The organism is Streptomyces sp. NPDC057682, from assembly GCF_042799575.1.
Lineage (GTDB): Bacteria > Actinomycetota > Actinomycetes > Streptomycetales > Streptomycetaceae > Streptomyces.
Genome location: NZ_JBHVIN010000022.1, coordinates 1 through 56,611 on the forward strand (window position 1 = coordinate 1; position 56,611 = coordinate 56,611).

General features: G+C 72.4%; 50 protein-coding genes. 17 read left to right on the plus strand and 33 right to left on the minus strand.

Features of this window, described 5'->3' with window-relative positions; translation table 11 throughout:
- Positions 1-425 precede the first annotated feature (425 nt).
- Positions 426-1,433 carry a stage II sporulation protein M gene (locus tag ACFVDM_RS32465; protein WP_383648832.1) on the minus strand — a complete coding sequence of 336 codons (1,008 nt, stop codon included), beginning with the start codon at positions 1,431-1,433 and terminating at the stop codon, positions 426-428.
- Positions 1,434-1,556: 123 nt separating this feature from the next.
- Between ACFVDM_RS32465 and ACFVDM_RS32470 the strand changes: the two genes are divergently transcribed.
- Complete coding sequence (locus ACFVDM_RS32470) at positions 1,557-2,762, plus strand: RDD family protein (RefSeq protein ID WP_383648835.1); 1,206 nt, start codon at positions 1,557-1,559, stop codon at positions 2,760-2,762.
- 166 nt (positions 2,763-2,928) lie between these two features.
- On the opposite strand, the gene ACFVDM_RS32475 is transcribed toward ACFVDM_RS32470, so the two are convergent.
- The 8 genes from ACFVDM_RS32475 to ACFVDM_RS32510 form a co-directional block, all read right to left on the minus strand.
- A complete protein-coding gene (locus tag ACFVDM_RS32475; protein ID WP_383648839.1) occupies positions 2,929-3,540 on the minus strand; it encodes a hypothetical protein in 612 nt (203 codons plus the stop codon).
- A gap of 228 nt (positions 3,541-3,768) precedes the next feature.
- Positions 3,769-5,226, minus strand: coding sequence for an adenosylhomocysteinase (gene ahcY / locus ACFVDM_RS32480; protein WP_383648842.1), 1,458 nt, complete (start codon positions 5,224-5,226; stop codon positions 3,769-3,771).
- Between the two features lie 247 nt (positions 5,227-5,473).
- Positions 5,474-6,451, minus strand: coding sequence for a cation diffusion facilitator family transporter (locus ACFVDM_RS32485; RefSeq protein ID WP_383648846.1), 978 nt, complete (start codon positions 6,449-6,451; stop codon positions 5,474-5,476).
- 88 nt (positions 6,452-6,539) lie between these two features.
- Positions 6,540-7,763, minus strand: coding sequence for a mannose-6-phosphate isomerase, class I (manA, locus tag ACFVDM_RS32490; RefSeq protein WP_383648850.1), 1,224 nt, complete (start codon positions 7,761-7,763; stop codon positions 6,540-6,542).
- Between the two features lie 97 nt (positions 7,764-7,860).
- On the minus strand, positions 7,861-8,997 hold the full coding sequence (locus ACFVDM_RS32495) for an SIS domain-containing protein (protein WP_383648853.1): 1,137 nt from the start codon (positions 8,995-8,997) through the stop codon (positions 7,861-7,863).
- A gap of 104 nt (positions 8,998-9,101) precedes the next feature.
- The gene (locus ACFVDM_RS32500) at positions 9,102-9,284 is read right to left on the minus strand and encodes a Trm112 family protein (RefSeq protein ID WP_383648857.1); all 183 of its coding nucleotides are present in this window, start codon (positions 9,282-9,284) and stop codon (positions 9,102-9,104) included.
- Between the two features lie 577 nt (positions 9,285-9,861).
- Positions 9,862-11,235: a phosphomannomutase/phosphoglucomutase gene (locus ACFVDM_RS32505; protein WP_383648860.1), complete on the minus strand. Its 1,374-nt coding sequence runs from the start codon at positions 11,233-11,235 to the stop codon at positions 9,862-9,864.
- 69 nt (positions 11,236-11,304) lie between these two features.
- Positions 11,305-11,679, minus strand: a complete 375-nt coding sequence (locus ACFVDM_RS32510; protein WP_383648862.1) for a DUF3499 domain-containing protein — start codon at positions 11,677-11,679, stop codon at positions 11,305-11,307.
- 325 nt (positions 11,680-12,004) lie between these two features.
- On the opposite strand from ACFVDM_RS32510, the gene ACFVDM_RS32515 reads away from it, so the two are divergent.
- Entirely contained in the window at positions 12,005-12,433 is a 429-nt protein-coding gene (locus tag ACFVDM_RS32515; RefSeq protein WP_383648864.1) for a metallopeptidase family protein, read from the plus strand.
- Between the two features lie 264 nt (positions 12,434-12,697).
- Here ACFVDM_RS32515 and ACFVDM_RS32520 read toward each other — a convergent pair whose 3' ends face one another.
- From ACFVDM_RS32520 to ACFVDM_RS32530, 3 genes are all read right to left on the minus strand, one after another.
- Positions 12,698-14,248 (minus strand): DUF5719 family protein, encoded by a 1,551-nt coding sequence (locus ACFVDM_RS32520; RefSeq protein WP_383648866.1) that lies wholly within the window; start codon positions 14,246-14,248, stop codon positions 12,698-12,700.
- Positions 14,245-18,249, minus strand: a complete 4,005-nt coding sequence (locus tag ACFVDM_RS32525; RefSeq protein WP_383648868.1) for a glycosyltransferase — start codon at positions 18,247-18,249, stop codon at positions 14,245-14,247. Before ACFVDM_RS32525 ends, ACFVDM_RS32520 begins: the two co-directional genes overlap by 4 nt.
- A 289-nt stretch (positions 18,250-18,538) precedes the next feature.
- Positions 18,539-18,802 carry a WhiB family transcriptional regulator gene (locus ACFVDM_RS32530; RefSeq protein WP_030927001.1) on the minus strand — a complete coding sequence of 88 codons (264 nt, stop codon included), beginning with the start codon at positions 18,800-18,802 and terminating at the stop codon, positions 18,539-18,541.
- Between the two features lie 696 nt (positions 18,803-19,498).
- Here ACFVDM_RS32530 and ACFVDM_RS32535 point away from each other — a divergent pair.
- From ACFVDM_RS32535 to ACFVDM_RS32550, 4 genes are all read left to right on the plus strand, one after another.
- Complete coding sequence (locus ACFVDM_RS32535) at positions 19,499-19,996, plus strand: cysteine dioxygenase (RefSeq protein ID WP_383648870.1); 498 nt, start codon at positions 19,499-19,501, stop codon at positions 19,994-19,996.
- A gap of 57 nt (positions 19,997-20,053) precedes the next feature.
- Entirely contained in the window at positions 20,054-21,010 is a 957-nt protein-coding gene (cofD, locus tag ACFVDM_RS32540; protein ID WP_383648872.1) for a 2-phospho-L-lactate transferase, read from the plus strand.
- Positions 21,007-22,323 (plus strand): coenzyme F420-0:L-glutamate ligase, encoded by a 1,317-nt coding sequence (locus ACFVDM_RS32545; RefSeq protein ID WP_383648874.1) that lies wholly within the window; start codon positions 21,007-21,009, stop codon positions 22,321-22,323. Before cofD ends, ACFVDM_RS32545 begins: the two co-directional genes overlap by 4 nt.
- A gap of 76 nt (positions 22,324-22,399) precedes the next feature.
- A complete protein-coding gene (locus ACFVDM_RS32550) occupies positions 22,400-22,888 on the plus strand; it encodes a DUF6882 domain-containing protein (RefSeq protein ID WP_383648876.1) in 489 nt (162 codons plus the stop codon).
- A gap of 29 nt (positions 22,889-22,917) precedes the next feature.
- Here the strand turns inward: ACFVDM_RS32550 and ACFVDM_RS32555 are convergent, their stop codons facing one another.
- From ACFVDM_RS32555 to ACFVDM_RS32565, 3 genes are all read right to left on the minus strand, one after another.
- Entirely contained in the window at positions 22,918-23,898 is a 981-nt protein-coding gene (locus ACFVDM_RS32555; protein ID WP_383648878.1) for a DNA-3-methyladenine glycosylase family protein, read from the minus strand.
- Between the two features lie 91 nt (positions 23,899-23,989).
- A complete protein-coding gene (locus tag ACFVDM_RS32560; RefSeq protein WP_383648880.1) occupies positions 23,990-25,081 on the minus strand; it encodes a sugar phosphate nucleotidyltransferase in 1,092 nt (363 codons plus the stop codon).
- Positions 25,082-25,216: 135 nt separating this feature from the next.
- Positions 25,217-26,500 (minus strand): N-acetylmuramoyl-L-alanine amidase, encoded by a 1,284-nt coding sequence (locus tag ACFVDM_RS32565; RefSeq protein ID WP_383648882.1) that lies wholly within the window; start codon positions 26,498-26,500, stop codon positions 25,217-25,219.
- A gap of 138 nt (positions 26,501-26,638) precedes the next feature.
- Between ACFVDM_RS32565 and ACFVDM_RS32570 the strand changes: the two genes are divergently transcribed.
- The 4 genes from ACFVDM_RS32570 to ACFVDM_RS32585 all read left to right on the plus strand — a co-directional run bounded on the left by ACFVDM_RS32570 (position 26,639) and on the right by ACFVDM_RS32585 (position 32,744).
- Positions 26,639-27,388, plus strand: coding sequence for a TIGR03089 family protein (locus ACFVDM_RS32570; RefSeq protein ID WP_383648884.1), 750 nt, complete (start codon positions 26,639-26,641; stop codon positions 27,386-27,388).
- Positions 27,389-27,619: 231 nt separating this feature from the next.
- Positions 27,620-29,014: an LCP family protein gene (locus ACFVDM_RS32575; RefSeq protein ID WP_383648887.1), complete on the plus strand. Its 1,395-nt coding sequence runs from the start codon at positions 27,620-27,622 to the stop codon at positions 29,012-29,014.
- A 225-nt stretch (positions 29,015-29,239) separates the two neighbouring features.
- On the plus strand, positions 29,240-30,985 hold the full coding sequence (locus ACFVDM_RS32580; RefSeq protein WP_383648889.1) for an LCP family protein: 1,746 nt from the start codon (positions 29,240-29,242) through the stop codon (positions 30,983-30,985).
- 61 nt (positions 30,986-31,046) lie between these two features.
- Positions 31,047-32,744 (plus strand): LCP family protein, encoded by a 1,698-nt coding sequence (locus tag ACFVDM_RS32585; RefSeq protein WP_383648891.1) that lies wholly within the window; start codon positions 31,047-31,049, stop codon positions 32,742-32,744.
- Positions 32,745-32,808: 64 nt separating this feature from the next.
- Here the strand turns inward: ACFVDM_RS32585 and ACFVDM_RS32590 are convergent, their stop codons facing one another.
- Entirely contained in the window at positions 32,809-33,840 is a 1,032-nt protein-coding gene (locus ACFVDM_RS32590; protein ID WP_383648894.1) for a glycosyltransferase family 2 protein, read from the minus strand.
- A gap of 278 nt (positions 33,841-34,118) precedes the next feature.
- Between ACFVDM_RS32590 and ACFVDM_RS32595 the strand changes: the two genes are divergently transcribed.
- A complete protein-coding gene (locus ACFVDM_RS32595; protein WP_383648897.1) occupies positions 34,119-35,483 on the plus strand; it encodes an LCP family protein in 1,365 nt (454 codons plus the stop codon).
- 37 nt (positions 35,484-35,520) lie between these two features.
- Here the strand turns inward: ACFVDM_RS32595 and ACFVDM_RS32600 are convergent, their stop codons facing one another.
- Positions 35,521-36,072: an acyl-CoA thioesterase gene (locus tag ACFVDM_RS32600; RefSeq protein WP_383648900.1), complete on the minus strand. Its 552-nt coding sequence runs from the start codon at positions 36,070-36,072 to the stop codon at positions 35,521-35,523.
- A gap of 119 nt (positions 36,073-36,191) precedes the next feature.
- Between ACFVDM_RS32600 and ACFVDM_RS32605 the strand changes: the two genes are divergently transcribed.
- Positions 36,192-37,487 (plus strand): LCP family protein, encoded by a 1,296-nt coding sequence (locus tag ACFVDM_RS32605; protein WP_383648903.1) that lies wholly within the window; start codon positions 36,192-36,194, stop codon positions 37,485-37,487.
- Positions 37,488-37,535: 48 nt separating this feature from the next.
- Here the strand turns inward: ACFVDM_RS32605 and ACFVDM_RS32610 are convergent, their stop codons facing one another.
- From ACFVDM_RS32610 to ACFVDM_RS32620, 3 genes are read right to left on the minus strand one after another with little or no spacing between them, the layout of a single operon-like run.
- Positions 37,536-37,691: a hypothetical protein gene (locus ACFVDM_RS32610; protein ID WP_383648905.1), complete on the minus strand. Its 156-nt coding sequence runs from the start codon at positions 37,689-37,691 to the stop codon at positions 37,536-37,538.
- 15 nt (positions 37,692-37,706) lie between these two features.
- The gene (locus ACFVDM_RS32615) at positions 37,707-38,186 is read right to left on the minus strand and encodes a hypothetical protein (RefSeq protein WP_383648908.1); all 480 of its coding nucleotides are present in this window, start codon (positions 38,184-38,186) and stop codon (positions 37,707-37,709) included.
- Between the two features lie 55 nt (positions 38,187-38,241).
- The gene (locus tag ACFVDM_RS32620) at positions 38,242-38,697 is read right to left on the minus strand and encodes a hypothetical protein (protein ID WP_383648911.1); all 456 of its coding nucleotides are present in this window, start codon (positions 38,695-38,697) and stop codon (positions 38,242-38,244) included.
- 88 nt (positions 38,698-38,785) lie between these two features.
- Between ACFVDM_RS32620 and ACFVDM_RS32625 the strand changes: the two genes are divergently transcribed.
- On the plus strand, positions 38,786-39,460 hold the full coding sequence (locus tag ACFVDM_RS32625; protein ID WP_383648915.1) for a DNA alkylation repair protein: 675 nt from the start codon (positions 38,786-38,788) through the stop codon (positions 39,458-39,460).
- 83 nt (positions 39,461-39,543) lie between these two features.
- Here the strand turns inward: ACFVDM_RS32625 and ACFVDM_RS32630 are convergent, their stop codons facing one another.
- Complete coding sequence (locus ACFVDM_RS32630) at positions 39,544-40,701, minus strand: acyl-CoA dehydrogenase family protein (protein WP_383648917.1); 1,158 nt, start codon at positions 40,699-40,701, stop codon at positions 39,544-39,546.
- A gap of 176 nt (positions 40,702-40,877) precedes the next feature.
- Between ACFVDM_RS32630 and ACFVDM_RS32635 the strand changes: the two genes are divergently transcribed.
- The gene (locus ACFVDM_RS32635; RefSeq protein ID WP_383648920.1) at positions 40,878-42,218 is read left to right on the plus strand and encodes a UDP-glucose dehydrogenase family protein; all 1,341 of its coding nucleotides are present in this window, start codon (positions 40,878-40,880) and stop codon (positions 42,216-42,218) included.
- A gap of 42 nt (positions 42,219-42,260) precedes the next feature.
- On the opposite strand, the gene ACFVDM_RS32640 is transcribed toward ACFVDM_RS32635, so the two are convergent.
- Entirely contained in the window at positions 42,261-42,770 is a 510-nt protein-coding gene (locus ACFVDM_RS32640) for a CGNR zinc finger domain-containing protein (RefSeq protein WP_383648923.1), read from the minus strand.
- Between the two features lie 104 nt (positions 42,771-42,874).
- Between ACFVDM_RS32640 and ACFVDM_RS32645 the strand changes: the two genes are divergently transcribed.
- Positions 42,875-43,234, plus strand: coding sequence for a VOC family protein (locus ACFVDM_RS32645; RefSeq protein WP_383648927.1), 360 nt, complete (start codon positions 42,875-42,877; stop codon positions 43,232-43,234).
- 28 nt (positions 43,235-43,262) lie between these two features.
- Here ACFVDM_RS32645 and ACFVDM_RS32650 read toward each other — a convergent pair whose 3' ends face one another.
- Genes ACFVDM_RS32650 through ACFVDM_RS32660 form a run of 3 tightly spaced genes read right to left on the minus strand, consistent with a single transcriptional unit; the run spans position 43,263 to position 46,151 of the window.
- Positions 43,263-44,456 carry a dipeptidase gene (locus ACFVDM_RS32650; protein WP_383648930.1) on the minus strand — a complete coding sequence of 398 codons (1,194 nt, stop codon included), beginning with the start codon at positions 44,454-44,456 and terminating at the stop codon, positions 43,263-43,265.
- Between the two features lie 7 nt (positions 44,457-44,463).
- The gene (gene purE, locus ACFVDM_RS32655) at positions 44,464-45,003 is read right to left on the minus strand and encodes a 5-(carboxyamino)imidazole ribonucleotide mutase (protein WP_383648933.1); all 540 of its coding nucleotides are present in this window, start codon (positions 45,001-45,003) and stop codon (positions 44,464-44,466) included.
- A complete protein-coding gene (locus ACFVDM_RS32660) occupies positions 45,000-46,151 on the minus strand; it encodes a 5-(carboxyamino)imidazole ribonucleotide synthase (RefSeq protein ID WP_383648936.1) in 1,152 nt (383 codons plus the stop codon). Before ACFVDM_RS32660 ends, purE begins: the two co-directional genes overlap by 4 nt.
- 194 nt (positions 46,152-46,345) lie before the next feature.
- Here ACFVDM_RS32660 and ACFVDM_RS32665 point away from each other — a divergent pair, with 194 nt between their 5' ends.
- Positions 46,346-46,900, plus strand: coding sequence for a GtrA family protein (locus tag ACFVDM_RS32665; protein ID WP_383649157.1), 555 nt, complete (start codon positions 46,346-46,348; stop codon positions 46,898-46,900).
- Between the two features lie 32 nt (positions 46,901-46,932).
- Here the strand turns inward: ACFVDM_RS32665 and ACFVDM_RS32670 are convergent, their stop codons facing one another.
- Positions 46,933-48,198: an ATP-binding protein gene (locus ACFVDM_RS32670; protein ID WP_383648940.1), complete on the minus strand. Its 1,266-nt coding sequence runs from the start codon at positions 48,196-48,198 to the stop codon at positions 46,933-46,935.
- Between the two features lie 40 nt (positions 48,199-48,238).
- Positions 48,239-48,916 (minus strand): response regulator transcription factor, encoded by a 678-nt coding sequence (locus ACFVDM_RS32675; protein WP_383648944.1) that lies wholly within the window; start codon positions 48,914-48,916, stop codon positions 48,239-48,241.
- Between the two features lie 422 nt (positions 48,917-49,338).
- Here ACFVDM_RS32675 and ACFVDM_RS32680 point away from each other — a divergent pair, with 422 nt between their 5' ends.
- Positions 49,339-50,835 (plus strand): peptide MFS transporter, encoded by a 1,497-nt coding sequence (locus ACFVDM_RS32680; protein ID WP_383648947.1) that lies wholly within the window; start codon positions 49,339-49,341, stop codon positions 50,833-50,835.
- An 85-nt stretch (positions 50,836-50,920) separates the two neighbouring features.
- Here ACFVDM_RS32680 and ACFVDM_RS32685 read toward each other — a convergent pair whose 3' ends face one another.
- The 6 genes from ACFVDM_RS32685 to ACFVDM_RS32710 form a co-directional block, all read right to left on the minus strand.
- A complete protein-coding gene (locus ACFVDM_RS32685) occupies positions 50,921-52,300 on the minus strand; it encodes a hypothetical protein (protein WP_383649161.1) in 1,380 nt (459 codons plus the stop codon).
- A gap of 35 nt (positions 52,301-52,335) precedes the next feature.
- Positions 52,336-53,469, minus strand: coding sequence for a hypothetical protein (locus tag ACFVDM_RS32690; RefSeq protein WP_383648950.1), 1,134 nt, complete (start codon positions 53,467-53,469; stop codon positions 52,336-52,338).
- Positions 53,466-54,458: a hypothetical protein gene (locus ACFVDM_RS32695; protein ID WP_383648953.1), complete on the minus strand. Its 993-nt coding sequence runs from the start codon at positions 54,456-54,458 to the stop codon at positions 53,466-53,468. Before ACFVDM_RS32695 ends, ACFVDM_RS32690 begins: the two co-directional genes overlap by 4 nt.
- 42 nt (positions 54,459-54,500) lie before the next feature.
- Entirely contained in the window at positions 54,501-55,163 is a 663-nt protein-coding gene (locus ACFVDM_RS32700) for an LPXTG cell wall anchor domain-containing protein (RefSeq protein ID WP_383648955.1), read from the minus strand.
- A gap of 188 nt (positions 55,164-55,351) precedes the next feature.
- Positions 55,352-55,891: an ATP-binding protein gene (locus tag ACFVDM_RS32705; RefSeq protein ID WP_383648958.1), complete on the minus strand. Its 540-nt coding sequence runs from the start codon at positions 55,889-55,891 to the stop codon at positions 55,352-55,354.
- 254 nt (positions 55,892-56,145) lie between these two features.
- Positions 56,146-56,514: an STAS domain-containing protein gene (locus ACFVDM_RS32710; protein ID WP_383648960.1), complete on the minus strand. Its 369-nt coding sequence runs from the start codon at positions 56,512-56,514 to the stop codon at positions 56,146-56,148.
- Positions 56,515-56,611: the final 97 nt, after the last annotated feature.

A 56,611-nucleotide genomic window follows, 5' to 3' on the forward strand; every position in this document is an offset into this window, starting at 1 on the left:
CTCTATCAGACTCTTTCGTGTCCGATTCCCGGTCGAAGCGGGTCAAGCGTTTTTCGCTTTCCAGTTCTTCGCTTTCGCGTTTCCCTTTCCGGCGGTCTCAACCTTACCAGACTCATTTCGTTCCGTTTCCGGTCCGTATATGAATTCCGGTGGCCGTTGAAGTGGCCTTGCCTTTCGGCTGATTCGACTTTATCAGAAGTGTTTTGGCCGAGCTAATCGGCCAGGTACTTCAGAGAGTGGGAATCACATGGCTCCACGAGAAATTCGAAAATCGGTATCTCTGTCGGGAGCGAGGTATATCTAACCTGCTGGGCCCGAACTTGTCCAGTTCGAGGCAACCGTTTGAATCTACCTCCCCCGGTCCACCGTGTCAACGGTTTTTGGGGCGAGGAGGAGACTAGCAGCTCCGTGCGGTCACATGCACATCAGGCGGCCACAGGGCGCTCGGCACTTCGTTCGACCTCGGTGATGTCGCCCGCTTCTCCCGCGCGGACGGCCCGGCCGCCCAGGACGTACACGTACGCGAGGAAGGCCAGCTCGGCGGTGATGCCGAGGGTGATGCGCGCCCAGGTGGGGAGGCCGGAAGGGGTGACGAAGCCTTCAATGACGCCCGAGACGAACAGGACGAGCGCGAGACCGATGGCCATGCCGACGGCTGCCCGGCCCTGCTGGGCCAGGGCGGAGCGGCGGGTTCGAGGGCCCGGGTCGATGACGGTCCAGCCCAGTTGGAGCCCGGTGCCGGCGGCGACGAACACCGCGGTCAGTTCGAGCAGGCCGTGGGGAAGGATCAGGCCGAGAAAGGTGTCGAGGCGGCCGGCGGACGACATCAGGCCGATGCCCACGGCCAGGTTGAGCACGTTGACGAACAGGATCCAGATCACCGGAACGCACAGGAACGCGCCCAGGACCAGGCACATCGCGGCGGCCTGCGCGTTGTTCGTCCAGACCTGTGCGGCGAACGAGGCCGCCGGATGGCTGGAGTAGTACGTCTCGTACTCGCCGCCGGGATCGGTCATCCGGCGCAGGTCCTCCGGGGCGCCGATGCCCGCCTGGACCTCGGGGTGGGTTCCGATCCACCAGCCCATGACGGCCGCCAGCAGGACGGAGAGGACGGCGGTCGGTATCCACCAGCGCCGGGAACGGTAGACGGCCGCGGGAAAACCCGCGGTGAGAAAGTGCGCGGCGTCCCGCCACGAGGCGCGGCGGGTTCCGGTCACCGTGGCACGGGCCCGCGCCACCAGCTGGGTCAGCCGGGCCGTGAGCAGGGGGTCCGCGGCGCCCGACTGGATCAGGGAGAGATGGGTCGCCGTGCGCTGGTAGAGATCGACGAGTTCGTCAGCCTCCTCGCCCGTGCGCTTGCGCCCGCGGTGTACGAGGTGGTCCAGGCGGTCCCACTCACTGCGGTGGGCGTTGACGAAGACGTCGAGGTCCATGGGCTGCTGCTGCTCCAGGGCATGGGTGCTTGCGTACGGGTCCGTACGACTGCGGCGCTCTGCGGGCCAGCTTGGCAGACTGTGGGCCCGAGGGGCAGGGACGGTCGGCGAGGGGTGGCGGCGATGAACGAACTGGTGACCGGGGACGCGGTCGTGCTGGGGCTGCGGCCGGCGAAACTGCCGAGCCGTTCGCTGGCGCTGCTCATCGACCTGGCCGTGGTGGGCACCGCCTTCGTCCTGGTGTCGATCGGGCTGGCCCTCGCGGCGGCGCCGCTGGACGACGCAGCCCTGGCGGCGGTGGCCGTCGCGACGTATCTGCTCGTGCTCGTGGGCGTGCCGATCGCGGTGGAAACACTCAGCCACGGCCGGTCGCTGGGGAAGCTCGCGTGTGGGCTGCGGGTGGTGCGCGACGACGGCGGGCCCATCCGGTTCCGGCATGCGCTGGTGCGCGGGGCGATGGGTGTGGTGGAGATTCTGGCGACGCTCGGCACGGTCGCCGCGATCGCTTCGCTGGTGTCGGCGCGCGGGCGGCGGATCGGGGACGTGTTCGCGGGGACGCTGGTCGTACGGGAACGGGTTCCGGGCGGCCGGAGCGTTGCCGTTCCGCCGCCTCCTCCGTGGCTGGTCGGCCGGTTCGCCGAACTCGATCTGTCGGGGGTCCCGGACGATCTGTGGCTGGCGGTACGGCAGTACCTGACGCGGATGCACCAGTTGGACGCGGCCGTGGGCCGGGGTATGGCGCAGCGGCTGGCGGGCGAGGTCGCCGCCCGGACCGGGGTTCCGGCCCCGGCGGGGGTTCCGGCGGCCGCGTTTCTGGCCGCGGTGGTGAACGAGCGGCAGGCGCGGGACGCACGTCGGGCGTTCGCCGCGACGGCGGGGAACGCAGGGGGCGCCCCCGGGGGCCGGGCGGCCGGGACGGGTGCGCCGGCCGGCGGCTTTCCGGCCGGTCGTCCGGCCGCTGCGGGGTACCCGGCAGGGGTGGCCCAGGCGGCCGGCGACGGGTCTCACGAGGGTTACTCGGCGCCTGCGGCGCCCGGCGTGCCCGGATTCTCCGGTGCGGGTGGTGCGCATGGTGCCCCTGTCCTGCCTGGGACCGCTGTGACGTACGGGGCTCCCGGCGTGCCTGATGGCTCTTCGGTGCCTGAGGCTCCAGGGGTTTCTGGGGTTTCCGGTGCCTCCGCTGCTGTGTCTGCGGCACCCGACGGTCCTGCCGCTCCCGGGGTGTCCGCGGCTTCGGCTGCTCCTACGTCCTCCCCCGCTTCTCCTCCCGGATCCGGGAAGGGCGAGCGCTCCGGGCCCGCTGCCACGGGGTTCGCGCCTCCTGCCTAGGGCGGTCCGGCGGCTCTGCGTGGATCAGCCTGCGGCGTCGGGTGCGTACGCCCGGACCGCCCTTGTACCGGGCGTGCATGGGTGATTCGGGCGTGCGGCGACCGTGCGTGCCAGGCGTCGGCGGGCTTACGAAGGTCCGCCGGACATGCCCTGGGCTGGTGCCGGCTCAGCGGTCGGAGGGCGGGGAGTCGAGGTCTTCGAGTTCGATGCCGGGGGCGGAGAGGACGACGTCTCCGGCGATGTGGACGGCGTACTGCTCACCGGTGTCCAGGGCGCTGACCTGGTATTCGTCCACGGTCAGGGGGCCGTTGTCAGTGGCGTGCGCTTCACTGTTCACCAGGGCCCAGGACTGGTCGGCCGTCCGGGGTGCGAGCACGGGATCCGTGAAGGTGACGACGCGGATGCGGGTGGGCGGGGAAGCGGGGGTGAGGCGGAGCAGACGTGCGGTCGAGACGAGGAACGCGGGGGACGTGCCGCTGAAGGCATGGGCGCGGACATTGCCTTCGGTGGCGTGGGTGCCGGTCGGATCGGTGCGCACCCAGGTGACGCCTTCGAGGGCGGCGCCGCGGACCTGCCAGCTCGCGGTGTGGAGTTCGAGACGGATGGGGCGGCCGAGTTCGTCGAGGGTGAGGTCCACCGATCCCAGGTGATCGCCGGACGGGGCGGTCGTGCGGGAGAGGTAGCGCCAGCCGGAGGGGCCGGGTGCGCAGGTGAAGTGTTCTTCGCCGAGAGGGGTGTGGTCGTGAAGATCGTGGAGCGAATATCGGCCGCGGGGCATGGGGTCCTTCGGGTTCCTCGGGCTGTGCGGGTGCGGTACGGCGCAGGCCCCCGACACGGGGGTGCGGGGGCCTGCGTACGTAGCTGCTGCTGAGCGTCACCCGGTCCGTGGACGCGCGCGCGTCCACGGACACCGCAGGGGCCGCCGGTGGCCGGTCGTCACGGGCCGGTGGTCACCGGCCGGTGGTGGTGTGACGGGGCACCGGCGGATCCGCGCGGGGTGGAAGGCTCAGTAGCGGTAGTGGTCGGGCTTGTACGGGCCCTCGACCTCGACACCGATGTAGGCGGCCTGCTCCGGGCGGAGCGTGGTGAGCCGGACACCGAGCGAGGCCAGGTGGAGCCGGGCGACCTTCTCGTCCAGGTGCTTGGGCAGCACATACACGTCCGTCGGGTAGTCACCGGGCTTGGTGAACAGCTCGATCTGGGCCAGCGTCTGGTCCGCGAACGAGTTCGACATCACGAAGGAGGGGTGTCCCGTCGCGTTGCCCAGGTTCAGCAGACGGCCCTCCGACAGCACGATCAGAACCTTGCCGTCCGGGAACGTCCACGTGTGGACCTGCGGCTTCACCTCGTCCTTCACGATCCCGTCGATCCGCGCGAGACCGGCCATGTCGATCTCGTTGTCGAAGTGACCGATGTTCCCCACGATGGCCTGGTGCTTCATCCGGGCCATGTCCGAGGCCATGATGATGTCCTTGTTGCCCGTCGTCGTGACGAAGATGTCCGCCTGCTCGACCACGTCGTCCAGCGTCGCGACCTGATACCCGTCCATCGCCGCCTGCAGCGCACAGATCGGGTCGATCTCCGTCACGATCACCCGGGCACCCTGACCCCGCAACGACTCCGCACAGCCCTTGCCCACATCGCCGTAACCACAGACGACCGCGGTCTTGCCACCGATCAGGACATCGGTGGCCCGGTTGATCCCGTCGATCAGCGAATGACGGCAGCCGTACTTGTTGTCGAACTTCGACTTCGTCACCGCGTCGTTCACATTGATCGCCGGGAACAGCAGCGTGCCGTCACGGTGCATCTCGTACAGACGGTGCACACCCGTCGTCGTCTCCTCCGTCACCCCGCGGATCTCCGAGGCGAGCTGGGTCCACTTCTGCGGGGACTCGCCCAGGGTGCGGTTGAGGAGCGTGAGGATGTGCGCGTACTCCTCGCTGTCCGCCGTCGACGGGTCCGGGGCCTCGCCGGCCTTCTCGAACTCGACGCCCTTGTGGACGAGGAGGGTGGCGTCACCACCGTCGTCGAGGATCATGTTGGGGCCGCCGGTGGGGGTGTTCGGCCAGGTCAGGGCCTGCTCCGTGCACCACCAGTACTCTTCGAGCGTCTCGCCCTTCCAGGCGAAGACGGGGACGCCGGCGGGGGCGTCGGGGGTGCCGTTCGGACCCACGGCGATCGCGGCGGCGGCGTGGTCCTGGGTGGAGAAGATGTTGCAGGAGGCCCAGCGGACCTCGGCGCCGAGGGCGACGAGGGTCTCGATGAGCACGGCGGTCTGCACGGTCATGTGCAGCGAGCCGGTGATGCGGGCGCCGGCCAGCGGCTGCGCCTCGGCGTACTCCTTGCGGATGGACATCAGGCCGGGCATCTCGTGCTCGGCGAGCGTGATCTCCTTGCGGCCGAACGCCGCGAGGGAGAGATCCGCGACCTTGAAGTCCTGTCGGTTGGCGACCGTCGTCATAACGGGCTGCTCCTCGTATTGGGGTCGAGGGTGGGCAGGGCGGCTCTGCGGCGGTGGGCACACCAATGCCCGGACCGCTCGCAGCGCAGTCCGTCGGAGGCCCTCTCTCCCTCGGCCGGTCCGGCGTACGGACCGATCGACCGCCATCAGCAGCGACGTCTGACACTGCCGTCGAATCTACACCGAACGGCCCAGCCGCTCCCAGTCCAGCGGGGCCGGGAGCGGCTTCGGGGCGGATCCGGGACCGTCAGTGGCCGGATCCGTTCGGCGTGCCGCCCGGGTTCTTGGCGGGGTTCACGCCGGCCGCGGCGGCGGCCGCGTTGTAGATGTCCGGCTCCAGGTAGATGACCCGGGCGATCGGGACGGCCTCGCGGATGCGGGACTCGGCGGCGTTGATGGCGTTGGCGACCTCGGTGGCGGTGTCGTCGTGCTGGACGGCGATCTTCGCGGCGACGAGCAGTTCCTCCGGGCCGAGGTGGAGCGTGCGCATGTGGATGATGCCGGTGACGGTGTCGCCGTCGACGACGGCGGCCTTGATCTTGTCGACCTGGTCGGTGCCGGCGGCCTCGCCGAGCAGCAGGGACTTGGTCTCGGCCGCGAGGACGATCGCGATGGCGATCAGCAGGATGCCGATGCAGAGGGTGCCGATGCCGTCCCAGACGCCGTCTCCCGTCCCGAGGGCGAGGCCGACGCCGCCGAGGGCGAGGACCAGGCCGATGAGGGCGCCGAAGTCCTCCAGGAGGACGACGGGGAGCTCGGGGGCCTTGGCGCGGCGGATGAAGTCCGTCCAGCTGAGGGAGCCGCGCGACTCGTTGGACTCCTTGATCGCCGTACGGAAGGAGAAGCCCTCCGCGATGATCGCGAAGACGAGGACGCCGACCGGCCAGTACCAGGACTCCAGCTCGTGGGGGTGCTTGATCTTCTCGTAGCCCTCGTAGACGGCGAACATGCCACCGACCGAGAAGAGCACGATGGAGACGAGGAAGGCGTAGATGTAGCGCTCGCGCCCGTAACCGAAGGGGTGCTGGGGGGTGGCTTCGCGCTGGGCCTTCTTGCCGCCGAGGAGGAGGAGCCCCTGGTTGCCGGAGTCGGCGAGCGAGTGGACGCTCTCCGCGAGCATCGACGACGAGCCACTGAACAGGAACGCCACGAATTTGGCCACTGCGATCGCGAGGTTGGCGCCGAGGGCCGCCACGATCGCCTTGGTTCCGCCTGACGCACTCATGGGTGCCTGGTGTCCCTTCGTCGGTGCTGCGGCCCCGGCGGCCGCGGTACGGCCGGACATTGTTGCAGCCGCCGGGACGGACGGTGCGTCAGGCCACCACAGTGGCGCGGAACAAGGTTCCCGTACCGGACACTTCGGTCTTCTCGTCCGCCGGTACGAAGACGGATTCGCCCGGTCCGAGGGCGAGTTCGCCGGCCTTCAGGGCGCCTCCCGTGCAGAGCAGGATCTGCGGGCCGGCCGAGGTGAGGTCCACGGGGGTGCCGCCCGGCGGGAGGGCGAAGCGAGAGAGGCGGAACTCGTCGATCGGGGTCTCGTAGACCTCCTCGCCCAGCGGGGAGGCCTCGGGACGCATGATTCCGGGTTCGGCCGCCTCGAAGCGGACGATGCGCAGGAGTTCGGGCACGTCGACGTGTTTGGGCGTCAGGCCGCAGCGCAGCACGTTGTCCGAGTTGGCCATGATCTCGACGCCGAGGCCCTCGATGTAGGCGTGCGGGACGCCGGCGCCGAGGTACAGGGCCTCGCCGGGCTGGAGGCGCACGTGGTTGAGCAGCATCGCCGCGACCACTCCGGCGTCGCCGGGGAAGTGATGGGCGAGCCCGGCGAGGTGGGCGTGGGCGCCGCCGGTGCGCTCGGCCGCCTCGGCGACCGCGGCGACGGTCTCGGCCGTCCGGGCCGGGTCGGCGCCGAGGATCGCACCGAGGGCCTCGCGCAGGGCGGCGTCCTCCGGATGGGCGCGCAGCAGGTCGGCGTACGGCTTGAGACTGTCGACCCCCAGCTCCTCCATCGCCTCGGCGGCCTCGACGGGCCTGCGGAAGCCGCACAGGCCCTCGAAGGGGGTGAGGGCGCAGATCAGCTCGGGCTTGTGGTTGGCGTCCTTGTACAGGCGGTGGGGGGCGTCGAGCGGTACGGCGCGGCGTTCCTCGTCGGCGTACCCCTGGCGCGCCTGGGCGAGGTCGGGGTGGACCTGGAGGGAGAGCGGGGCGCCGGCGGCGAGGATCTTGAGGAGGAAGGGCAGCCGGGGGCCGAACTTCGCTACGGCGGCCGCGCCGAGTTCGCGCACCGGGTCGGCGTCGACGACCTCATTGAGGGGCTGTTCGGCGGCCGGGGCGGAGCCGTCGGTGGGGCCGACGGTGGAGCCGCCCGCCGGGCCGTCGGCGGGGCGGGGGCGGGTGATCCGGGAGGGGGCACCGGGGTGGGCGCCCATCCACATCTCCGCCTGCGGTTCGCCGGTGGGGGCGATGCCGAGCAGGGCCGGGATGGCGGTGGTGGAACCCCATGCGTAGGGGCGCACGGTGTTGGAGAGCCGGTCCATGAAATTCGTCCTCGTGCGGGTGGGCTGCGTGGATCTCGTGGCGGCGAGGTAGTGGGGCGGCGGTGCCGCGGGCGCGGTCCGTCGCGGGGTGCGCGGGTCAGGCGCGGGCTTCCGAGGCCAGCGACAGGTAGACGGCGGCGAAGTCGGTGATCGCGAGGAGTTCGGCGAGGGCTTCGAGCCGGGTGCCCTCCTCCGGTTCCAGTTCGCTGATCGCCGTGTCGTGGCCGAGGGCCAGTTCGCGGGCGGCGGGTGCGGCGCTGAGGCCGCCGACGGCGCGGTCGCGGAGCAGGACGACGCGGGCGTGGAGCGGTTCGGACTCCTCGACCCGGTCGCGGAAGAAGTCGTCGGGGTCGGCTCCGGCGGCGAAGGCCCCGGCGAGCAGTCCGCCGTGGGCGGGCAGCGCCTCGGGGAGCTCGGCGGCGAGGGCCGGGCGGCCGGACAGTTCGGACAGGACGGCGGCGAAGCGGCGGCCGACCGGTCCGGAGGTGTCGCCCTCGGTCCAGATCAGGGGCAGGGTGTCGGCCAGTTCGGCGGCCAGGGTCTTGGCCGGGTTGCTGTACGTGGCGATCGCCGGGCCGCACCGTTCGGCCGTGCGGTCCAGCCGGTCGGCCACGGACTGGAGCGCGTCGGCGGGCGCGGTGACCAGGCCGACGCGGTCGAGGAGGGCGAGCAGCGGGGTGAACAGGGCCCAGAGGGTGCCGGGGCCGGCGGCCGAGGTCTCGGCGTCGTACTCGCCGTGCGGGGCGGAGGCCATCGGTACGACGAGGCCGTGCACCCCGTCGACCGCCTCGCGCAGCGGTGAGGTGCGGGGGGCCACGGCCACGACGGTGCAGCCGCGCCGGTAGGCCTGTTCGGCCAGGAGGGCGAGGCCCGGTTCGGAGCCGTCGGCGGTGGCGACGAGGAGGAGGTCCACGGAGCCGGCCCAGCCGGGCAGCGTCCAGCGCAGGGCGCCCGCGGCGGGCGCCACGCCGGTCGGGTGGATGCGGGTGACCGGGGCGGAGGCGCCGGCCAGGGCCGCGATCAGGTCGGCGACGCCGGTGGCGGCGGTGCCGGGCCCGGCGACCAGGACGGCGCGCGGGCGGCCCTCCGGGTTCAGCTCGGTGATTCCGGCCTCGGCGGCGTGCCGGGCGGCGGTGCGGACCCGGGCCCCTGCCTCGGCGGCGCCGCGGAGCAGACCGCGGCGGTCGGCTCGGGCCAGGGCTTCCGGGGCGTCGAGCAACGACTCGTCGAGCATGGGGACGGTCCTCCGATCACGTGCCGATCACCGTGCGGGCGGGGCCCGGACTGGGGCGTGTGCTGAAAGCGTCGCCGAGCAGGCGGGGCTTCACGGAACACGTCCTAGGCGGGGCGGCGGGCCTCGTCGACGAGCAGGACGGGGATGCCGTCCCGTACGGGGTAGGCCAGGCCGCAGTCGGTGCCGGTGCAGATCAGTTCCGGGCTGTCGGCCGTCGACCGGTCGTCGAGGGGCGAGTGGCAGGCCGGGCAGGCCAGGATCTCCAGGAGGCCGGCTTCGAGCGGCATGGGGCGGGTCCCTTCGGGCGGTCGGGCGGCGTGGGTGTGGCGGGGCACCGGCGGCGCCGGGTGCGGGCGGTGCCTGTGGTGCGGGCGATCGCCGTGCGGTGTTCGGTGCCGCGTGGTGCGGGTCGTGTTCGTTCCCTGGGGAACGGGCGAGGTCAGCCTACCGCCGGGGTGGCGGAGGCGCGGCCCGGCCCGGCGGGTGGTTCCGCGGATGCGGGGGCGCCTTGCGGTGCCGGGGCAGCGGGGGTGCCTTGGCGGTGCCGGGGGCAGCGGGGTGGGTTGGCGGTGCCGGGGCAGCGGGGGTGCCTTGGCGGTGCCGGGGGCAGCGGGGTGGGTTGGCGGTGCCGGGGCAGCGGGGTGGGTTGGGTGCGGGTGGGTGGGTGCCTGCGGCAGGCCTTGTCCCCTCCCCGCCCCTTCCCGTAACCGGGGCGCTGCCCCGGACCCCGCGCCTCAAACGCCGGCGGGGCTGGAAGAACACGGCGGACGTCCCACCGAGACCACCCGCCTCCGGCCTCCTGCAGCCCCCACGCCGCGAAGACCGGCCTGCGGGGCCGACGGGCGCCGCGCGCAGCCGCCGTGTTCAGGTCCCGGATGTGCGGATCAGGGTCAGGACCTCGTCGCGGACCGCCGTCATCGTGGCCTCGTCCCGGGCCTCGACGTTGAGGCGGAGGAGAGGCTCGGTGTTGGAGGGGCGGAGGTTGAACCACCAGGTGGGGCCGGTGACGGTGAGGCCGTCGAGGTCGTCGGTGGTGACGCCTTCGCGGGAGGCGAAGGCGGCGCGCACATCGGCGGTACGGCCCGGCTGGTCGTCGACGGTGGAGTTGATCTCGCCGGAGCCGGTGTAGCGGTCGTACTGGGCGACGAGGGCCGACAGGGGCTCGTCGGTGCCGCCGAGGGCCGCCAGGACGTGCAGGGCGGCGAGCATGCCGGTGTCGGCGTTCCAGAAGTCGCGGAAGTAGTAGTGGGCGGAGTGCTCACCGCCGAAGATCGCGCCGTGGGCGGCCATCTCGGCCTTGATGAAGGAGTGGCCGACGCGGGTGCGGACCGGGGTGCCGCCGTTCTCGCGTACGACCTCCGGGACGGTCAGGGAGGTGATCAGGTTGTGGATCACCGTGCCCGTACCGCCGTTGCGGGCCAGCTCGCGGGCCGCGACCAGGGCGGTGATCGCGGACGGGGAGACGCCCGCGCCCTTCTCGTCGACGACGAAGCAGCGGTCGGCGTCGCCGTCGAAGGCGAGACCGAGGTCGGCGCCCTCGGCGAGCACCCGGGCCTGGAGATCGACGATGTTCGCGGGGTCGAGCGGGTTGGCCTCGTGGTTGGGGAAGGTGCCGTCCAGCTCGAAGTACATCGGGACGAGGTCCAGCGGGAGGCCGTCGAAGACCGTCGGGACGGTGTGGCCGCCCATGCCGTTGCCCGCGTCGACGACGACCTTCAGGGGACGGATCCGGGTCAGGTCGACCAGGGACAGCAGGTGGGCTGCGTAGTCGGAGAGCGTGTCGCGGCGGGTGACGGTGCCGGGGCGCACGGCCGGGGCGGGGGCGCCGGTCGACGACCACCCCTCGACGAGGGTGCGGATCTCGGCGAGACCGGTGTCCTGGCCGACGGGGGCGGCTCCGGCCCGGCACATCTTGATCCCGTTGTACCGCGCCGGGTTGTGGGAGGCGGTGAACATCGCGCCCGGCAGGTCCAGCGCCCCGGAGGCGTAGTACAGCTGGTCGGTCGAGCAGAGGCCGATCAGGGTGACGTCGGCGCCGCGGGCCGCCGCGCCCCGGGCGAAGGCGCCGGACAGGGCGGGGGACGTGGGGCGCATGTCGTGGCCGACGACGACGGCCTCCGCGCCGGTCACCTCGACGAACGCCGCGCCGAACAGCTCGGCCAGGTCCTCGTCCCACTGGTCGGGCACGACCCCCCGCACGTCGTACGCCTTCACGAGCTGCGACAGATCTGCGGTCACGGGCCGGTCCTCCTGAGGTTTCTTCGGACCGCCAAACTACCCGGCGGCCGAGGACGCCCCGGCCGGCGGTCAGGAGTCGGGCGAACGCAGCACGCGGAGGTGGCCCCTGCGGGCGACCTCCATCGGGTCCGCCGTGCGCGGGCCGCCCCGGGTGCCGTCGCCGCGGTCCTGCGGGCGGGCCGCCTCGCGGACGGCGTTGGCCAGCGCTTCGAGGTCGTCACCGCTGGGGCGGGTGGGGGCGGAGGGATCGGAGAGCCGGACGACCTCCCAGCCCCGGGGCGCGGTCAGGCGCTCGCTGTGCTCGGCACAGAGGTCGTAGCAGTGGGGCTCGGCGTAGGTGGCGAGCGGGCCGAGGACCGCAGTCGAGTCGGCATAGACGTACGTCAGTGTCGCGACGGCAGGGCGGCCGCACGCGGTGCGCGAACAGCGACGTACAGGGCTCACGATGTTGGACGGTACCGCACTCTTGAACGGGCTGCGACGACTCTCCCTCAGCTCACCCCACCGTGTCGGCCTGTGAGACCGGACACATCGGACCTCCGGGCAACTCCCCTGACCTGGGCGGGAGGAGATGTCCGCGCCGTCGCGCGGCGGTCGCCGCGGACGTCGCGCGGGGTGAATCCCGTCGTGCGACCGGGTCGCGACGAAGGGGAGCTGGGCCGAAAACGTGAGGCCTCCTGGCCGGATCAGGTCCTGCCGGAAGGTGCCCGGACCGGGTCCGGCGCAGCGGCGGTCCGTGCCGGTGGTGCGGGGTTACGCTGCGTCAGTGATGGACAGTCCCGTACCTCCCCACCCGCCCGAACCCCGTCCCCGCCGCCGCGACCGGCACGGGCGGGGGATGCGCGGACCCGTAGCCCCGCCGCAGGTGCCGCTCTCGGCCAGCAGGGCGGACAGTTTCCGCGATCTGGTGCAGGACTCGGTGGAGCGGCTGGAGCGGCGGTGGCCGCAACTGGCCGAGGTCGACTTCGTGGTCCTCGACGTGCCGGAGACGTCGGAGGAGACGGTGCCGCTGGGCAGCGCGGTGTCGGCGCGCAAGGAGCGGCCCGCGCAGATCGCCGTCTACCGCCGGCCCGTCGAGATCCGCACCAAGAACCGCGACGAGCGGGCGCTGCTGGTGCACGAGGTCGTGGTGGAGCAGGTCGCGGAGCTGCTCGGGCTGGCGCCGGAGTCGGTGGACCCGCGGTACGGGCAGGAGTAACCGGTCGTACGCGAACGGCGGGACGGTCCGAAGGGCCGCCCCGCCGCGCAGGTGTCGGGCGGGACAGGAGAGGCTGCCCCGCCGTCCAGGTGCCGGGCGCCCCGGGAAGAGCCGACCCGCCGTGCAGGTGCCGGGCGCCCCGGGAAGGGCGGTCCCGCCGTGCAAGTGTCGGGCGGTCCGGGATGGGCCGGCCCGCCGTCCGGGTGGCGGGGCGGTCGCCTTCCCGGGGCGCCCCGCTGTACGCGTACCGCGTACCGCGTCGCGTCAGTCGTCCAGGACCGACAGGTTCTGCTCGGCGGCCGGGACCTCGACCGTGCCGCCGTCGTCCGGCAGGGTCTGCACGGTGAACATCGGGATGCCGTCCTGCGGCACGGTCAGCGTCCGGGCGGCGTGCACCGGGCCGCCCGACTCGGTGCGGACGGTGAGGGCGTACGTGCCCTTGAGGCCGGCCGGGACGGGCGGGGTGACGGCGAGGGTCGTACCGGCCGGGACCTGGTAGGTCTTGCTGACCGGGGTGCCGCCGCCGCTGCCCGCGGAGGCCGTGACCTTGACGGTGCCGGCGGCGCCGGGGGCGGTGAGCGAGAGGACGGACCCCTTGGCCCGGTTGTCGGCGGCGGTCGCCTGCGCGCCGACGGGTCCGGTGGCCGGAATGTAGCCGGTCTCCTGCTTGTCGCCCTTGCCCCGCACGATCCGCAGCGCGGCCACGACGGGGGTGGCCCGGCCCTTCTCGCTGGGGGTCAGGAGCAGGGAGCCGGCCTCGCCCCGGGTCAGGTCCTTCAGGTCGACGCCCGCGGTCATCCGTGACTTGACGTGCAGGTCCTCGTGGCCGACCGGGGAGATCGCGCCGGTCTTGCCGAGGAGTTTGACCGTGAGGTCGGCGTCGTCGTCGCTCGGGGCGAAGGCGACCAGCCGGACCGAGGTCGCGTCCGCCGGGATGCCCGGCAGGACGACGGTGCCCGAGGGGTCGGCGGAGGCGGGGAGCCAGTCGGAGCCGGCCTTGTCGTCGGCGGTGCGGACGACCGCTCCGACGCGTCCGGTGCGCGTGGTGACGTGGACGGTCACATCGTCCACGGCCTGGCTGGTCAGCGTCGAGATGAGGACGCGGACGCCGGATCCGGCGGGGACCGTGATGCCCTCGCCGACGTCGGACTTCAGCGTGCCCTCGGGACCGTACAGCTCGATGTCGGCGACGGCGGCGGTGTCGTCCGGGTTGGTGAGGTGGACGTAGTCCTCGCGGGTCTTCGCGGTGCTCGCGGCCGGGAACCAGAAGTCCGTGTCGGGCGCGGTGCAGCTGACGCCGAGCAGGCCGCGGCCGTCGCCCGCCTCGATGGTGGTGGTCTGCTGGGTGGTCCAGCCGGGGGCCAGCCGGCCGGTGGCGGTGCCGACGAGGGCGGGGGCGTCCGAGCCGGAGGCCTCCCCCGTGCCGGGCTTGCCGGGCTCCTTGAGGGCGACGACGGGCTTGTCCGCACCGGCCGTCTTGGACTTCTTGTCCTTGTCGTCCTTCGCGTCCTTGTCCTTCTTGTCGTCCTTCGCGTCGGCCTTGGCCGTGGCGGGCGCCAGAAGTTCGGCGGTGCCGGCCGGGCCGGAGGCGTCGCCGCCGCCGGAGAGCGGGGTGAAGGAGGTGTACGCCGTCTCGGCCAGGTCGGAGAGGCCGGGCGCCGGACAGAGCAGGCTCGTGCGCTCCACGGGCAGCCGCTCGGCCGTCCTCGCCGTGGTGGTCGTGGTGTCGCCGGGGGCGGTGACGGCGGCGAAACCGGTGACGGCGGCGAGGGCGACGACGCCCGCGATCAGGGACAGGCTGCTGGTGGACTTCACTCGGACTCGCCTCGCGATGCGTTGCCGGTCTGCCACGGGTGCTGGCCCGGGGCGGGGTTCTCGTCGGGGTTCTGCGGGTCGTACGGGGCCGGGCCGCCGGGTGCGCCCTGGCCGTCGTACGCCCCTTGTGCGCCGTACTGGGTGCCGTCGTACGCACCGGCGTCGTACTGCCCCTGGTCGTACGACGGCGCATTGCCGTACTGGCCCTGGTCGTACGGGGCGTATCCGCCCTGCTGCTGCGGATAGCCGTAGGCGTCGTAGCCGCCGGAACCGTCGGGCTGCTGCTGCGGGACGTTGCCGTACGCGGGGTCCTGGTACTGACCGTCCTGGTACTGGCCGTCCTGGTACTGCGCGTAGGCGGGGTCCTGGTACTGCGTGCCGTCCCACTCGCCGTACTGCTGCTGCGGCACCGCCGGGTACGAACCGGTGTCGCCGTCGCCCTGCGGGGGCAACGTCGCGTACTGACCGCTGTCGGCCTCACCCTGCGGAGGCAGCGTCGCGTACGAACCGATGTCGCCGTCGCCCTGCGGAGGCAGCGTCGCGTACTGACCCGTGTCGCCCCCGGCCTGTCGCGGGGCGAAGGCGTCGGGGGCGTCCTGCTGCCGGGGGACGAAGACGCCCGGGTCGTCGTCCTCGTCGGGTGCCGGGGCGCCCAGGGGCATGCCGTCGGCGCCCACCGGGCCCGGACGGCCGTCGGGGCCGTCCGGGGACCCGCCGTCCGGCTCGCCCTCCGCCAGGGCGGCGGCGCGGAGCCTGCGGGCCCGGCGGCCCTCTCCGGCGACCGGCTCGGCCGGGACCGCGAGGTCCGCGTCGGGCAGGTCGTCGTCGATCTCCCGGCGCCGGCCCGGCAGGGCCATGACCACGAGGACGACGGCGAGCGAGATCTGGGCCCAGATCCACGCCCGGTGGGTCAGCGGCGTCTCGTACGTGAGGGACAGGGTGCCGCCCCCGGCCGGCAGGGCGAAGCCCTGGGCCCAGCCGTCGACGGTCTTGCGGTCGAGCGCCCGGCCGTCGAGCACGGCCCGCCAGCCGGGGTCGGCGGCCTCGGCGATGCGCAGGGTCCGGCCCTCGGCGCCCGCGGGGATCTTGGTGTGCACCTCGACGGGTCCCGATTCGACCGGCAGCGGCTCGTCGGCCGCGGCGGACGGAACGATCATGACGCGGGCGACCTGGCGGCGGTCCACCCGCCACAGGGCGCTGCCGTCCAGCTGGCTCAGCCGGCTGAGGCCGGGGGTGGCGTCGAGCACCCGGCTCATCTGCTTCGGGGCGCCGTCGCGCACGAGGACGTACCGGATCGCGAAGCCGCTGAGCTGGCTGCCCTGGTCTGCGCCGGAGCCGGCCACCAGATTGGCGACGACCTTGTCGAGGTGGCTGTTGCCGCCGCCGGACTCGGCCAGTTCGGCGTCGCCGAGGCGGGCGCCGGAGCCGCGGACCAGGGTGTACTCGACCAGGTCCGACGAGGTTCCGCCGAGCACCAGGGTGCGCGGCTGGTCGCGGGTGCCGGACTCCTCGGCGACGAAGGCGGGCACCTGGACCGGGTCGCGGCGCTCCAGCGGTCCGGCCGCGCCGCCGATCATCCAGCCGGCGGCGGCGAGCACCGGGGCGGCCGCCGCGGCCAGGGCGATCAGGGCCGCGACCGGCTGGCGCCAGCCGAAGCTCTGCTCGGCGACGCGGACCCGGGCGCCGTCCGCGCCGACCAGCGCGGCGGCGATGAGCGCGGCGCCGTAGACGAGGGTGGCCGGCCCGGCCCAGCCGGAGCCGTTGGCCAGGGCGGCGAAGACGAGGCCCACCAGGGCGGCGGCCCAGGCGGTCCGTACGGCGAAGCGGCGCTCGGAGCGCAGCAGCGCGGCCAGTGCGGCCAGCACGATGCCGAGGAGGAGGACACCGCCGGCCGCCTTCGGGCCGCCGGGGCTGATGCCCAGCAGGTCCAGGGCGGAGGCCTCGCCCGAACCGGTCTCCAGGCCCGCTTCCTTCAGGAAGGACGAGGGGCTGCCGAGCAGCGAGAGCGACCAGGGGGCGAGGACGAGCAGCGGGGTGCCGACGGCGGCGACGAAGCGCAGCGCGTAGGCGGTGAGGTCGCCCCGGCGCAGCGCCAGGACTCCGATGCCGAGCACCACGGCGAGCGGCCAGACGATCGGCGTGAACGCCGTCGCGAGGGTGAGCAGCAGGGTGTACGCCCAGGTGGCGCGCCAGCTGCCGCGGGCGTCGCCGGTGGCGCGCATGCCGTGCGCCGAGACGGCGGTGCGGGCGATCAGCGGGAGCAGGACCGCTAGGACGGCGGTGCCCAGCCTGCCGGTCGCCAGGGCGCCGGTGGCGGCGGGCAGGAAGGCGTACGCGATGCTCGCCCAGGCCCGCAGGAGCCGTGAGGGCAGCAGCGGGCGGGAGACGAAGTAGGCGGTGAGTCCGGCGAGCGGGACCGAGCAGACGAGCAGCAGGGTGAGCGCGAAGCCGGTGGAGCCGAGGAAGAGCGCGGAGAGCGCCGAGAGCACGGCCAGATAGGGCGGTGCGGTCTGGGTGCCGCCGGTGCCGATGGTGTGCCAGCCGTCGGCGTAGCGGCCCCAGAGGTCGGAGACGTCGGCGGGGGCGGGCAGCAGGGCGCCGCCGGCGAGGGCGCCGCCTCCGAGCAGACCGCGGCAGGCGACGAGCGAGACGAGGAGGAGCACGGCGAAGAGGACCGGGCCGGGCTTGCGGCCGATCTTCTTCAGCCGGGCGAACTGGTCGATCTCCAGGTAGTCGGCGTCGTCGCCGCCCGGTCCGGACTCGACGGCGCCGTGCCGGGAGCCGCCGGTGTCGGCGTCGGAGCCGCCGCCGAGGTTCCCGGCGACCTGTTCGACGGTCGCGCGGACGGTGGCACCGGGGGCGGGGAAGAGTCCGCGCAGGTCGGACTGGTCGACGGCGCCCTTGCCGCGGCTGCGGCGGGCTCCGAGGATGCGGCCGGGGCGCAGCAGGGTGCCGAGGAGGCCGGTGACCTCGTCGAGCGCCTGGCCGGGCACCTTGCCGACGAGGTAGGCCAGGGTGCGCAGCAGGGTGCCGAGGACGAGCCTGAGCAGGACCCAGGGCAGCCGCTTGCCGGGGGTGTTCACGAGCATGGTGTAGACGGCGCCGGCCTTGTCGACGCGGTGCGGGTTGGCCACGGAGCGGCCGGCGCAGTCGATGGGGCGGCGTTCGCGGGCGGAGGCCTCGGCGTGCCGCAGGACGGCGTCGGGGGCGACGAGCACCCGGTGTCCGGCCCGGTGGGCGCGCCAGCACAGGTCGACGTCGTCGCGCATCAGGGGAAGTCTGCGGTCGAAGCCGCCGAGTTCCTCCCAGACGTCCCGGCGGATCAGCATGCCGGCGGTGGAGACGGAGAGGACGGTGCGGACCTGGTCGTGCTGGCCCTGGTCCTGTTCGCGCCGGTCCAGTCCGGTCCAGCGGCGGCCGCTGTTGGCGATCGAGACGCCGACCTCCAGCAGTTGGCGGCGGTCGTACCAGCCGCGGAGCTTGGGGCCGACGATCGCGGCGTGCGGGTCCTCGTCGACGACGCGCAGCATCTCGGCGAGGGCGTCCGGCTCGGGCGCGCAGTCGTCGTGGAGCAGCCAGAGCCACTGCACCGGTTCGCCGTGCGGCAGTTCGGGCAGGTCGTAGGCGTCGTCGCGCCAGGTCCGGGTGACCGGGTCCCAGCCGCTGGGCCGCTTCAGATAGGGCAGGTCGTCCGGGGTGAGGACGCCGGCGGTGCGGCTCGCCTCGTCGACGGCGGTGCCGAAGCTCGTACGCCGCGCGAGGTGCAGGACGCGGTCGGCGCCGAGCGCCTCGGTGACCAGGCGCGCGGAGTCGTCGGCGCTGCCGGTGTCGGCGGCGACGACGTTCTGTACGGGGCGTTCCTGCCCGAGGAGTCCGGCGAGCGCGTCGGGCAGCCAGCGTGCGCCGTCGTGGGAGACGAGCACGGCGGTGACGACATGCCGGGGGAACTCGGGGGCGGTGGCGGCCGCGTACGGCGCCGCCGATTGGCTGTGCACGGACATCGAGGTACGGGCCCTCCGGCCGGGTCCGGGGGGCGTCCCCCCGGGGGCTGCTTCGGTGTACACGCGCGCTCTGTCGGGTCGTTGGCGCGTCTCGGACGGGGCCCCACACTAACGGTACGGATAACCGGGGTGGCGCGGGAGCGGGGAACGAGGGCGGTGGTACGGAGTGCGGCGCACCCGGACACGACGACGGCCCGCCGCCTGCGGGCTGGGTGCAGGCGGCGGGCCGTGGCCGGAAACCATGGGGCCGGGGAGTGGTCGGCTCCCGGCCGGGAGCGGCGGGGCCGCGTCAGACGGCGGCCTTCTTCAGGCGGCGCCTCTCGCGCTCGGAGAGACCGCCCCAGATGCCGAAACGCTCGTCGTTGGAGAGGGCGTACTCCAGGCATTCGGAGCGGACCTCGCAGGCGAGGCAGACCTTCTTCGCCTCGCGGGTCGACCCGCCCTTCTCGGGAAAGAAGGACTCGGGGTCGGTCTGGGCGCACAGTGCGCGCTCCTGCCAGCCGAGTTCCTCGTCCGCGTCCTCGACCAGCAGTTGCTGGAACAGCTCGGTCATGTGCGCCCCTCGTCTGTCTCTTGCGTCCCCGTGATGCGGCCGTGATCGAATCGGCCGAACGACACGGGTGAAATTACAGGTATGTAGCTCTGGGCGAGTCAAGCCCGCATCTGCTATTGGGCCCCGTATTCACTCTGCGGAACCAAGCGTACGCAGAAAGTGTGCAAATCACCAAAAACCTGACATATGCCATAGCCTCCTTCACCCCCGAACCTGCCACTGGAAGGAACTCCCCCGGGGGCGGACACGTTGCGATTCGGTCACCGAAGCGATCAAGATCACAGTCCGATCACGGGCGGCGGTGTTTGGAGGCACGGCTGTTGCGCCACATCTCCGGCCCCGCGTCTGCATAAACCTTTCTCCGGATGGAGTAACCGGATGAGGTGAAACATTACCGCCAAATCGGGCATTGGGTTGACAGGTGCCGCCCGTCCCCGCTCTCCTTGATGGCATGCCAGTGACCTCAGCGATGCGCACCACCCACGTCCGTGGGTTCCGCAGCGCTGTCCAGGCCCGCTGTTGCTGTTCCAGCTGTCTCGGCTGTTGAAGCCCGCGCGCTCCAGCCGTATCCAGCTCCTCCCGGACCCCCGGACCCCTTCCCCCGTGGCCTGACGGCCCCTGCGGTCACCCGGTCCCGCGGTCCTCGCGACACCCCTGCACCGCACCCGCGCCACCTGCCGAGGAACCACCGCACCCATGAACAGCGACAGCGACCTCCAGATCGCCGGCGACCTCCTCGAGGTCCCCCACCTCCTGCGCCCCGCCCGCGAACACCCCGCCACCGTCGCGGAATTCGTCGGACTCGCCCGCACCGTCGCCGCCGACCGCGCCGCCTGGGCGCCGCTCGTCCGCTACGACACCACCACCCGCTGGTACCACCGGCTGCGCACCGGACCCGGCTACGAGGTCTGGCTGCTCAGCTGGGTCCCCGGCCAGGGCAGCGGACTCCACGACCACGGCCCCTCCTCCGGCGTACTGACCGTGCTGGACGGCGAACTGACCGAGCGTACGGACCGCGGCAAGCGGACCCTGGCCGTCGGCGCCCAGCGCGTCTTCGCCCCCGGCTACGTCCACGAGGTGGTCAACGACTCCCTCGAACCGGCCGTCAGCCTGCACATCTACTACCCGGGCCTCACCGACATGCCGATGCACGCCACCCAGTGCGCCGCGGCCCCCGCACCGACCCCGGCCTGAGGCCCCGGGCCTGAGACCCCTCCCCAACGATCGGGCCGCGCCTGACAAACTGTCGCCATGCGCATTGTGGTTCTGGCCGGCGGTATCGGTGGTGCTCGTTTTCTTCGCGGCCTCAAGGAGGCCGCGCCGGACGCGGACATCACGGTGATCGGCAACACCGGTGACGACATCCATCTGTTCGGCCTCAAGGTCTGCCCCGACCTCGACACCGTGATGTACACCCTCGGCGGTGGCATCAACGAGGAGCAGGGCTGGGGCCGCACCGACGAGAGCTTCCACGTCAAGGAGGAGCTCGCGGCCTACGGCGTCGGCCCCGAGTGGTTCGGGCTCGGCGACCGCGACTTCGCCACCCACATCGTCCGTACGCAGATGCTCGGCGCGGGCTATCCGCTCAGCGCCGTCACCGAGGCGCTCTGCGCCCGCTGGCAGCCGGGTGTGCGGCTGCTGCCGATGTCCGACGACCGGGTCGAGACACACGTCGCCGTGGACGTCGACGGCGAGAGCCGGGCCGTGCACTTCCAGGAGTACTGGGTGAAGATGCGCGCCTCGGTCCCCGCGCGGGCGATCGTGCCCGTCGGCGCCGAACAGGCCAAGCCGGCGCCCGGGGTGCTGGAGGCGCTCGCGGGGGCCGACGTCATCCTCTTCCCGCCGTCCAACCCCGTCGTCTCCATCGGGACGATCCTGGCCGTGCCCGGGATCCGCGAGGCCGTCGCCGAGGCCGGGGTGCCGGTCGTCGGGCTTTCCCCCATCGTCGGCGACGCCCCGGTGCGCGGCATGGCCGACAAGGTCCTCGCCGCGGTCGGCGTCGAGTCGACGGCGGCCGCGGTCGCCGTGCACTACGGCTCCGGGCTGCTCGACGGCTGGCTCGTCGACACGGTCGACGCGGGCGCGGTGGACGAGGTGGAGACGGCGGGCATCCGCTGCCGCGCCGTCCCGCTGATGATGACCGATGTGCCCACCACCGCCGAGATGGCCCGGCAGGCGCTGGCCCTCGCCGAGGAGGTGCGCTCGTGAGCGCCGCCGGGGAGGGCGCGCCCTCCTACCGGGTGTGGGCGCTGCCGGGCCTGCCGGAGGTGCGGGCGGGGGACGATCTGGCGAAGCTGATCGCCGCCACCGAACCGGGGCTGGCCGACGGAGACGTGCTGCTCGTCACCTCCAAGATCGTCTCCAAGGCGGAGGGCCGGATCATGGAGGCCGCCGACCGGGAGGCCGCCATAGACGCGGAGACGGTACGGGTGGTGGCCCGGCGGGGGCCGCTGCGGATCGTGGAGAACCGGCAGGGCCTGGTGATGGCCGCCGCCGGGGTCGACGCGTCGAACACCCCCGCCGGGACGGTGCTGCTGCTGCCCGAGGACCCCGACGCCTCCGCGCGGGCGATCCGCCGGGGGCTGCGGGACGTCCTCGGCGTCGAGGTGGGCGTCGTCGTCACGGACACCTTCGGGCGGCCGTGGCGCAACGGACTCACCGACGTGGCGATCGGGGCCGCCGGGGTGCGGGTCCTCGACGATCTGCGCGGCGGCACCGACGCGTACGGCAATCCGCTCGCCGCCACGGTCGTCGCCACCGCCGACGAACTGGCCGCCGCCGGTGATCTGGTCAAGGGCAAGGCCGAGGGGCTGCCCGTCGCGGTCGTGCGCGGGCTCGGCCAGGTGCTGGACCCCGACGACGCGGAGGGCGCGCGGGCCATGGTGCGGGTCGCGGCCGACGACATGTTCCGGCTCGGCACCTCCGAGGCGGTCCGCGAGGCCGTGACCCAGCGGCGCACGGTGCGCTCCTTCACCGGCGACCCCGTGGACCCCGGGGCGGTGCGCCGGGCCGTGGCCGCCGCGGTGACGGCCCCCGCGCCGCACCACACGACGCCCTGGCGCTTCGTCCTGCTGGAGTCGGCCGCCTCGCGGACCCGGCTCCTGGACGCGATGCGGGACGCCTGGATCGCCGATCTGAGGCGGGACGGCAAGAGCGAGGACTCCGTCACCAAGCGCGTCCGCCGCGGCGAGGTACTGCGCCGGGCCCCCTATCTCGCGGTCCCCTGCATGGTGATGGACGGCTCCCACACCTACGGCGATCCCCGCCGGGACACCGCCGAGCGCGAGATGTTCGTGGTCGCCGCCGGCGCCGGCATCCAGAACTTCCTGGTCGCCCTCGCCGGCGAACGGCTCGGCTCCGCCTGGGTCTCCTCCACCATGTTCTGCCGCGACGTCGTCCGCGACGCCCTCGGCCTCCCCGCCTCCTGGGACCCCCTCGGCGCCGTCGCGATCGGCCACCCGTCCGAGGCCCCGGCCCCACGCACGGGACGGGACCCGGAGGACTTCGTCACGGTGCGGTGAGGGCGTCGGGCCCGCTGCCCGACCGGCCGGGCGGCGATGGGAGGATCCTGCCGACGCTTGCGCGCAAGGAGGCACGGTGGAGAACGGCTCGTCGCACGACCATTCCGACTGGGACGAGGTGGTGCGCGCGGCCGGTGAACGGGCCCGCTCACGGCAGGCCCTCATGGTCGAGCGCCACGGACTGTCGGGCGACGTCCAGTACGACTGGTCGCTCGACGACGCGCGGATCACGTGGTCCCGCGACGGGAGGACGTTCCTCACCGGACGACTCACGATGATCGGCAGCGTGAGCCTCGCCCAGCGGAGCTGGCTGTGGGCTTGGGCCAACGACTCGCTGCCGCCCGCGGTCCTGGGAGATATCGAGCAGGTGCGGCGATTCGGGAAGGCGCACGGGTATCCGGTGCTCCCGTGGCCGGGCTTCGCCCACGAACCCGGGCTCGTGGCCGAGGCCCGGATGGTCGCGGCCTCGGTGCTCGACGCGGAAGGCCTCTGGGCGGATCAGGTGGACGACGTGCAGCTGCACTTCGCGATCCACGGCCTGGAGCCGGTCGCCGAAGCGCCCTGAGCCACAACCCGCCGCGTCAGCCCGCCCCGCTACAACGGCGCGATGTTGCGCGGAGTCATCCGGGGCGCGTGGCGGGGCGGGGTGTGGCCGGAGAGCAGGATGAGGCGGGTCGCGCGGTGACGCTGGCCCTCGTAGGGGGCGAGGAGGGCCAGCATGGCCTCGTCGTCGGCATCGCGGTCGCCGGCCAGGGCGTGGCCGACGATGCCGGGGAGGTGGAGGTCGCCGACGGTGACGGCGTCGGCGGCGCCGTTGGTGCGCTGCAGGGTTTCGGCGGCGGTCCAGGGGCCGATGCCGGGGACGGCCTGGAGGCGGGTGAGGGCGTCGGGCAGTTCCATGGCCGCCGCCTCCTCCATGCGGCGGGCCACTCGGACCGCGCGCAGGATGGTCGCCGAGCGCTTGCTGTCGACGCCGGCGCGGTGCCACTCCCAGGAGGGGATCAGGGACCAGGTGCGGGCGTCGGGCATCACGTAGAGGCCGTACTCCTGGGGGCCGGGGGCCGGCTCCCCGTAGGTGCGGACCAGCAGACGCCAGGCGCGATAGGCCTCGTCCGTGGTGACCTTCTGCTCCAGGACCGAGGGGATCAGGGACTCCAGCACCAGACCGGTGCGCAGCAGGCGCAGTCCCGGGCGGCGGTGGTGGACGGCGGCGATCAGCCGGTGTCGCGGGGTGAAGTCCTCCGGGGTGTCGCCCGCGCCCAGCAGCGTGGGCAGCTGGTCCAGCAGCCAGGACGCGCCGGGCCCCCAGGCCGCCGCCTCGATCCGACCCTCGCGCGCGACGACATGGAGCGTGCCGGGGCCCGCCGGGGTGCGGCTGGCCCGGCGGACCGAGCCGTCGGCGGACATCCGGAACGTGGGGTCGGCGGGGCCGCGGCGCAGCGGGCCGAGGACGAGCCGCAGGTCGAGCGGGCCGGGCGGGGTCCAGTCGCGGGTCAGCGCCGCCGGTACGGGCGTCGCCGTCTGGCGCGGGACGGCCGCGCGCGGGGCGCTGCGGGGGGCGAATCGTCCTGCCACGGGTGAAGGTCCTCGGTAGTCGGGGCTGCCAGTCGAGGGTACGGCCGAATCCGGCCGGCCGGGCTCTCCTCGTACGGGTGGACCGCTCCGGTCATTCGTCCGAGGAGAACCGGAGGGAGGCGGCCGGCAGGTGGGCTCCGCACCAGACGCGGACGCCCTCGCGCAGTTCGTTGTCGGCGCCGACGTGAGCACCGTCACCGACGACCGCGCCCGCCAGCACCGTACGGCTGCCGATCCTGGCCCCGGCGCCGACGAGCGAGTCGGTGATCACGGCGCCCGGTTCGACGACGGCGCCCGCGAGGACGGTGGAGCCGTCGATCCTGGCGCCCGCGCCGATCACGGCGTCGTCGCCGACGACCGTGCCGCCGGAGAGCTTGGCGTCGGGGGCGACGGTGGCGGTGGGCAGGACGAGCCGGTCGCCGCAGCGGCCGGGGACGGCCGGGGAGGGGGCGCGGCCGAGGACCAGGTCGGCGGAGCCGCGTATGAACGCCTGCGGGGTGCCGAGGTCCAGCCAGTACGTGGAGTCGACCATGCCCTGGAGGTGGGCGCCGTCGGCGAGGAGTCCGGGGAAGGTCTCGCGTTCCACGGAGACGGGCCGCCCGGCCGGGATGGTGTCGATGACCGAGCGGCGGAAGATGTAGGCGCCCGCGTTGATCTGGTCGGTGACGATCTCCTCGGGCGTCTGGGGCTTCTCCAGGAAGGCGGTCACGCGGCCGGTGTCGTCGGTGGGGACGAGGCCGAAGGCGCGCGGGTCCTCGACCCGGGTCAGATGGAGCGAGACGTCCGCCCCGGACTCGGTGTGGCAGGCGGCCAGGGCCCGGATGTCGAGGCCGGTGAGGATGTCGCCGTTGAAGATCAGGACCGGTTCGTCCGGGCCGGAGACGAGGCGCTCCGCGACGTTGCGCAGGGCGCCGCCGGTGCCGAGCGGGTCGCGTTCGGTGACGTACTCGATGTGGAGGCCCAGCGACGAGCCGTCGCCGAAGTACGGCTCGAAGACCTCCGCCAGGTACGACGTCGCGAGGACGATGTGCTCGACCCCGGCGGCCCTGGCACGCGCCAGCTGGTGCGTGAGGAAGGGGACGCCCGCGGCCGGGACCATGGGTTTGGGCGTGTGCACCGTGAGCGGGCGCAGCCGGGTTCCCTTGCCGCCGACCAGGAGGATCGCTTCTTTTGCCTCTGTCACAGCACTGTCTCTGCTTCCTGCTGGGGCCGGGCCGGGGTTTCGGCTGGCCAGTGTATGCAGACCGGAAAGGACGTCCTCGGTCAGCAGCCCGCAGCAGGTCTCCGGCGCGTCCGGCGCCGGGTGGCTCCTTTCGCGTCAGCGGCCCTGCAGCCGGGCCGATCCGGTCCGTGCGGTGCCGAGCTTCTTGTAGAGACGCGCTCCGGGGCATTCGGTTGCGAAACCGTCGCGGTGTCCGGAGATGACGTTCAGTTTGACCTTCCTGCCCTTCTTGTACTTGTTGCTCCCGGCGGAGACGAGCGTCACCTTGCCCTTGGGGTTGCCGCCGAACAGGCCGAGCTTCCAGGCGGTGAGCTTCTCGACGGCGGTGACGGCCGCGGCGGGCGGGTTGGACTTGGTGAAGGTCCCGAGTACGGCGATGCCCATGGTGTTGGTGTTGAAGCCGAGGGTGTGCGCGCCCATGACGGCCTTCGTCACGCCTCCGGCGCGGCCCTCGTAGATGTTTCCGCACTTGTCGACGGCGAAGTTGTAGCCGATGTCGCGCCAGCCGCTGCTCTTGACGTGGTAGCGGTAGATGCCGCGCAGCACCGACGGTGCCTGGGAGCAGGTGTAGTTGTTGCCGGTGGCGCTGTGGTGGATGAAGGCGGCCTTGACGCTCTTGGTGTACGCGAAGCTCTTCTCGCGGAGCTTCTCGTCGGCGCCCCAGCCCTTGCGGGTGATGATGCGGGGGCGGGGGCCGATGTACGGCTTGGCGCCGGGGGCGAATCCGGCGGCCGCCTGCGTGGCCGTGCGGCTCAGGGCGGGCAGGGCGGCGGCGCCGAGCGCGGTGGTGCGGTCCGCCCCGGCCGCCGTGTTCTGCTCGGGCGCGGCGCCGGGGTCGACGAGTTCGAGACGGAGTCCGGCGGGGAGCGGCAGGGGGGACGTGCCGCGGGTGGCGGGGGTCTCGGGCACCACCCGGACCTCGACGCCGTCGGAGGCGCCGGTCCAGAGCGGGGCGGTGGACCCCCGGGCGGCGCCGGAGTCGCGCTCGGCGGTTCCGGCGTCGGCCGAGTGCTCGGCGTTGTGGGTCTCCAGGTCCTGCCAGCCGGACCAGCGGCCGGTGGCGGTGGCGCGGGTGCGGACCTGGGCGGTGCCGTGGAGTTCGGTGTTCACGTCGTTCCAGACGACGCCGACCAGGGAGAACGGCTGGACGCGGGGTCTCGACAGCCCCTGTCCCGGGTCGGCGGCGCCAGCGGACCGGGAGGAGGGCGCGGTCAGGGGGGTCAGGGCCAGGGAGCGGGTCGAGCCGGGCGGGTCGGCGGGCTCGGACGCGGTGGCCGGACGGGCGGTGGTGTCGGGGGCGGCGCCCGCGGGCGCGGCGAGCGGCAGCACGAGGGCCGACGCGCAGGTGACACCTATGGCGGATGCAAGGAAGGCACGCATACAAACGATCCTTGACACAAGGGGACGAGTCCGGCGACCGGGATGTTCCGGGTCAGTTGACGGCCCGTCTGCCGAACCGGTGTACCCGGTGTCCGCCGCACCGGTGGCCCTCCACCGCCGCCGCGTACGCTTCCGCCCATGAACGCCAGCGACCGCACCCCTGCCGACCTGCTGCGTTCCGCGCTCGCCGCGGACCCGGCCCGCCCCTTGGTCACCTTCTACGACGACGCCACCGGAGAACGCGTCGAACTCTCGGTGGCCACCTTCGCCAATTGGGTGGCCAAGACGGCGAACCTCCTCCAGGGCGACCTCGCCGCGGAGCCGGGCGACCGGCTCGCGCTGCTGCTCCCGGCGCACTGGCAGTCCGCGGTCTGGCTGCTGGCCTGCGCCTCGGTCGGCGTGGTCGCCGATGTGCAGGGTGACCCGGCCGCCGCCGATCTCGTGGTGACCGGGCCGGAGGACCTGGAGGCGGCGCGGGCCTGCGGCGGGGAGCGGGTCGCCCTGGCGCTGCGCCCGCTGGGCGGCCGGTTCCCGCAGGTCCCGGAGGGCTTCATGGACTACGCGGTCGAGGTGCCGGCACAGGGCGACCGCTTCGCCCCGTTCACACCGGTGGACCCGGGGGCGCCGGCCCTGGCGGTGGGCGGGATCGAGCTGACCGGGGCGGAGCTGGTGGAGCGGGCGCGGCGGGACGGCGCGGCGCTGGGGCTGGACGCCGGTTCCCGGCTGCTGTCGCGGCGGACGTACGACAGCTGGGACGGGCTGAGCGCCGGGCTCTTCGCCCCGCTCGCGACCGGCGGGTCCGTGGTGCTGTGCCGGAACGCGGACCGGCTGGACGCGGAGGCGCTGGCCCGGCGGGTGGAGAGCGAGCGGGTCACGCTGAGCGTGTGAGGCCCCCGGTCGGCGCCGGCGGGACCGGGTTCGTCAACACACCGGTACGACAAGCGGCCTGAGGACCACTCGTCCGGACCAGCGTGGGCCGAGCCCTCCCGTCGATCCGTCAGCTCCGGTACATGATCTGCGGTACGGACCACTCAAGGCACAACCAAGCGTGAGGTTCAGCCGTCTACTTGTGCGACCGGCGGCCGTACGCGCTGCCGAACGTGAAGGATGGACGCAGACGTGACCGAAAGCGCCGGCACACCGGACGGGCCCGAGGACCCGGACGGGAAGGGGGACCGGACGCCCGACGCGGCGGAACCGGCGGCGGGCGGCGCGCCCGGCCCGGACTCCGGTGGGCGGTCCGCCCCGGACTCCGGTGGGCGGTCCGCCCCGGACTCCGGTGGGCGGTCCGCCCCGGCGGACGCCCCGGGCGGCGAGACGCGCAGCGGCTCGGGCAGTGGCCCGGGGCACGGCGCCCCGCCCCCGGACGGCGTCCCGCCGGCCGTCGCCCTCACGGTGCGGCGGAAGCGGCACTGGCTGCGGTGGACGGCGCTCGGCGCCTCGTTCGTCGTCCTGGCCGCCGCGGGCACCGGCTGGTGGCTGTACAAGAAGCTGGACGGCAACATCCGGACGGACACCTCCGCGGCCGCCGAGTTGAAGGCGTACGAGAAGGAGCGTCCGGCCCAGGTCGTGCACGACGCGCAGAACATCCTGCTGATCGGTTCGGACAGCAGGGCCGGGGACAACCGGAAGTACGGGCGCGACGACGGCGGCAGCCAGCGTTCGGACACCACGATCCTGCTGCACCTGGCGGCGGACCGGAAGAGCGCGACCGCGATGTCGCTGCCGCGCGATCTGATGGTGAACATCCCGGAATGCCATAAGACGGACAAGAGCGTCAGCAAACCGCAATTCGCCCAGTTCAACTGGGCCTTCGAGATCGGCGGGACGGCCTGCACCATCCGGACCGTCGAGAAGATGACCGGCATCCGGATCGACCACTACATGGTCGTCGACTTCAGCGGCTTCAAGAACATGGTGAACGCCGTGGACGGCGTCGAGGTCTGCCTCAAGGAGCCGATCGACGACAAGTCCGCGCACCTCAAGCTCCCGGCGGGCCGCCAGAAGCTCAACGGGGAGCAGGCCCTCGGCTACGTACGGGCCCGCAAGTCCATCGGCAACGGCAGCGACACCGAGCGCATGGACCGCCAGCAGCAGTTCCTGGGCGCCCTGGTCAACAAGGTGCAGAGCAACGGCGTCCTGCTCAACCCCACCCGGCTCTACCCGGTGCTGGACGCGGCCACCAAGGCGCTGACCACCGACCCCGGGCTGGACAGCCTCAAGGACCTGTACGACCTGGTGCGCGGGATGCGCAGCGTGCCGACCGACCGGGTCCAGTTCCTGACCGTGCCCCGGCAGTCGTACCGACTCGACGCCAACCGGGACGAATTGGTACAGCCCGATGCGGACAGACTCTTCAAGCAGCTGCGCGACGACGAACCCGTCGCCGTGGTGCCCGCGGACCAGCTGAAAGAGGACGGAGGAAAGAACGCTGACGCCGACGAGGCATCGGGACCGTCGCCCACACCCACGTACTCGGGAAACAATGCGGCGGCCGACCTGTGCAAGCAGTAAAGCAATAGCCAAACAGTCATGGACGTTCGGCGCGCAATGGGAAGAATGCCCGGTTGTAAAGGCCGTGGAATGTGTCACGCCCGTCGCTGCGCACCGAACAGGACGGATAGTGTGACGCGATCCGGTGCTTCCGGCCAGCTGGCCGCGCACTTCAGGAACCAGAACTGAGCGCCCTTTTCGGGGGGAGGGCGCGTCGCGTGGCACCGACGGAGGACTCAAGCGACCGTGGATGCACAAGGCCGTGGGCGGGCGGAAGAATTCGATCCCGCAGACCAATGGGTTCTCAACCCGGACACCGGCGACTACGAATTGCGACTGAATCACTCCGGAGGGGATTCGACCCGGGCGCCCGGGGTTCCGGCCCCGCGCCGTTCGGCGTCCGCGAGCGGTGGTCCCGAGACCGGCCGGCGGCGCGGCGCGCCCGCCGAGGGCACGGTGCCGCGCCAGGGCGGCCGCCGCGCGGCCGGACCGCGCGGTCAGGAACCCGGCGGGTCCGCCGGTGAGGGTCCGGGCCGTCGCAAGCGCAAGGCGCCCCGGTCCCGCCGCAAGAAGGTCCTGGTCTGGACCGGCGGTGTGATGGCCTTCCTGCTGGTGGGCGCCTCGGCCGGCGGCTACTGGCTGTACCAGCACTTCAACGGCAACATCAGCACGGTCGACATCGGCGACCGCGGCAACAAGGACGTCATCACCGCCAACGCCCCGCTCAACATATTGGTCATCGGTACGGACAAGCGCACCGGCAAGGGCAACGAGGGCTACGGCGACAAGGGCAGCGTCGGCCACGCCGACACCAACATCCTCTTCCACGTCTCCGAGGACCGCACCAACGCCACGGCGATGAGCATCCCGCGCGACCTCATCACCGACATCCCCGAGTGCAAGTCCAAGCAGGAGGACGGCTCGGAGAAGACCATCCCGGGCCTGAACCACGTCCGGTTCAACCGGAGTCTCGGTGAGGCCGGCCGCGACCCGGGCTGCACGATGGACACCGTCAAGGCGCTGACCGGCCTCCAGGTCGACCACTTCATGATGGTCGACTTCAACGCGGTCAAGACCCTCTCCACGGCGGTCGGCGGCGTCAAGATCTGCCTGGCCCACCCGGTCAAGGACAAGGACTCCAAGCTCGACCTGCCGGCGGGCGAGAGCACCGTGCAGGGCGAGGAGGCGCTCGCCTTCGTCCGGACCCGGCACGCCTACACCAACGGCAGCGACCTCGACCGGATCAAGGGCCAGCAGCAGTTCCTCGCCTCGATGATCCGCGAGATGAAGTCGAGCGACACGCTGACCAGCCCGACGAAGCTCTACAAGCTGGCGGACGCGGCGACCAAGGCCCTCACGGTCGACTCGGCCATCAACTCGGTGCCGAAGCTGACGACGCTGGCCAAGGAACTCACCAAGATCGACACCAAGAACATCACGTTCGTCACCATGCCGGTGATAGACAACCCGGAGGAGCCCAAGCCCGTCACCGTGGTCGCCCATCCGACCCAGGCGGAGCAGCTCTTCTCGATGATGCGCGACGACACCTCGCTCACCGAGGTGGCCGCGCAGAAGAAGAAGGCCAAGAGCAAGCAGGACGCGCTCCTCAAGGGAACCAAGGCACCCGCCGCCGACGTCCGAGTCGACGTCTACAACGGTGGCGAGGTGCCCGGCGGTGCGCAGCAGACCGTCGTCTGGCTCCAGAACGACAAGGGCGTGCTGAAGTCCACGAACAAGGCCAACGCCCCGCAGAAGATCGACAAGACGACGCTCGTGTACGCGCCGAACCAGGCCGATCAGGCCCGTGCGCTCGCCGAGATGATGGGGCTGCCCGGCTCCGCGATGAAGCCGGGCACCGAGGACGCCGTGGGGAAGCAGCCGATGGTGCTGACGCTGGGGAAGGACTTCAAGGAGGCGGGTACGCCCATCAAGGCCCCCGCGAAGATCGACATTCCCAAGGCCAGTGCCGACAAGTCGGAGTGCGCGAAGTGACACCGTGTCACCGCGCGATACGAGTCTGAGCAGCAGGGGGGTCCCGGTGGGACGGAGCGGTATGCCTGGGGAGGGGACCCGACCACGTGTCGGTCCCGCCGGCCAACTCGGCTGGGACGACGGGCTGTACGGCGCGGAGGACGGGAACGACGGTGAGCGGTCCGCACCGTCGGACTCCGCGGAGGGCGGCGGTGGCCGCGGCCACCGCGCCGGGAGCCACGGCGGACGCCGCGGCCGGTCCCGCCGCGCGCCCGGCAAGAAGAAGCACCGCGTCCTGCGGTGGATCGCCTTCTCGGTCGCCTTCCTCATACTCGGCACCGGCGCGGCCGGTTACCTGTACTACGAGCACCTCAACAGCAAGCTCCGCAAGGGCGAGCGCAGCGCCGGCAACAGCGGCGCGAAGAAGGCCGCCCCCAACGCGGACGGCCAGACCCCGCTGAACATCCTGCTGATCGGCTCCGACAGCCGCAACAGCGCGGAGAACCTGAAGCTCGGCGGTTCGAAGAGCAGCGTCGGGGGCACCCCGCTGGCGGATGTGCAGATGCTGCTCCATGTGTCGGCCGACCGGAAGAACGCCTCCGTCATCAGCATCCCGCGCGACACCCGGGTGAACATCCCGGCCTGCGAGAACCCGGACACCCACAAGAAGTACCCGGCCAGCAACGGCATCATCAACGAGACGCTGCGCGGCGGCCCGGGGTGCACCCTGGACACCTGGGAGCAGCTCACCAAGGTCTACATCGACCACTGGATCATGGTCGACTTCGCCGGTGTGGTGGACATGGCGGACGCCGTGGGCGGCGCCTGGGTCTGTGTGAAGCAGAACGTCAACGACGTGTCCAAGCCCGGGGTCCCCGGCGGTTCCCATCTGCGGCTGACCGCGGGCCGCCACAAGATCAAGGGCGAGACCGCCCTGAAGTGGCTGCGCACCCGGCACGCCTTCGAGAGCGACATCGGCCGCTCCAAGGCCCAGCACATGTATCTGAACTCGGTCATGCGCGAGCTGAAGAGCCAGAACGCCTTCACCGACACGGGCCGGCTGATGAACCTCGCCGAGACCGCGGTCGAGTCGCTCCAGGTCTCCGAGGAGATCGGCACCGTCAAGAAGCTCTTCGACCTCGGCATGCAGCTGAAGAACGTGCCGCTGGACAAGATGACCATGCTGACGATGCCCCGCATCGCCGACCCCCAGGACCCGGACGCCCACGTCCTGCCGAAGCCCGGGGCCGCCGACAAGCTCTGGTCGATGCTGCGCGACGACGAGTCGCTGGACCCGAAGGACCGGGCCAAGGCGAAGAAGAAGGCGGCGGCCGGGCCGAAGGCCGGTGCGCCCGCCTCGCTGGGCGTGACCGTGGTCAACGGCACCTCCGCGGACGGCCAGTCCGCCACCGAGGGCCGGGCCGGTCAGGTCCGGGACCTGCTGAAGGCCAAGGGCTTCACCGAGGCGGACACCTCGACCGACCCCGGCTCGACGCTCACGACCGAGGTGACCTACCCGCACAGCGCCGGCGCCCAGGGCAAGGCCGACGCCCTCTCGGTCGCCAAGGCCCTGGGGCTGCCGACCAGCGCCGTGGCGGAGACGCCGGACGGGGCCGGGCTGACGCTCACCGTCGGCTCGGACTGGCGGACCGGGTCCACCTTCCCGAAGGCCCCCGCCGCCGACGCGGAGGACAGCGATCCGCTGGAGGGCACCGAGGCCAGCAACAGCTCCAAGACGGACGACTGCATGGACGTGTACTGGCCGTACCGCCAGATGTAGCGGAGCACGTACGAGAGGGGGCGCCCGGTCCGGCCGGGCGCCCCCTCTCCTGTGTCCGCGCGGGTCAGGCGACCGTGGTGCCCGCTTCGCCCAGCGAGGGCCGACGGCTCGCGATGACCCTCTTCGCCAGCGAGCGGGGGCTGGTCAGGAAGCCGAAGCCCCAGGACATGTGCATGGTGGCCAGCGCGACGGGGATCCGCGCCCGCGCCTTCAGCGACAGCCCCTTGCCCGCCGGAAGGGATCCGGCGACGATCGCGGCGACGTACCCGCCCGGAACGACCAGCGCCCAGGGCGTGACGGCGGCGCCCACCACGAGACCGGCCGCGAGGGCGACGACGGCGGTCGGCGGGGCCAGATAGCGCAGGTTGATCGAGCCGGAGTGGTAGCGGGCGACGACATGGCGCCAGCGGCCGTAGTCCTTGTACTGCTTGGCGAGCGCCCGGACCGAGGGGCGCGGGCGGTACTGCACGCGCAGTTCGGGCGAGAACCAGATCAGGCCGCCCGCCTCGCGGATCCGGAAGTTCAGCTCCCAGTCCTGGGCGCGGATGAACTCGACGTTGTAGCCGCCGGCCTTCTCCAGGGCCTCGCGGCGGAAGACGCCCAGGTACACGGTCTCGGCGGGGCCGGCCTCGCCGCCGGTGTGGAAGGCCGCGTTGCCGACGCCGATCTTCGAGGTCATCGCGGCGGCGACGGCGTCCTCCCAGGCGTTCTCGCCCTCGGCGTGCATGATGCCGCCGACGTTCTGCGCGCCGGTCTCCTCCAGGAGCCGGACGGCGGTCGCGATGTAGTCGGGCGAGAGCATGCCGTGGCCGTCGACGCGGACCACGATCGGGTGGCTGGACGCCTGGATCGCGGCGTTGAGCGCGGCGGGAGTGCGACCGGTGGGGTTGGGCACGGTGTGGACCCGGGGGTCCTCCGCGACCAGTTCGGCGGCGATCGCGTCGGTGCGGTCCGTGGACGGGCCGAGCGCGATCACCACCTCCATCTCACCGGCGTACTCCTGCTCCAGGATGTGCCGGACGGAGTTCCTGAGATGACGTTCCTCATTGAGCACCGGCATGATCACGGAGACGGCGGGGTGCTGCGCGGCAGACATGTGGTCCTCGGATGGTCCTCGGGGGCGCCGGGGGTCTCTCACCCCACCAAGCGGCATGATTCGGCCGCCACGTTACCGCGAATGGGGGACAGCGGCGCGCGCCGCCGGCCGGGCTGCCGGGATGGAGATCGTATGGACCTACCGTACGAATTGTCCCTCTTTCAGCGGAGGTCCCTCCCATGCCCGCACCCCGGCGCTCCCCCCGTCCGCCCCTGCCGCGCCAGGTCCCGCCGCGCCCCCGGCGCCCGCCGAAGCGGAACGAGCGTCCGCGCTGGGGCATGCGTGTGGCGACCGGGCTCTCCGTGCTGGTGCTCGGCGCGGGCGGGATCGGCCATGCCGTGGTGACCAACCTGGAGAACGGGATCGACCGGATCGACCCCTTCAAGGACATGAAGAACCGGCCCACGGGCGGCCACGGCATGAATCTGCTGCTGGTCGGCACGGACGGCCGCGACCGGATCACCGCGGAGGAGAAGCGGAAGTACCGGCTGGGCGGTGCGCCCTGTCACTGCACGGACACGCTGATGCTGGTGCACCTGTCCGAGGACCGGAAGCGCGCGAGCGTCGTCAGCCTGCCGCGCGACAGCTACGCGGAGCTGCCCGCGCACCGGGACGGGACCAGCGGCAAGGAGCACGCCGCCCATCCGGTGAAGCTGAACGCCGCCTACGCCGAGGGCGGGCCGAACCTGACCGTGCGGACGGTCGAGCAGATGACCGGTGTCAAGGTCGACCACTATCTGGAGGTCGACTTCACCAGCTTCATGACGACCGTCGACACCCTCGGCGGGGTGAAGATCTGCACCAGCCGCCCGATGAAGGACTCCTACACCGGCCTCGACCTGGCGGCCGGCACCCATGAGCTCAACGGCGGCCAGGCCCTCCAGTACGTGCGCTCCCGGCATATCGACGGCGCCGCGGACCTGGGCCGGATGCAGCGCCAGCAGAAGTTCATGGCCTCGCTGATCAAGCAGGCGACGAGCAGCGGGGTGCTGCTGAACCCGGTGCGGTTCCGTGAGGTGGCCTCGACGATGCTGAAGTCGGTCCGGGCCGACACCAGCTTCGGCACCGAGCAGATGCTGGAGCTCGGCCAGGCCATGCGGGGCTTCTCCGCCGCCTCGTCGGAGTTCACCTCGGTTCCGCTGGGCAACGTCGCCTACCCGGTCAAGGGCATCGGTTCGACGGTGAAATGGGACCCGAAGAAGTCCCGGGCGCTGTTCGAGGCCCTGCGGGAGGACAAACCGCTGGCGGTGGCCCGTCCGCACCGGGATCCCGCGAAGAAGGTCGACGTGGATCCCCGGCGGATCCGGGTGCAGGTCTACAACGGGACGCCGAAGGACGGGCTCGGCGCCACCGTCGACGCCGCGCTGCACGCCACCGGGTTCGACACCACCCGCGCCCCGCTCACCGCCCCGGAGCGCGACCTCAAGCACACCCTGGTGACGTACGACCCGCGCTGGGACCGGTCCGCGAAGACTCTGGCGGCGGCGCTGCCGGGGGCGCAGCTCAAGGCGGTCACGGGGCAGGGCGGCACGCTGAGGGTGACGGCGGGCGAGGACTACCGGGCGGTGGAGCGGGTGCGCGCCGAGGAGCCGGATCCGGGGCGGTTCGGCGCGGTGAAGGGCGACGAGGTGGTCTGCCCGTAGGACCCGGGCGGCGGGGAAGCGGGGGCCGCGGGGCCGGCTACTCGTCCTCGATGCCGTCGGCGGCGCGCTTCTCGCGCAGTTCCTTGATGGCGCGGCGCCGGGCCAGCCGGTGGGTGCGGCGGATCTGGGCCTCCTGGTAGCGCCGCTTGTCGCGCTCGGTCTCCGGGACGACGGGCGGGACGCGGCGCGGCCGGCCGTCCGCGTCGACCGCCGCGAACACCAGATAGGCGGTGCCGACCTGGGTGGCGGGGGTGGACTCGTTCCAGCGCTCGGCCATGACGCGGACGCCGACCTCCATGGAGGAGCGGCCGGTCCAGTTGACCTGGGCGCGGACGTGCACGAGGTCGCCGACGCGGACCGGCTCCAGGAAGACCATCTCGTCCATCGAAGCCGTCACCGCGGGGCCGCCCGAGTGCCGCCCGGCCACCGCGCCCGCCGCGTCGTCGACCAGTTTCATGATCACGCCGCCGTGCACCGTACCCAGGAGATTGGTGTCACTGCCGGTCATGATGTGGCTGAGCGTGGTCCGCGAGGCTGCGGTGGGCTTGCCCGGAATGTCATCCTCCGGGCGCGGGGCCTGATCTGTCATGCCCTCCACCTTATGCGCGGCCCGGAAGCCCGTCGCAATGCATCAGCTTCGCAACAGCCGCGGTCCGATTTCCCTCACCCCCTGTAGGAGCGGCGGCCCCGGCCTGCACACTGGTCCGTATGAACGAGTGGCCCGAGGGCTGGAGCGACGACAACCGCAGCGGCAACCGCTACGGGCAGGGGAGCATGAGCGACCGGCCCGAGGGCGCCCGCTCGATGCCGCATGTCCAGCGCCGTCCCGCCCCGCCCCGGCAGCGCCCCGCGCCGCCGAGGCAGCGGCCGGTGCCTCAGCAGCCCGCCGGCTACGACGAGGGCCCGCAGTACGACAGCGGGTACGACAGCGGCTACAGCTCCGGCCAGGTCTACGGCGGCGGCCGGGGCGGGGGCCAGGGCGACGGACCGGGGGGCGGCGGATACCCGCAGGGCCGTCCGGCGTCCACGCCCGACTGGCGCCGCCGGATCAAGATCGGCGCGCTGGCCCTGGTGGTCGTGGTGCTGGCGGTCTCCATCGGCACGTACTTCTGGGCCGACTCCAAGCTGAAGCGCGAGGTCGACCTCTCCAAGGTCATCGAGCGGCCCGAGGGCGGCGACGGGACGAACTACCTGATCGTCGGCTCCGACAGCCGCGAGGGCATGACGTCCGACGACAAGAAGCGGCTGCACACGGGCTCGGCCGAGGGCAAGCGGACCGACTCGATGATGATCCTGCACGACGGCTCGAACGGCCCGACGCTGGTCTCGCTGCCCCGTGACTCGAACGTCGAGATCCCCTCGTTCGTCGGCTCCGAGTCCGGCAAGCGGTACCCGGGCAAGGGCCGGACGACCAAGCTGAACGCCGCGTACGCCGAGGACGGCCCGGAGCTGCTCGTCCGCACGGTGGAGTTCAACACCGGCCTGCGCATCGACCACTACGTCGAGATCGGCTTCGGCGGCTTCGCCAAGATCGTGGACGCGATCGGCGGGGTGGAGCTGGACATCCCCAAGGCCTTCAAGGACAAGTGGTCGGGCGCCGACTTCCAGGCCGGCAAGCAGACCCTGGACGGCCAGCAGGCCCTCGCCTTCGTCCGGACCCGGCACGCCTTCACCTCGGACCTGGACCGTACGAAGAACCAGCAGAAGTTCCTCGCGGCCCTGGCCAGTCAGACGGCGACCCCGTCGACGATCCTCAACCCGTTCAAGCTGTACCCGACGATGGGTGCCGGCCTGGACACGCTGATCGTCGACAAGGACATGTCGCTGTGGTCCCTGGGCCAGATGTTCTTCGCCCTGAAGGACGTCACGGGCGGTGACGGCACCTCGCTGAACATGCCGATCTCCGGTTCCACCGGCGGCAACCTGGTCTGGGACAAGGCCAAGGTCAAGCAGCTAGTCGAGCAGCTGAAGAACGACGACAAGGTCACGGTCACCGACAACTGACCACAGCCGAAGGGCCCGGACGCGCCGTCCGGGCCCTTCGCCGTGCCCCTACGCCCTCCCGTGGGCCGGCACCGCCACATGCGGCAGCGCCGGCATCCCGTCCGCCCCGAGGAACTCCCGGCACAGCTCGTCGTACGCGCGCTTCGCGGCCGCCACCCCGGCCGGGCCCCGGCTGGTGACCAGCCGGCCGGATCCGCCGCTCACTCGTGTCGAACGCCGTCATGCGGTACCTCCTGCCGGGCCCTGCGGCTCCGTCTCGTCCAGATCCTCGTACAACGCGCCCAGCACCCGTCCCGTCGGCCCGCCCCCGGGCGAGAGTTCGGCCAGCCGCCAGCGGGGCAGCTCCGCCTCGGTCTCGGGCGGGAGGTCGCCGTCCGACGGGCCGTCCAGTCCGTACAGCACGCCGGACACGGTCTCCCGGGCGATCTCGCGGGCCAGCTCGCCCAGTTCGCCGGGCGTCAGTCCGAGCCGCAGCGCCCGCCGGACGCATGCGCTCGCCGGGCCGTCCTTCCGGTAGGCCTCGACCCAGGCGGGTGCCGCCGCGCTCCAGGCGTCGATGTCCTGCCACACCATGCGGAGGAACCGGTAGCGGGCCAGCTGCGGAAGGTCCTCCTCCGCCTCCGACTCGGCCCAGCCCGCGGCGTCGTCGGCCCCCAGCGCCTCGAACAGGGCGGTCAGCCGTTGGATGTCCGTCGTCATGGACCGCGAAGCTACGCCACCGCTCGCACCGCGTCCACGGGCTCCGGTGCGGCCCTCAGCCCCGGAAGTTACGTGCCAGCCAGGGGCTGAGCATCGTGCGCGGGACGAGTTCCCGGTACGTCTCGTCCCCGGGCAGGGGGACGACGAGCCACTGGCCGGGCGGGAAGAGCTTCCCCTTCACGAAGGCGGTGCCGCCGTACACGGAGCGCAGGAAGGCGGGCACGGAGTCGCGGGGCACGTCGTGGAACTCGACGCCGTCGACGGTGATCCGCGCGTCGTCCTCGGGGAAGAGCTGGACGGTGACGGCGGGCGCCCCGCCCAGCTCGACGAACGCCTCGTGGGGCAGCGAGCCGTCGGTGTCGAGGACCGTGAAGGCACCCGCCGAGGTGCGGCGGGAGGTCCGGTCGGCGCCGATGTCGTCGGTGACCGTCATCTCCAGGCCGTACGCGCGCGCGACCTCGCGGACCGCCGTGACGGCGGCCTCGGTGCTCGGCAGATGCGGATGTCCCATGCCGTCGATCATGCCCGAGCGGGCCGTGCGGCGGGTGTCGGTGCCCGGCCGTAGGCTGCGTTCCGTGGGCTGGGAACGGGAGGTTCCGATGAGCGGGACGACGACGGTGGCCGAGGTGAGGGCCGAACTCGCCGCGCTGGAGGACCCTCGGGCGCGGGCGGTCAACGAGCGGCACGGCGACGACCACGGGGTGAACCTCGGGAAGCTGCGCGCCCTGGCCAAACGGCTGAAGACCCAGCAGGAGCTGGCGGAGGAGCTGTGGGACACGGGCGACACCGCCGCCCGGCTGCTGGCCCTGCTGGTCTGCCGCCCGAAGGCCTTCGAGCGGGACCGGCTGGACGCCATGGTCCGCGAGGCGCGGGCTCCCAAGGTGCTGGACTGGCTCGTGAACTACGTGGTGAAGAAGAGCCCGCACGCGGAGGAGCTGCGCCTCGCCTGGTCCGCCGACCCCGATCCGGTGGTCGCCGCCGCGGGCTGGGCGCTGACGACCGAGCGGGTGGCGAAGCGGCCGGACGGACTGGACCTCGCCGCGCTGCTCGATGTGATCGAGGCGGAGCTGAAGGACGCCCCGGACCGGTTGCAGTGGGCGATGAACCACTGCCTGGCCCAGATCGGCATCTCCGACCCCGCGTACCGGGCGCGGGCCCGTGCCATCGGGGAGCGTCTGGAGGTCCTCAAGGACTACCCGACGCCCCGGGGCTGCACCTCTCCCTACGCCCCGGCCTGGATCGACGAGATGGTGCGCCGGAACGAAGGGGCGTAGTGCGCCTCACGGCACCAGCGGACGCGCGAAGCCCCGCCGCCGGGGCGTTCCGGGGCGGGGCTTCGGGGGCCGGTGGGCCGGTGCTACGGCAGGTTGCGCGCCATGACGATGCGCTGGACCTGGTTGGTGCCCTCGTAGATCTGGGTGATCTTGGCGTCGCGCATCATCCGCTCCACGGGGTAGTCCCGGGTGTAGCCGTAGCCGCCGAGGAGCTGGACGGCGTCGGTGGTGATCTCCATGGCGACGTCGGAGGCGAAGCACTTGGCCGCGGCGCCGAAGAAGGTGAGGTCGCCGTCGACGCGCTCGGACTTGGCGGCGGCGGAGTAGGTCAGCTGGCGGGCCGCCTCCAGCTTCATCGCCATGTCGGCGAGCATGAACTGCACGCCCTGGAAGTCGCCGATCGGCTTGCCGAACTGCTTGCGCTCCTGGACGTAGCCCTTGGCGTAGTCCAGGGCGCCCTGGGCGACGCCGAGCGCCTGGGCCGCGATGGTGATGCGGGTGTGGTCCAGGGTCTTCATCGCGGTGGCGAAGCCGGTGCCCTCCTCGCCGATCATGCGGTCGGCGGGGATGCGGACGTTGTCGAAGTAGACCTCGCGGGTCGGGGAGCCCTTGATGCCGAGCTTCTTCTCCGGGGCGCCGAAGGAGACGCCCTCGTCCGACTTCTCGACGACGAAGGCCGAGATGCCCTTGGAGCGCTTGGTCGGGTCGGTGACCGCCATGACCGTGTAGTACTCGGAAACGCCCGCGTTGGTGATCCAGCGCTTCACGCCGTTGAGCACCCAGAAGTCGCCGTCGCGGACCGCGCGGGTCTTCATGCCGGCCGCGTCGGAACCGGCGTCGGGCTCGGAGAGGCAGTACGAGAACATGCCCTGGCCCTTGGCCAGCGGGCCCAGGTACTTCTTCTTCAGGTCCTCGGAGCCGGAGAGGATCACCGGGAGCGAACCGAGCTTGTTGACGGCCGGGATCAGGGAGGAGGAGACGCAGGCGCGGGCCACCTCCTCGATCACGATGACGGTGGCGAGCGCGTCGGCGCCGGCGCCGCCGTACTCCTCCGGTACGTGGACCGCGTGCAGGTCGGCGGCGGTGAGGGCGTCCAGCGCCTCCTGCGGGAAGCGGGCCTCCTCGTCGACCGCGGCCGCGAACGGGGCGATCTTCGCCTCGACGAGCGCACGCACCGTCTCACGGAGCATGTCGTGCTCCTCGGCCGGACGGTACAGGTCGAAATCGGTCGAACCCGCCAAGACGCTCACTCCCCAAGCTGCTAACTACCGTTAAGTAACCCAATTTTAGGCGCCCGCCCCGGCCCCGGCATACGGACGCGGGCCGTGAGCTTCACGACAGCCGGAACGGGCCGGTCCAGGGGCCAGGACTATGCTCGTGCACCGCACGTCTGCCCGCATCTCACAGGAGCACGTTCATGGCCCTCAGGATCACTGTGATCGGCACCGGCTACCTCGGCGCCACCCACGCCGCGGCCATGGCAGAGCTGGGCTTCGACGTCCTGGGCCTCGACATCGTGCCCGAGAAGATCGAGCTGCTGTCGGCGGGCCGGGTGCCGATGTACGAACCCGGTCTGGAGGAGATCCTCCAGCGGCACGTCGCCGGCATCGAGGGCTCCACCGGACGGCTGCGGTTCACCACCTCGTGGGCCGAGGTCGCGGAATTCGGCGATGTGCACTTCGTCTGCACGAACACCCCGCAGAAGCAGGGCGAGTACGCCTGCGACATGAGCTACGTCGACAGCGCCTTCGACTCCCTGGCCCCCCTGCTCACGCGGCCGGCCCTGGTCGTCGGCAAGTCCACCGTGCCGGTGGGCTCGGCCGCCCGGCTCGCGGCGCGGCTGGCGGAGCTGGCCCCGGCGGGCGAGGGGGCGGAGCTGGCCTGGAATCCGGAGTTCCTGCGCGAGGGCTTCGCCGTCCGGGACACCCTGCACCCGGACCGGATCGTCGTGGGCGTGGAGAGCGAGCGCGCCGAGAAGCTGCTGCGCGAGGTGTACGCGGGGCCGATCGCGGAGGGCTCCCCCTTCGTGGTGACGGACTTCCCCACCGCCGAACTGGTGAAGACGTCCGCCAACTCCTTCCTCGCCACCAAGATCTCCTTCATCAACGCCATGGCGGAGGTCTGCGAGGCCGCCGACGGCGACGTGGTGAAGCTGGCCGAGGCCATCGGCCACGACGAGCGCATCGGGAACAAGTTCCTCCGGGCCGGCATCGGCTTCGGCGGCGGCTGCCTCCCCAAGGACATCCGCGCCTTCATGGCCCGCGCCGGCGAGCTGGGCGCCGACCAGGCCCTCACCTTCCTGCGCGAGGTCGACTCCATCAACATGCGCCGCCGCGGCCACATGGTGGAGCTGGCCCGCGAGGCCGTCGGCGGGAGCTTCCTCGGCTGCCGCGTCGCGGTGCTCGGCGCCACCTTCAAGCCGGACTCCGACGACGTGCGCGACTCCCCCGCGCTGAACGTCGCCGGCCAGATCCACCTCCAGGGCGGCCAGGTCACCGTCTTCGATCCCAAGGGCATGGACAACGCCCGCCGCCTCTTCCCCACCCTCGGCTACGCGGAGAGCGCCCTGGACGCGGTGCGCGGCGCCGACGTCGTGCTGCACCTGACGGAGTGGAGCGAGTTCCGCGCCCTCGACCCGGAGGCCCTGGGCTCCGTGGCCGGCCGGCGCGTCCTCCTGGACGGCCGCAACGCCCTGGACCCGGAGGTCTGGCGCGCGGCCGGCTGGACGTTCCGCGCGATGGGCCGCCCGAAGGCCTGACCCGGGCGCTCCCTCACCCGAAGGCCTGACCCGGGCGCTCGCTCAGCCGCGCCGCGCGCGGTAGGTCCGCATCTTGGCGCGCGCCCCGCACACCGACATCGAGCACCAGCGGCGGCGCCCGGCCGGGCTGCGGTCGTAGTAGGCCCACCGGCAGTCCGCCGCCTCGCAGGCCTTGAGCCGGGCCCAGGTGCCGTCGGCCGCGGCGGCGGCGACGGCGGCCGCGACCCGGGCCGTGAGCCCCGGCGGCTCCTCCACCGGCCGCAGCGCGATCCCGCCCGCCCCGTCCACGGCGACCCTCAGCGGCGCCTCGGCGAGCAGCCGGTCCAGCACGCACAGCGGGCTGTCGTCGGAGCAGTGGCCCGCGTGGGCCAGACAGGCCGCGCGCAGGGCCTCGCGCAGGGCGCGCGCCGCCGGCACCTCCGGCTCCGCGAGGGCGAAGGCGGCCCGTCCCTCCGCCGTGTCCAGGGCGTCCGCGCCGGTCTCGACGTCCAGGGTGTTGACCAGCGCTTCGACCAGCGCGAGTCCGCCCGGCGCGGAATCCCTCTCATTCATGGTTGCGACGTTACCTCTCGTACGGCAGCATGCAGTAACGGTTACCGGTTGAGCGACTTAAGCGGTAACCACCTCTCCGTCGTTCCGCCCGAGGAGGAAGCACCATGGCTCTGGCAACAGTGGGTTCCGTCGTCCTGGACTGCCCCGACCCCGTCGCCCTCGCGACCTTCTACGCCGCGCTGATCGGCGGCGAGGTCGAGCAGCAGGAGGGCTGGGTGGATCTCAGGGGCGGCGCCGGAGCGCCGCTCGCCTTCCAGACCGCACCCGGGTTCGTCCCGCCGAAGTGGCCGAGCCCGGACGCCTCGCAGCAGTTCCACCTGGATCTGACGGTGGAGGATCTGGACGCGGCCGAGCGCGAGGTGCTGGCGCTGGGCGCGACGGTCCTGGAGGCGGACGACCGGGAGCGGAGCTTCCGGGTGTACGCCGACCCGGCGGGGCACCCGTTCTGTCTCTGCGCCTGCTGAGGAGGCCTGGGGGCGACGCCCCGGTGGCTCAGGCCGCCGGGGCGTCCAGCTGCTCGATCGTGGCGTGCGAGGGGCCGCGCAGCGCCTGCTGCTCGCGGGCCACGTCCTCGGCGGCGCGCAGCACCCGTACGGCGTTGCGCCAGGTCAGCTTGGACAGGTCGGCGGCGGACCAGCCGCGGCCGAGGAGTTCGGCGATCAGGTTCGGGTAGCCGGCGACGCTCTCCAGGCCCTGCGGGAGGAACGCGGTGCCGTCGTAGTCGCCGCCGATGCCGATGTGGTCGATGCCCGCGACCTCGCGCATGTGGTCCAGATGGTCGGCGATGGTGGCCGCGGTGGCGACCGGACGCGGGTGGGCCGCCTCGAACGCGGCGTGCAGCTTCATCGCGCGCTCGGTGGTGTCCAGCTGGTGCAGCCCGTGGGCGCGCAGGTTCTCGTCGGCGGCCTTCGTCCAGGCGACGGCCTCCGGCAGGACGAACTTCGGCACGAAGGTGGCCATGGCGATCCCGCCGTTGGCCGGCAGCAGGGCGAGGACGTCGTCGGGGATGTTGCGCGGGTGGTCGCAGACGGCCCGCGAGGACGAGTGCGAGAACATCACCGGTGCGACGGTGGTGGCGAGCGCGTCGCGCATCGTGGTCGCGGCGACGTGCGAGAGGTCGACCAGCATGCCGGTGCGGTTCATCTCGCGGACGACCTCGTGGCCGAACGGGGAGAGCCCGCCGACGCCCGGCTCGTCCGTCGCGGAGTCCGCCCAGGCGATGTTGTCGTTGTGGGTGAGCGTCATGTAGCGGACGCCCAGCGCGTACAGACCCCGCAGGGTGCCCAGCGAGTTGTGGATGGAGTGACCGCCCTCGGCCCCCATCAGGGAGGCGATCCGGCCCTCGGCGCGGGCCGTCTCCATGTCGTCGGCCGTCAGGGCGCGCCGCAGGTCGGCCGGATAGCGGCCGAGCAGTTCGGCGACGACGTCGATCTGCTCCAGCGTGGCGGCCACGGCGTCGTCGCCGGCCAGGTCGGAGCGTACGTACACGGACCAGAACTGGGCACCGACGCCCCCGGCCCGCAGCCGGGGGAGGTCGGTGTGCAGATGGGCCGACTGGTCGGTGGCGATGTCGCGGGCGTCCAGGTCGTAGCCGACCTGTTCGCGCAGCGCCCACGGGAGGTCGTTGTGACCGTCCACCACGGGGTACTCCGCGAGGAGTGCGCGCGCCTCTGCCGACCGGTCCATCGCCGTCCTACTTTCCGAAGCCGAAGGAGTCGGCGCCCCGGACCTTGCTCCGCAGGCGCTTGCCCTTCTCGGTGGCCTGGCCGTTCAGGTCCGAGAGGAACTCCGTCATCCTCGCCCGCAGCTCCTCGTCGTGCGCGGCGAGCATCCGGACCGCCAGCAGTCCGGCGTTGCGCGCGCCCGCGATGGAGACGGTGGCGACCGGGATGCCGGCGGGCATCTGGACGATGGACATCAGGCTGTCCATGCCGTCCAGGTACTTCAGCGGGACGGGGACGCCGATGACGGGCAGCGGGGTGACGGAGGCGAGCATGCCGGGCAGGTGCGCGGCGCCGCCGGCGCCCGCGATGATCGCCCGGAGTCCGCGGCCGGCCGCCTCCTCGCCGTACGCGATCATCTCGCGCGGCATGCGGTGGGCGGAGACGACGTCGACCTCGTACGGGATCTCGAACTCGTCCAGGGCCTCGGCCGCGGCTTCCATGACGGGCCAGTCGGAGTCCGAGCCCATGACGATGCCGACGACCGGGGCGGTGGAGGCGGGGGAGGTCATTCGGTGATCGTTCCTCGCAGGTAGTCGGCCGCGTGCCGGGCGCGCTCGCGCACGTCCGCCAGATCGTCGCCGTAGGTGTTGACGTGGCCGACCTTGCGGCCGGGCTTCACGTCCTTGCCGTACATGTGGATCTTGAGCTGCGGGTCCCGGGCCATGCAGTGCAGATAGCCCTGGTACATGTCCGGGTAGTCGCCGCCCAGGACGTTGCACATGACCGTCCAGGGGGCGCGCGGGCGCGGGTCGCCGAGCGGGAGGTCGAGGACGGCCCGGACGTGGTTGGCGAACTGCGAGGTGATCGCGCCGTCCTGGGTCCAGTGCCCGGAGTTGTGCGGCCGCATGGCCAGTTCGTTGACCAGAATGCCGGGCTTCCCGTCGGGTCCGCGGGTCTCGAAGAGTTCGACGGCGAGGTGGCCGACGACGCCCAGCTCGGCCGCGATGCGCAGCGCGAGCTGCTGGGCCTCGCCCGCCAGGGTCTCGTCGAGCTCGGGGGCCGGGGCGATGACCGTGTCGCAGACGCCGTCGACCTGGACGGACTCGACGACCGGGTAGGCCACGGCCTGGCCGTGCGGCGAGCGGACGATGTTGGCCGCCAGCTCCCGTACGAAGTCGACCTTCTCCTCGGCGAGGACCGGGACGCCGGCCCGGAAGGGCTCGGCCGCGTCCGCCTCGGAGCGGACCACCCAGACACCCTTGCCGTCGTAGCCGCCGCGCACGGTCTTGAGGATGACGGGGAAGCCCCCGGTCTCCTCGGCGAAGGCCGCGGCGTCGGCCGGGTCCTCCACGATGCGGTGGCGGGGGCAGGGCGCGCCGATCTCGGTGAGCTTCGCGCGCATCACCCCCTTGTCCTGGGCGTGCACCAGCGCGTCGGGGCCGGGGCGCACGGGGATGCCGTCCGCCTCCAGGGCCCGCAGGTGCTCGGTGGGCACGTGCTCGTGATCGAAGGTGATCACGTCGCAGCCGCGCGCGAAGGCGCGCAGCGTGTCCAGGTCGCGATAGTCGCCGACGACGACTTCGCCCACCACCTGGGCCGCCGAGTCCTGAGCGGTGTCACTGAGGAGCTTGAACTTGATGCCGAGGGGGATGCCCGCCTCGTGGGTCATACGGGCGAGCTGTCCGCCACCGACCATGCCGACTACCGGGAACGTCACCCGTCCAGGGTATCCGCACGCCGCGGAGGCGCCCGACGAAGCCCTCGGGATACGGAGGCGGGCAGTCCGGGTGGCGGCTGTCACAGCCTCGCCACACCTGTACCGGGACTCACGGGCGGCCGACGGATCCCCTGGTTAGCATGGCTGGGTTGACGGAACACCGAGCGGAACCGACAGACGGGCTGAACGAGACCATGAGCGAACGGGGCGCACTGCGGGCGCGGCTGGAGCTGCTGGCCCGGGAGGTCGCCAAGTTCGGCGTGGTCGGCGCGGTCGGCCTGGTCGTGAACATCGCCGTGTCCAATCTGCTGTGGCGCTACACGGACATCCCGACGGTGCGCGCGGGCCTGCTGGCGACGTTCGTCGCGATCCTCTGCAACTACGTCGGTTTCCGCTACTGGACGTACCGGGACCGCGACAAGTCCGGCCGCACCCGTGAGCTGACGCTGTTCCTGCTGTTCAGCGCGGTGGGTGCGGTGATCGAGACCGGTGTGCTGTACGCGGCGACGTACTGGTTCGGCTGGGACACCCCGGTCCAGAGCAATGTCTTCAAGGTCCTCGGCATCGGGATCGCGACGCTGTTCCGCTTCTGGTCCTACCGGACCTGGGTCTTCCGGGCGCTGCCCGCCAAAGAGTCCGCGCTGAGCCCCGCCGCCGAGGAGCCCGCGCGCGCCGCCGGGCCCGTGCAGGTCCCGGGTCCCGCACCGGCCGCGGTCGTCCGCGTCGAGGCGGACACCGCCCGGCGGTAGGCCTCCGCCCCAGCCGTCCCGGACCGCCCGGGTCACCTCACCGGGCGTTCCGGTTCCTTCCGGGGCAGGGCCACCTGGCTGAGGAAGAGCGCGAAGACCGGCGGCTGCTGCTGGAGCAGTTCCAGCCGTCCGCCGTCCGCCTCCGCGAGGTCGCGGGCCACGGCGAGGCCGATGCCCGTGGAGTTGCGGCCGCTGATGGTCCGCTCGAAGATCCGCGCGCCGAGGTCCGCCGGGACGCCCGGCCCCTCGTCCGTCACCTCGATGACCGCCTGGTTCCCGGTGACCCGGGTGCGCAGCGCGACCGTGCCCCCGCCGTGCATGAGCGAGTTCTCGATCAGCGCGGCCAGCACCTGGGCGACCGCGCCGGGGGTGCCGACGGCGCTCAGTCCGTGCTTGCCGGAGCAGACGATGGCCCGGCCCTCGCTGCGGTAGGCCGGGCGCCACTCCTCGATCTGCTGCTTGACGATCTCGTCCAGGTCGAAGACGACGGCGGAGCCGGTGCGCGGGTCCCGGGCGTTGGTGAGGAGCCGCTGGACGACGTCGGTGAGCCGCTCGACCTGGGTGAGGGCGATGTTCGCCTCCTCCTTGACGGTGTCCGGGTCGTCGGTGACGGAGATCTCCTCGATCCGCATGGAGAGCGCGGTGAGGGGGGTGCGGAGCTGGTGGGAGGCGTCGGCGGCGAGCCGGCGCTCGGCGGTGAGCATCCGCGCGATCCGTTCGGCGGAGGCGTCCAGGACGTCGGCGACCCGGTCCAGCTCCGGCACCCCGTAGCGCTTGTGGCGCGGGCGGGGGTCGCCCGAGCCCAGCCGTTCCGCCGTCTCGGCGAGGTCGGTGAGCGGGGAGGCCAGCTTGTTGGCCTGGCGTACGGCGAGGAGCACGGCGGAGACGATGGCCAGCAGCGCCACCGCGCCGATGATCAGCAGGGTGCGGCCGACCTCGCGGGTGACGGCGGAGCGGGACTCCTCGACCGTGACCCGTTCGCCGTGCTCGCCCTCCTCGGTGGCGCTGATCACACTGCCGGTGGGGCGGTCGCCGACCTCGATCGGGGCGCGGCCGGGCATCTTGACCAGGGCGTAGCGGGTGTCGTCGATCTGCTCGGCGAGCACCCCGGGGTTGATGCGCTCGGCACCGAGCAGCCGGCTCTCGATCACGCTGATCAGCCGCAGGGCCTCGGAGTCCACGCTCTCCTGGGCGCTGGTACTGATGGTGCGGGTCTCGACGATGACGAGGGAGACGCCGAAGACGGCGATCACCACGAGGACCACGGCGAGGGTGGAGTTGATCAGGCGTCGGCGCATGGCGGCCTCTGTACGTCAGCTCGTGCGGAACCGGTGCGCGTCAGCTCTTCTCGAAGCGGAAGCCGACGCCGCGGACCGTGGCGATGTAGCGGGGGTTGGCGGCGTCGTCGCCGAGCTTCTTGCGCAGCCAGGAGATGTGCATGTCGAGGGTCTTGGTCGACGACCACCAGGTGGTGTCCCAGACCTCGCGCATCAGCTGGTCACGGGTGACGACCCGGCCGGCGTCCCGGACGAGGACCCGCAGCAGGTCGAATTCCTTGGCGGTGAGCTGCAGTTCCTCCTCGCCCATCCAGGCACGGTGGGACTCGACGTCGATCCGGACGCCGTGGGTGGCGGGCTGCGGGGCGGGCTCGGCGGAGCCGCGGCGCAGCAGGGCCCGGACCCGGGCGAGCAGTTCGGCCAGCCGGAAGGGCTTGGTGACGTAGTCGTCCGCGCCGGCGTCGAGGCCGACGACCGTGTCCACCTCGTCGGCGCGGGCGGTCAGCACCAGCACCGGGACGGTGTGGCCCTCGGCACGGAGCCTGCGGGCGACCTCCAGGCCGTCCATCCCCGGCAGCCCCAGGTCGAGCACGACCAGATCGATGCCGCCCTGGAGTCCGGCGTCGAGCGCGGTCGGGCCGTCTTCGCGGACCTCGACCTCGTATCCCTCCCGCCGCAGGGCGCGGGCCAGCGGTTCCGAGATGGATGCGTCGTCCTCGGCGAGCAGTACACGGGTCATGGACTGATGGTAGTCCGCGGACGCGAGAAGGAGTGAGGTGATCGGGAAGGCCTGCGGGTCCGCGCTCGACTGGCGCTCAGACCTTCGAACAGGGGAGTGTGGACACCCTCTGGCCTGTGATCCATCTCTCAAGTCCTGTTATTTCGCCTTCTGTCGTGCCGTATGGTGTTCGGACGCCTGTTGCACGACTCAAGGACCCTTGGGCAGCTGTTGACGCCCGGGGTCCTTGTGCGTGCGGGGGCCGGTACCCGCCGGCCCGGAAACAACCAGTGAATGACCTGTGGGCCGGGCCCGGGACACCGACGAGGGTGTGTCCGGGCGTGGATCCCGGCGCGGTGGGCGTACCCGCGCCGGTGCCGGCCTCCCCCCACCGGGCGCGTACCGCTCACGAGCGACGCGTCCCGAGCACACAAGGATCGATCATGGCGTCCAGCCTGACGAAGGACCCGGCGAGCACCGCGGGCGGCGAGAAGACCTTCTTCGGCCACCCCCGCGGCCTGGCCACGCTCTTCATGACCGAGATGTGGGAGCGGTACAGCTTCTACGGGATGAAGGCGCTGCTCCCGCTCTATCTGATCGCGCCCGGCGGCCTGCACATGAACGCCACCACCGCGACGGCCATCTACTCCGCGTACATGTCGATGGTCTATCTGCTGACCATGCCGGGCGGCTGGGTGGCCGACCGCTTCTGGGGGCCGCGCAAAACGGTCGCCATCGGCGGCGCCGTCGTCATCCTCGGCCACATCACCCTCGCGGTGCCGAACTCGGGGAGCTTCTTCGCGGGCCTGGCGTTGGTCGCGCTCGGCTCCGGGCTGCTGAAGGCCAACATCTCCACGATGGTCGGCCACCTCTACAAGGGGCCGGAGGACCCGCGCCGCGACGGCGGGTTCACGCTCTTCTACATCGGCATCAACATCGGCGCGTTCCTCGCCCCGCTCTCCATCGGCACGGTCGGCGAGAAGGTCAACTGGCACTTCGGGTTCGCGCTCGCCGCGATCGGCATGGCGCTGGGCCTCGCCCAGTTCATGCTGGGCACCCGCCACCTGAGCCCGCAGAGCAGCGTCGTCACCACCCCGGCGACGGAGGAGCAGAAGCGCTCGGCCCTGCGCAAGGGCATGATCTGGCTGATCGTCGCCGTCGTCCTGTACGGCCTGCTCGGCATCACCGGGAACTTCTCCGACTGGGCCACCGTGCCGCTGAGCATCGCCGGACTGGTCATCCCGATCACCGTCCTGGCCCGGATGAAGCGGGACAAGGAGCTGACGGCCACCGAGCAGTCCAAGCTCTCGGGCTACATCTGGTTCTTCGTCGTCGCCGCCGTCTTCTGGATGATCTACGACCAGAACGGTTCGACCCTGTCGATCTTCGGTGAGAACTCGACGACGAACACCCTGTTCGGGTTCGACTTCCCGACCTCCTGGTACCAGTCGCTGAACCCGATCTTCGTGATGGCGATGGCCCCCGTGCTCGCCTCGGGGTGGCTGTGGCTGAACAAGCGGGGCAAGGAGCCGAGCACCGCGGTCAAGTTCGCCTCCAGCCTGGTGCTGATCGGCGTCTCCTTCGCCGTGTTCCTGATCCCGCTGATCGACACGGCGGCCAACGGCGGCAAGGTCAGCCCGATGTGGCTGGTGGCGATCTACTTCGTCCAGACCGTCGCCGAGCTGTGCCTCTCCCCCGTCGGCCTTTCGGTCACCACGAAGATGGCCCCGGCGAAGTACGGCTCCCAGATGATGGGCGTCTGGTTCCTCGCGGTCACCGCGGGCGACTCGCTGACCGGGCTGCTCACCGCTCCGCCGGTCGGTGTCGACCTGGACACGACGGGGGCCGTCGCCTTCGAGGTGATCCTCGCCGTGATCGCCGGTGTCGGCATCTGGATGTCGCGCAGGAGCATCGCCCGGCGGATGGGCGACGTGAGCTGAGAAGCCCGTTTCTCCGCGCACGAAGGGCCGTCGCACCGTTTCCGCGGTGCGGCGGCCCTTCGCCGTACGGGTTACCCGGTCCGGGTCACCGGCCCGAGCGCAGCCGGCGCCACGGGGTGAAGGTGAACACCGCACCGCCCAGCAGGATCGCCGTGCCGGCGACCAGGCCGAGCGCGCGCAGCGCCCCGTTGTCCTCGGCGCCGGTGGCGGCCAGACCGCCGCCGGAGGCCGTGCCGCCGCCCGCCGCACCGCCGGAGGCCGCGTCGCCGCCGCCCGCCGCGCCGCCTTCCTGGGCGGTGGTGTCGAGCTCCAGCGAGGCCTGGACCGCGCCCTTGACCTTGCAGGTGATCGGAATCTTCGCGCTGCCCAGGGTGACGTCGATCTGCAGGGTGCCGGGCGTGAGCGTCGACTTCCCGGAGGCACCCGGCTTGTACGTACCGGTCATGTCGGGCAGGTTGACCGGCTTGCCCTTGGTCAGCGGCTCCGGGTTGCCCGGACCCGCGGCGTTGACGAAGCCCTTGTCGGCACCGCCGACGACGATCTTCATCGACGGCTTCAGCGCGCCCGCCGGCAGATCGGCCGGGCTGTCCATGACGCCCTTGGCGGTCTTGACCGTGAGCGCGTAGCTGCCGCCGCTCTTCTTGGCGTTGATCGTCACCTTGGAGGCGATGTCGGCCGGTCCGGGCGACTCGCAGGCGAAGTGGACGGAGACCTCCTTGCCCGGGAAGTCGGTGGCCCCGCCGGACCCGCCGGTCGTCCCGCCGGAGGTGGTGCCGCCCGCCGTCGTGCCGCCGCTCGTGGTGCCGCCGGTGGTCGTGCCCCCGGAGGTGGTGCCGCCCGCGGTGGTCCCGCCGGCCGTGGTGCCGCCGGCCGTCGTCCCTCCGGCGGTCGTCCCGCCGTCCGTGGTGCCGCCGGCGGTCGTGCCGCCCGCCGTGGTGCCGCCGGTGGTGCCCCCGCCGCCGTCGGTGACCTTGATCGTCGCACCGGGCTGGACGGTCTCCTTGGGCGTGCACTTGGTGTCCGTGGAGACGGGCCAGGAGACGTTGAGCGTGTAGGCGTCCGGAGTCAGCGTCAGCTCGCCCGCCTTCTCCAGCTTCAGCGACCCCTTCATGTCCGACATGACCATCGGGCTGTTCTTGGGGATGGCCGGATTCTGCCGGGGCCCCTCCATCTTCAGGTCCCCGGTGGCGGCGCCGCCCAGCTTGATGATCCCGGACGGCTTGACCGTGTCCTTGTTGAGGTCGATGACGTCGGGATTGTTGGAGGCGGGCTGGAGCGTCTTCCACACGACCTCGACGGTGTCGCCGACCTTGGCCTCGGCGGGCGCGGTCAGCTGCACTTTCGTGGTGCCCTGGATGGGCGGCAGCTGGGAGACGGCCGGCGGCACGCACTCCGTCTTGAACGAGATGTCGGCGGCCTGGGCCGGGCTCGCGGCCAGCAGCATGCCCGCCCCGCCGATCATCATCGCGACTCCCGCCGCGACCGTCCTGCGTTGCGTACTCACGAATGTCCCTTCGTCGTCGGTCTGTGCTCTGACGGTGCGGATTCAGGGGTGAACCACGGCAGGGCCGCCGTGGTGGTGCCGTCCGGCGGGGCGTCCGGTGCGGGCCCGGGGGTCCGGGCGCCGCGCGGTTTCGACAGCCGGGCGCGCACTCCGGCGCGCGTGGAGGTGCGCCGTCCGCGGCGGCCCGCTCCCTGTCCGGAGCGGGGCCGGACCTTGTCGACGACCGCCATGCCGATCCGGAAGACGGCCGCGGGCACCACCAGGCAGAGCAGGATCCAGAAGAGCGTCACGCCCCACGGGCGGCCGACCCCCCAGGGCTGTTCGGCCAGCACCTTCGTGCCGTACTTCACGGAGATCTGGTAGTCGCCGTGGGCCCCCGCCGACAGTTCGACGGGCAGCTCGACCAGCGCCTTGCGGCCGGGCTCGACGGTGCCGCGCCACTGCCGGTCCTCCCACTGGGGGGCGTAGACGCCGTGCGAGACGCCGAGCCGGAAGACCGGGTCCTTGACCGGGGCGGAGCCCAGATTGCCGACGGTGAAGACGAGCCGGCGCGCGGGCGGGGCGCCGAACCAGGTGAGCAGTCCGCTGTCCCCCTCCAGCCGGGTGGCGGCGAGGACGGCGAGCCTGCCCTCCCCCGACTCCTTCGGCAGCGCGGCGACGGGATGGCCCGCGACCACGAACGGGGCGTCGGCCAGGGCCTGTTCCCCGGTGACCGTGGCGACATGGACGACGCACGGGCAGGGCGCGGGCGGCTCGGCGACCGGCAGCTTCTTGGTGAAGCCGCCCTTCTTGTCGGTGGTGACGGCCCGGCCGTCGCCGTTGGCGCAGGAGTTCGTCCCGCCGATCACCCCGCGCGCCGGGGTGGACTGCCCGCAGATCAGCATCATCAGCAGGGTGTCGGGCCGCCAGCCCGTGCCCCTGACGGTGACCTCGCCGCCCTTGCCCGCCTGCTTCTGGGAGAGCGTGAGCGCCGGTTTCGGGTCGGCCGCCGCGGCGTGCGGCGCGGCGGCCAGCAGGGCCGGCAGGAGTACGGCCAGCAGGGCGGCGGCCAGGGCCGCCGCCCGGGGCCGTGCGGTCCGGGGCGTCGCCGGCCCGCCGTGCCGCCGCGCGCTTTCGGTCCGTCGAGTCACGATTCCGCTCCCGCCTTCACCAGGTGCCTCTCGTCGGAATGCTGTCGGGGGTCCGGACCGGGGTCCCGCCCCGGACCGTCGGGGTCGGGGTCCTTCCGTCGCCGGACGCGGCGCCGCAGGACGTACCCACCCCCGGCGACGGCGGCCAGGAGCGCCGCCGCGCCCGCGGCCGGCCACGGGACGAAGAGCGCGGAGGCCGCCGCCTCGGCGTGCGCGCCGCCCGCCGCCGTGACCCGCAGCCGCACGGTGACCGAGTCCAGGGCCGGGGCGTCCCGCCACGGTTCGCTGAGCCTCACCCGCTGACCGGGCAGCAGTTCCACCGGCAGCGTGCGGGCGCCGCGCCGCAGCAGCGGCCCGAACACCCCGTCCGCCTCGACGGCCAGCCGGGGCACCAGGACGGCGTTGCCCCGGTTGACCAGCGTGTAGTGGACGGCCCCCCGGGAGACCGTCACGTCCTCCGCGGTGAGCGCGGCGAGCGTCGGGCCGCCGACGCGCAGCTGCACCCGTACGCCCACCGCGCGTCCGCCGCTCTCGGCGACGACGGCGCCCGGATGGTCACCGGGCAGCGCGTCCTCGGGCACGGTGAAGGAGACCGGGACGTCGGCCCGGGTGCGGGCGGGCACGGTCACCTCGGTGCGCGCCGTCCGCAGCCACGCCCCGGTGCCGGTGGAACCGTGCGCGCCGCGTACGGCGAAGCCGCCGTCCTCCGTGTTGTACGCGTCGGCCCCGCGCAGCCGTACGGTCACCGGCTCCGTCCCCGGGTTGAGGATCGACAGCCGGTCCTGGAGGACGCTGCCGGGCAGGCCCTCCAGATAGAAGGAGGGCCGGGCGTCGTCCGGCGCCGTGCCGTCCGAGGCGGGCACCGCCGTCCAGGCCGGACCGGCCGGGCGCGGCGAGGCGCCCGCCGGGCCGGCCGGAGCGAGGACGCACCCCAGCGCGACGAGCAGCGGCAGGACCAGGCGGATGACGTGACCGGACGGCGGCGGCATGGGCGGCTCCCTCGGGCGTGACGGCGGCGGTTCGCGCGGGGATCAGCCGGTGGCCCGCTGTCCGCGCCGGGTCAGCCAGAGGACACCGGCCGCACCGGTCAGCAGCACCGTGCCGCCGAGGGTGCCGAGCGCCACCGCCGAGTCCATCGGCCCGGTCTTGGGCAGCGCGTCGCCGCCGGTGTCGGCGGCGGCGCCGCCCGCCGCGGTGACGTCCAGGCTGAGCGAGGGGCCCGGGTTGTTGGACGGGGTGCAGGTCGTCGTCGTACCGAGCGCCTTGATGGTGAGCACTCCGGCGGTGAAGTCGACCTTGCCGCTCTTCTTCGGGGTGTACGTCCCCGAGAGGTCGTTGATCTTGATGGGGCTGTTGGCGGGGATCGCGGCGGAGTTGGCGGGGCCGGAGACCCGGACCTCCCCCGGGTCGGCGCCGCCGACCTTGATCACCGCGCTGGGGTTCATCGCGCCCTTGCCCAGTTCGACCGGGCTGGAGGAGACGCCCTTCTGGAAGGACATGGTCAGCTTGTAGCCGCCGTCGCTCCTGACGCTCTTGATGTCGATCGGCGACACGGCGGCCTTGTCCCCGATCGGTGTCTTGCACTGGTAGTTGACGTCGACGACCGTCGCGTGGGCGGTGGGCGCGGCCAGCAGCACCGACGCACCCGCCAGTCCGGACGCCAGCGCGAGAGCTGTTCGCTTCTGGTACGACACCTCGAATTCCCCTCAGGCCGGGAGTCGCCCGCGCCGCTCCTGGCGGCACCATAAACTGACGACACATCAGATTGGGCGCTCAAGGTACGCCCGGGGCCTTGTGGAGGGAAGACAAAGAGCGCGCCGATCCGGCGCGCTCTTCGCGGGGGTGTCGTGGAGGCCGCGGCGGACGGGGCGCCGCCCAGGCCCTAGGCGGGGGCGGCCAGCTCCGCCCAGACGGTCTTGCCGGGCTCGCCCGGGACGCGGACGACGCCCCAGTCCAGGCAGAGCCGCTGCACGATGAACATGCCGTGGCCGCCGGGCCGGCCGGCCCGGTGCGGGGTCCGGGGCGCGGGCTGTCCGGCGCCGCCGTCGGTCACCTCGACCCGCAGGGCCTTCGGCAGCCGGGCGATCCGCAGCTCGTCGGGACCGTCCGCGTGCAGACAGGCATTGGTGACCAGCTCCGAGACGACCAGCAGGACGTCCTCGGCGGCGGCCCGGCGGTCGGCGGTCGACGCGGGCAGCCAGCCCCAGTCGTGGAGGGCCTGACGGGCGAAATCACGGGCCGTCGGCACGATGCCGCCGGTCAGCCGCAGCGACAGCGTCCGCCACTGCCGCTCGGCGGAGTCGGCGGAGGCCGCGCCGGCGTCCACGTCCGCACGCGGGCCCGCGTCGGCGCGCGCACCCACGCCCGCGCCGTCCGGCTCGCGGCCGAGGTCGCCCGGCGGATGCTGCCGGGTGGTGCTCATCAGCGCTTCACCTCACCGATTCACCATGTCGCCATTGGAGATACGAATACGAGTACTGCTGGGAACTACGCATACTGCTGGCCCTACGGATACCTCTGGGACACGGACACCGGCACCGCGCGGACACGTGTCCCGCCGCCCGGCCCGCCGGGGTGTCTCCTGCCCGACGGAATCGTGACAACACCCACTTCGTCCTCGCGGATCACGTGACGAGGGCGACAGGAGGGGCGCCCGGGGTGCCGGCACGGGACACCTCAGGTGTCCAGGGCCTCTTCCAGGGAGTCATGGACGGTGAAGACCGCCTCGGCCCCGGTGATCTCGAAGACCCGCGCCACCACCGGCAGCATTCCGGCCAAATGGACCCCTCCCCCGGCCGCCTCCGCCTTCAGGCGGGCACCGAGCAGCACGTTCAGCCCGGTGGAATCACAGAATTCGAGGCGCGAGCAGTCGACCACGAGGCGCACGCGCCCCTCGTCGATCGCGTGCTCCAAGGGCTCGCGCAGCAGATCGGCCGTGTGGTGATCGAGCTCACCGACCGGCGTCACCACCTCGCTGCGGCCCTCGGTCCGGGCCTCGACCTGAAGCCGCCCCCGGTTCGCGCTGCCGACCGTCCCGCGGTCCATGCCCGTCCCTCTTCGCCTCGTCACTGTCTGCATCACTGCGCATGCAGATGCGTTGCAGCTGTCGCTGACGTTGCTGAAACCCTACGCGTTCCCTGCG

Coding starts and splice junctions, on each gene's coding strand:
- ACFVDM_RS32465 (WP_383648832.1), bottom strand. CDS start 1,433: ATGGACCTCGACGTCTTCGTCAACGCCCACCGCAGTGAGTGGGACCGC.
- ACFVDM_RS32470 (WP_383648835.1), top strand. CDS start 1,557: ATGAACGAACTGGTGACCGGGGACGCGGTCGTGCTGGGGCTGCGGCCG.
- ACFVDM_RS32475 (WP_383648839.1), bottom strand. CDS start 3,540: ATGCCCCGCGGCCGATATTCGCTCCACGATCTTCACGACCACACCCCT.
- ahcY (WP_383648842.1), bottom strand. CDS start 5,226: ATGACGACGGTCGCCAACCGACAGGACTTCAAGGTCGCGGATCTCTCC.
- ACFVDM_RS32485 (WP_383648846.1), bottom strand. CDS start 6,451: ATGAGTGCGTCAGGCGGAACCAAGGCGATCGTGGCGGCCCTCGGCGCC.
- manA (WP_383648850.1), bottom strand. CDS start 7,763: ATGGACCGGCTCTCCAACACCGTGCGCCCCTACGCATGGGGTTCCACC.
- ACFVDM_RS32495 (WP_383648853.1), bottom strand. CDS start 8,997: ATGCTCGACGAGTCGTTGCTCGACGCCCCGGAAGCCCTGGCCCGAGCC.
- ACFVDM_RS32500 (WP_383648857.1), bottom strand. CDS start 9,284: ATGCCGCTCGAAGCCGGCCTCCTGGAGATCCTGGCCTGCCCGGCCTGC.
- ACFVDM_RS32515 (WP_383648864.1), top strand. CDS start 12,005: ATGGACAGTCCCGTACCTCCCCACCCGCCCGAACCCCGTCCCCGCCGC.
- ACFVDM_RS32525 (WP_383648868.1), bottom strand. CDS start 18,249: ATGTCCGTGCACAGCCAATCGGCGGCGCCGTACGCGGCCGCCACCGCC.
- ACFVDM_RS32530 (WP_030927001.1), bottom strand. CDS start 18,802: ATGACCGAGCTGTTCCAGCAACTGCTGGTCGAGGACGCGGACGAGGAA.
- ACFVDM_RS32535 (WP_383648870.1), top strand. CDS start 19,499: ATGAACAGCGACAGCGACCTCCAGATCGCCGGCGACCTCCTCGAGGTC.
- cofD (WP_383648872.1), top strand. CDS start 20,054: ATGCGCATTGTGGTTCTGGCCGGCGGTATCGGTGGTGCTCGTTTTCTT.
- ACFVDM_RS32565 (WP_383648882.1), bottom strand. CDS start 26,500: ATGCGTGCCTTCCTTGCATCCGCCATAGGTGTCACCTGCGCGTCGGCC.
- ACFVDM_RS32570 (WP_383648884.1), top strand. CDS start 26,639: ATGAACGCCAGCGACCGCACCCCTGCCGACCTGCTGCGTTCCGCGCTC.
- ACFVDM_RS32585 (WP_383648891.1), top strand. CDS start 31,047: ATGCCTGGGGAGGGGACCCGACCACGTGTCGGTCCCGCCGGCCAACTC.
- ACFVDM_RS32590 (WP_383648894.1), bottom strand. CDS start 33,840: ATGTCTGCCGCGCAGCACCCCGCCGTCTCCGTGATCATGCCGGTGCTC.
- ACFVDM_RS32595 (WP_383648897.1), top strand. CDS start 34,119: ATGCGTGTGGCGACCGGGCTCTCCGTGCTGGTGCTCGGCGCGGGCGGG.
- ACFVDM_RS32600 (WP_383648900.1), bottom strand. CDS start 36,072: ATGACAGATCAGGCCCCGCGCCCGGAGGATGACATTCCGGGCAAGCCC.
- ACFVDM_RS32605 (WP_383648903.1), top strand. CDS start 36,192: ATGAACGAGTGGCCCGAGGGCTGGAGCGACGACAACCGCAGCGGCAAC.
- ACFVDM_RS32615 (WP_383648908.1), bottom strand. CDS start 38,186: ATGACGACGGACATCCAACGGCTGACCGCCCTGTTCGAGGCGCTGGGG.
- ACFVDM_RS32620 (WP_383648911.1), bottom strand. CDS start 38,697: ATGGGACATCCGCATCTGCCGAGCACCGAGGCCGCCGTCACGGCGGTC.
- ACFVDM_RS32625 (WP_383648915.1), top strand. CDS start 38,786: ATGAGCGGGACGACGACGGTGGCCGAGGTGAGGGCCGAACTCGCCGCG.
- ACFVDM_RS32635 (WP_383648920.1), top strand. CDS start 40,878: ATGGCCCTCAGGATCACTGTGATCGGCACCGGCTACCTCGGCGCCACC.
- ACFVDM_RS32640 (WP_383648923.1), bottom strand. CDS start 42,770: ATGAATGAGAGGGATTCCGCGCCGGGCGGACTCGCGCTGGTCGAAGCG.
- ACFVDM_RS32645 (WP_383648927.1), top strand. CDS start 42,875: ATGGCTCTGGCAACAGTGGGTTCCGTCGTCCTGGACTGCCCCGACCCC.
- ACFVDM_RS32650 (WP_383648930.1), bottom strand. CDS start 44,456: ATGGACCGGTCGGCAGAGGCGCGCGCACTCCTCGCGGAGTACCCCGTG.
- purE (WP_383648933.1), bottom strand. CDS start 45,003: ATGACCTCCCCCGCCTCCACCGCCCCGGTCGTCGGCATCGTCATGGGC.
- ACFVDM_RS32665 (WP_383649157.1), top strand. CDS start 46,346: ATGAGCGAACGGGGCGCACTGCGGGCGCGGCTGGAGCTGCTGGCCCGG.
- ACFVDM_RS32670 (WP_383648940.1), bottom strand. CDS start 48,198: ATGCGCCGACGCCTGATCAACTCCACCCTCGCCGTGGTCCTCGTGGTG.
- ACFVDM_RS32675 (WP_383648944.1), bottom strand. CDS start 48,916: ATGACCCGTGTACTGCTCGCCGAGGACGACGCATCCATCTCGGAACCG.
- ACFVDM_RS32680 (WP_383648947.1), top strand. CDS start 49,339: ATGGCGTCCAGCCTGACGAAGGACCCGGCGAGCACCGCGGGCGGCGAG.
- ACFVDM_RS32685 (WP_383649161.1), bottom strand. CDS start 52,300: ATGATGATCGGCGGGGCGGGCATGCTGCTGGCCGCGAGCCCGGCCCAG.
- ACFVDM_RS32695 (WP_383648953.1), bottom strand. CDS start 54,458: ATGCCGCCGCCGTCCGGTCACGTCATCCGCCTGGTCCTGCCGCTGCTC.
- ACFVDM_RS32705 (WP_383648958.1), bottom strand. CDS start 55,891: ATGAGCACCACCCGGCAGCATCCGCCGGGCGACCTCGGCCGCGAGCCG.
- ACFVDM_RS32710 (WP_383648960.1), bottom strand. CDS start 56,514: ATGGACCGCGGGACGGTCGGCAGCGCGAACCGGGGGCGGCTTCAGGTC.